This window comes from Candidatus Methylobacter oryzae, from assembly GCF_003994235.2.
In the GTDB taxonomy this organism is placed as follows: Bacteria; Pseudomonadota; Gammaproteobacteria; order Methylococcales; family Methylomonadaceae; genus Methylobacter_A; species Methylobacter_A oryzae.
Genome location: NZ_RYFG02000104.1, coordinates 1 through 55576 on the forward strand (window position 1 = coordinate 1; position 55576 = coordinate 55576).

Here is a 55576-nt window from a genome sequence, read left to right on the forward strand (position 1 = left end):
ACTGATTTCATCGATCGCGATGGAAGAGGGTTTGCGCTTTGCAATCCGTGAAGGTGGCCGTACAGTCGGTGCGGGCGTTGTTGCATCAATAATTGAGTAATGTATATGTCTAATCAAACTATCAGAATCCGTTTGAAATCATTTGATCATAAATTGATTGATCAATCAGCTGGTGAGATAGTAGAAACAGCAAGAAGGACTGGGGCTCAAGTTAAGGGTCCTATCCCATTGCCTACTAAGAAAGAGCGTTTTACTATTTTGATTTCTCCGCATGTAAATAAAGATGCAAGAGATCAGTATGAATTGAGAACGTATAAAAGATTATTGGATATTGTTGAGCCAACAGAAAAAACCGTAGATGCATTGATGAAGTTGGATCTTGCAGCTGGTGTTGATGTTCAAATAAAACTGAATTAAAAGAAAGCAGGGGAATTGGCAGATGTCAATAGGTCTTATAGGTCGTAAATGTGGTATGACCAGAGTTTTTTGCGAAGATGGATCGTCAGTACCAGTTACTGTGCTCCAGATCGACTCAAACAGAGTTACACAGATCAAAAGTATTGAAGTTGATGGATATCGCTCAGTTCAAGTGGCAGTGGGCGATAAAAAATCATCCAGAGTCAATAAAGCAATGGCAGGTCATTACGCAGCGGCTAACGTGACAGCTGGACGTGGTCTGTGGGAGTTTAGGCTTGAGGATGGTGAGGGTGAAGAGCTTTCAGTTGGTTCTCAGTTATCTCTGGATGTTTTTTCACCAGGTCAATTTGTCGATGTTCAAGGTAAGAGTATCGGTAAAGGCTTTGCTGGCGGTGTAAAACGTCACAATTTTAGCATGCAAGATGCAACGCATGGTAACTCACGTTCGCATAGGGTCTTGGGCTCTATTGGTATGTGTCAGACTCCTGGTCGTGTATTTAAAGGTAAGAAGATGGAAGGTCACATGGGGGCTGAAAAAGTTACAGTTCAAAACCTGACAATACATTCAATTGACACTGCAAGAAATTTAATCTTAGTGAAAGGTGCTGTGCCTGGCGCTAAAGGCGGAGATGTAATCATTAAACCCGCTATGAAAATGAAAAATAAAGGTTAAGCTATGAGTTTGCAAATACCTGCTTTAAACGAACAAGATTCTTCTGGGTGTGTGGAGGTAGCTGAGGCTATTTTTGGGCAAACATTTAATGAAACTTTAGTTCACCAATTGGTTGTTAGGCATTTGGCAGGCGCTCGAGCCGGAACTAAAGCTCAGAAAACCCGCTCTGATGTAAGTGGTGGTGGTACTAAGCCCTGGAGACAGAAAGGAACTGGACGTGCAAGATCTGGCACAACTCGTAGCCCTGTATGGCGGACCGGTGGTGTAGCTTTTGCTGCAAGACCGAGAAACTATGAGCAAAAGTTGAATAAGAAAATGTTTCGCGTCGGTATCCGCTCAATTTTGTCTGAATTACTTAGGCAAAACAGGTTGGTGGTAAGTAATGATATATTGCCGTCTAGTCCTAAGACAAAAGAGCTAAATTTAAGAATAAAAGATATCAATGCAAAGCGAATTCTTATTGTGGTTGAGAATGTGGATGCGAACTTAGCTTTAGCATCAAGAAATATACCTTATGTAGAAGTCATTGAGGCAACTAATTTAAATCCAGTGCTATTAGTTTCAGCCGACAAGGTTATTGCTACATCGGCTGCGTTGAAGCAAATAGAGGAGCGCTTGGCGTGAGTTTAAATAAATACCAGTTGGCAGGAGTGCTTCAGGCTCCGATTGTGTCTGAGAAAAGCACTGTTGCAGCAGAAAAAAATAACCAGTTTGTTTTTAAGGTGCAAAAGAATGCAACTAAAAAACAAGTAAAAAGTGCGGTAGAATTAATGTTTAGCGTGGAAGTTGATTCGGTTCAAGTTTTAAACGTTAAAGGCAAGAAAAAAAGATTTGGCGGCTTGCTGGGGCAAAGATCTGATTGGAAAAAGGCTTATGTAAAACTTAAGTCTGGCCATGATATAGATTTCTCCGCTGCTTAAGTAAGTTTAAGTATTACAAGATCAATAGGAAACGGTAGAAAGCATGGCTATTGTAAAGTCTAAACCGACGTCAGCAGGTTCAAGGTTTGTAGTACGGATCACAAATGATGGTCTGTATAAGGGCAAACCATACGCGCCTTTGTTAAGTAAGAATAGCAAGACTGGGGGTCGTAATAATCAGGGGCGTATTACAACGCGTCATGTGGGTGGTGGTCATAAGCAGCACTACCGGATTATTGATTTTAAAAGAAATAAAATCGATATTCCTGCCGTTGTTGAGCGTCTTGAATATGATCCAAACAGGACTGCTAATATCGCTTTAGTCTTGTTCAAAGATGGGGAGCGTAGATACATCATTGCTCCTAAAGGGCTTGAGGTCGGGCAGGAGATTCTTTCTTCTGAGACTGCATCTATTAAGCCAGGTAATTGTATGCCGTTGAGAAATATACCAATGGGTACAACAGTTCATTGTGTAGAATTGAAGCCTGGTAAAGGAGCACAAGTAGCTCGCAGTGCTGGTACATCAGTGCAGTTGGTTGCAAAAGATGGTGCTCATGCAACTCTAAGATTACGGTCTGGTGAAATGCGTAAAGTTATGGCTGATTGTCGCGCTGTTATAGGTGAGGTTTCAAATTCAGAACATAGCTTGATATCTCTTGGAAAAGCGGGTGCTTCAAGGTGGCGTGGTGTTCGACCTACTGTTCGTGGTGTTGTAATGAATCCCGTTGATCATCCCCATGGAGGTGGTGAAGGTCGTACATCAGGTGGTAGACACCCTGTTTCTCCTTGGGGTATGCCAACTAAAGGTTATAAAACCAGAAACAATAAGCGTACTGATAATATGATTATCAGACGTCGTAAGCTTAAATAGAGAGGAATTAGCGTGCCGCGTTCAATTAAAAAAGGTCCTTTTATTGATCATCATCTGCTCAAGAAAGTTGAGGATGCTGTGAGCACAAATAATAGGAAACCGATTAAAACATGGTCAAGAAGATCGATGATTATTCCTGATATGCTGGGTTTGACTATAGCGATCCATAACGGACGTCTACATGTACCTGTTCTGATTTCTGAGAATATGGTTGGGCATAAGTTAGGGGAATTCTCACCAACTCGTACATATAAAGGCCACGTGGCTGATAAGAAATCTAGATAGGTTGTATAATGGAAGTTTCAGCAAAATTAAAAAACGCTCCACTATCTGCGCAGAAAGCTAGGCTGGTTGGGGATCAGATTCGCGGTTTGCCCGTTGAAAAAGCGTTAAATACGTTAAAGTTTAGTTCAAAAAAAGCGGCGGCGATTTTTAAAAAAATTCTTGAGTCTGCCATCGCGAATGCGGAACATAATGAAAGCGCAGATATTGACGAACTAAAAGTGTCGACCGTTTATGTAAATGAAGGGGCGACAATGAAAAGATTCAAGGCAAGAGCTAAAGGACGTGCAAATCATATCCTTAAAAGAACCTGCCATATTACAGTTAAAGTTGCAGAATTCGAGTAGGGGCAGAAAATGGGTCAAAAGGTTCATCCAACGGGTATTCGCCTTGGTATAGTAAAAGATTGGAATTCTAGATGGTATGCTAGCAGTCAGGATTATTCCAATTTTTTGCACCAAGATTTGACAGTTAGGGACTATATAAAGAAAAAATTAGCTCATGCTTCTGTAAGTCGTATCCAAATCAATCGTCCACCAAATAATGCACATATTACAATTCATACTGCAAGACCGGGCATTGTAATAGGTAAAAAAGGTGAGGATATTGAAACATTAAGGCAAGCAATATCAAAAATGATGGGCATTCCTGTTCAATTAAATGTTGAAGAAATTAGAAAGCCTGAATTAGATGCTCAATTGGTTGCTGAAGGTGTTGCTCAGCAGCTTGAAAAAAGAATTATGTATCGTCGAGCAATGAAGCGAGCAGTAACTAACACTATGCGCTTAGGTGCCGAAGGAATAAAGATTAATGTTGGCGGTCGATTGAATGGTGCAGAAATTGCCCGGAGTGAATGGTATAGAGAGGGGCGCGTGCCTCTTCATACATTAAGAGCAGACATCGATTATGCAACTGCAGAAGCGCATACTACCTATGGAATAATCGGCATCAAGGTGTGGATATTCAAAGGTGAAGTATTTGACATGGATGCTCACATTGCATCTATTAACTCAGAATCTAAAAAATAGTTGAAGGAATAAAGAAATGCTTCAACCTAAAAGAACAAAATTCCGTAAGCAACATAAGGGCAGAAATAACGGTACTGCCATACGTGGTTCATCAGTAAGTTTTGGTGACTTTGGCCTTAAGTCAGTTGAGCGCGGAAGAATAACCGCACGTCAAATTGAGTCGGCTCGTAGAACAATTACTCGTCATGTAAAACGCGGCGGTAAAATATGGATTAGAATATTCCCTGATAAGCCGATTACTAAAAAGCCGTTAGAAGTTCGTATGGGAAAAGGAAAAGGTAGTGTAGAATATTGGGTCGCTCAGGTTAAGCCTGGCACAATGTTGTATGAAATACAGGGGGTCTCTGAAGAACTGGCTCGTGAGGCATTTGCTTTGGGCGCTGCTAAGTTACCTTTAAAAACACTCTTTACTGCTCGGACAATAATGTAATGAAAGTAAGTGAATTGCGCCAAAAATCAAAAGACGAATTAGGGTCAATGTTGCTCGAGTTATCGCGTGAACAATTTAATCTAAAAATGCAGAAAGGTACTGGTCAGTTATCTAAGCCGGATCAAATTAAAAGGGTTCGACGTAATGTGGCACGTATTCATACCATATTAAACGAAATGGCGAGCGCATAAAATGACTGAAAATGTAACGAAGTTGCGGACGATCTCTGGTCGGGTTGTCAGTAATAAAATGGATAAAACAATTACAGTTTTAGTTGAACGAGTAGTAAAACATCCTGTCTACGGTAAGTATATTAAACGTTCCACTAAAATGATGGCGCATGATGAGCAGAATATTTGCCAAGAAGGCGACGTAGTATCCATTACATCATGCAGACCTATGTCTAAGAATAAAACTTTTATGTTGGTTCAGGTCTTAGAAAGTGCCAACAAATAGCTTTTAAGCTATTTAATAAACAGAAAATTAGGAATAAATCATGATTCAGATGCAAACTAACCTTGACGTTGCCGATAACAGCGGTGCAAAAAAGGTCATGTGTATCAAAGTATTGGGTGGGTCTCATAGGCGCTATGCAGGTATTGGTGATATCATCAAAGTAAGTATAAAAGATGCGATACCACGTGGAAGAGTAAAAAAAGGCGAAGTTTACAATGCGTTGGTCGTTAGAACCTGTAAAGGCGTTCGTCGGCCCGATGGGTCTGTTATTCGCTTTGATGGTAATGCTGCTGTTATTTTGAATAATAACTTGCAGCCGCTCGGTACACGTATTTTTGGCCCTGTAACACGTGAGCTAAGAGGCGAGAGATTTATGAAGATTATCTCTCTAGCTCCTGAAGTTTTATAAGGTAGGGTTCAAGAAATGCAAAAAATTAAACAAGGCGATGAAGTAATCGTTCTTACTGGAAAAGATAAAGGTAAGAGCGGAAGAGTAAGTAAGGTTTTAAAAGATAACAAGGTTTTGGTTGAAGGAATTAATCAGGCCAAAAAGAACCAAAAACCAAATCCAAATGCTGGGGTTTCAGGTGGAATTGTTGTTAAGGATATGCCTATTAACATTTCTAATGTTGGGCTGTATAATCCTGCGACCAAAAAAGCGGATCGTGTCGGCTTTAAGTTTCTAGAAGATGGAAAAAAAGTCAGATATTTTAAGTCAACAAATGAAGTTGTTGATGTATAGGGTGTAGATAAAATCATGGCTAGACTAGAAACCGTATATAAAGAAAAAATCCTACCGGCATTAATAGAGCAGTTTGGTTATAATTCTGTGATGCAAGCGCCGCGCATAACAAAGATTACCCTCAATATGGGGGTAGGTGGGGCTGTTGCTGATAAAAAGGTATTGCAGTCCGCAGTGAGTGACATGGAAAAAATTTCCGGGCAGAAAGCTGTTATTACTTTAGCAAGAAAATCAATAGCAGGTTTTAAGATTCGTGATGATATGCCAATCGGATGTAAAGTAACTCTACGTAGCGATAGGATGTATGAATTTTTAGATCGATTGATAAGTATTTCTATTCCTCGTATTCGTGACTTTAGAGGGTTAAATCCTAAAAGTTTTGATGGGCGTGGTAATTACTCAATGGGTGTCAAAGAACAAATCATTTTTCCAGAGATTGATTATGATAAAATTGATGCTTTACGCGGTATGGATATAACAATTACTACAACAGCTCGAACAAATGAAGAAGGTTTGGCTTTGTTGAAGCTTTTTAATTTTCCATTTAAGAACTAAAGGGCGGATAAGATGGCTAAGAAATCAATGATTGCGCGTGAAGATAAGCGTAAAAGGCTAGTGCAGAAGTATGATGTTAAACGTAGATCTTTGAAAGAAATAATAAGGGATCCAAACACTACATTTGAAAATAAAGAATCTGCTCACTTACAACTTCAAAAATTACCAAGAGACTCAAGCTCATCACGAGTTCGTAATCGCTGTAATTTAACTGGGCGTCCTCATGGTTATTATCGTAAGTTTGGTCTTAGTAGGAATAAACTAAGAGAAGCGACAATGCGTGGCGATGTACCAGGTTTGGTGAAGGCAAGTTGGTAAGATCTTTTAGATCAAGTTTAGAGAGATTATAAGATGAGTATGACAGACCCAGTCGCAGATATGCTGACCCGGATTAGAAACGGTCAATCTGCTGGTAAAAAGATTGTTAAGCAGCCTTCGTCCAAGCTGAAAGTATCAATTGCCAAGGTATTAAAAGAGGAAGGTTATATTACAGATTACTCAATAGAAACAATCGGTAGTCATGCGGAAATGACTATAGAGCTCAAGTACTATAAGGGTGTTCCTGTAATTGAAAATATCAAGAGAATTAGTAAACCTGGTTTACGTATTTATAAATCTAAGGATGAATTACCAAAGGTTCTTGGCGGGCTAGGGATCGCTATCGTATCAACATCAAATGGTGTTATGACCGATAGAGCTGCTCGTTCAATTGGGCATGGCGGCGAAGTCATTTGTACTGTTTGTTAAGGTGTAGGTCAGGTTATGTCTAGAATTGCTAAGGCCCCGGTAACTATCCCAAATGGAGTGGATATTAAGCTAGAGGGTAATAATGTGACTGTAAAAGGAAGTAATGGTCAATTGTCTTATGATATTAATCCTGCTGTTAGTCTTGATATTACAGGTAACGTAATTCAAGTGCAATGGGATAGAGATGATAAAAAAGCTACCGCTCAAGCTGGAACGGCGAGAGCAATCGTAAGTAACATGGTTGTTGGGGTATCCGCTGGGTTTGAGAAGAAACTCAGCCTAATTGGTGTAGGTTATAGAGCGCAGGCTAAAGGAAATATATTAAACCTAGCTTTGGGTTTTTCTCATCCGGTTGATTTTGAAGTTCCTGCTGGGGTGTCTGTTGAAACGCCTAGTCAAACTGAAATTGTAATCAAAGGGAGTGATAAGCAATTAATAGGCGAAGTTGCTGCCAAAATAAGAGCATATAGACCACCTGAGCCTTATAAAGGTAAAGGTGTTAGATATACTGATGAACATGTTGTAAGAAAAGAAGCTAAGAAGAAGTAAGGTAGCGAAATGGAAAAGAAACAAGCTCGTATGAAGCGCGCATTAAAGTTGCGCAGCAAAATTAAGAAATTAAGCGCAATTCGACTATCAATTCATAAAACTTCGCAACATATATATGCTCAAGTTATTAGTGCTGATGGTTCTACAACTTTAGCTAGCGCATCGACAACTCAGGCTGAGATTAAATCGACATTAAAGAATACTGGAAATGTAAGTGCTGCAGTTGAGGTAGGCAAATCTATTGCGCAAAAGGCGATTGCAGTAGGAGTATCCGAAGTTGCATTTGATCGTTCAGGATTTAAATATCATGGTCGCGTTAAGGCATTGGCTGATGCAGCGCGCGAAGCCGGTTTGAAATTTTAGGGGAATAAAATGTCTACAGCACCTTCTCAGGTTAGTGCAGATGGTTTGCAAGAAAAATTAGTAAATGTAAGGCGTGTTGCAAAAGTAGTTAAAGGCGGTAGGGTCTTTGGCTTTACGGCGCTCACCGTTGTTGGTGATGGCGAAGGTAGAGTTGGTTATGGTGTTAGTAAGGCTCGTGAGGTGCCTATTGCAATCCAAAAATCTCTTGAGCAGGCACGTAAGAATATGCGCAAAGTCTCATTGAAAGGTGATACATTGCAGTACCCTGTTATGAACGCAACTGGAGCTGCTAAAGTTTATATGCAGCCCGCCTCTGAAGGTACTGGAATTATTGCGGGTGGGGCAATGAGAGCTGTTTTTGAAGTAGTTGGCGTGCATAATGTATTAGCTAAATGCATTGGAACAAGTAATCCAATCAATGTTGTCAGGGCAACAATTAACGGCCTCACTAGTATGCATAATGCTAATCAAATAGCTGCAAAGCGCGGCTTATCAGTTGAACAGATTATTGGGTAGTAGTGATGGCTGGTAATAAAATAAGTGTTACGATGATAAAAAGCAGATTTGGACGATTGCCCCGCCACCAAGCTTGTTTAAAAGGTTTGGGGTTGCGTAAGATTAATCAGACTGTTGTGGTGCTTGATACCCCGGAAAACCGAGGTATGATAAATAAAATATCGTACATGCTAAAATTTGAGGAAGTATAATGTATCTAAATACAATCCGTTCAAGTGAAGGTGCACGAAGAGCGTCTAAACGTGTGGGTCGCGGTATAGGTTGTACTCTTGGCAAGACTTGTGGAAGAGGTCATAAGGGGCAGAAGGCACGTAGTGGTGGCTTTCATAAAGTTGGTTTCGAGGGTGGTCAGATGCCTTTGCAGCGGCGATTACCTAAGATTGGGTTTACATCGTCAATGAGCAAATATTCTGCCGAGGTTAGACTGAGTGAGCTTGATATTTTAAGTGATAATGTAGTTGATCTTAAGGCTCTTATCGATGCTAATATTGTGCCGGTGTTTACAAAGAAAGCTAAAATAATAAAGTCTGGCTCACTAAGTAAAGCTTTGACAATCAAGGGAATAAGTGTTACTGGTGGAGCCAAGGAATCTATTGAAGCTGCTGGCGGCAAAGTAGAGGTTTAAGTGACTACATCAAGAGCGCAGGTATCTGGGAAGGTCGGTGGATTTTCAGAGCTTAAAGCTAGATTGCTTTTTGTTTTGGGAGCTTTTTTTGTATACAGAGTCGGAGCCCATATCCCTGTGCCCGGGATAGATCCTAAAGCTCTTGCTGTAATGTTTGAGCAGCAAAGTGGGTCAATCTTGGATATGTTCAACATGTTCTCGGGCGGTGCTTTGATGCGTTTAAGTTTATTTGCATTAGGTATAATGCCATATATATCTGCATCGATTATTATGCAGTTGATGACAGTTGTTGTTCCTGCGATGGAGCAGTTAAAAAAAGAAGGCGAATCTGGCCGACGTAAGATAGCTCAATACACTCGGTTTGGTACAGTTGTATTGGCAACTTTTCAAGCAATAGGTATCTCTCTGGCATTGCAGAATCAAACTGCTGGGGGGCTTTCAGTTGTTTTAAGTCCGGGAATAAGTTTCATAGTTATTACAACGGTTACTTTGGTTACTGGCACAGTTTTTTTAATGTGGCTAGGGGAGCAGGTTACAGAAAGGGGGTTAGGTAATGGTATTTCCCTTATCATATTTGCAGGTATAGTTTCTGGTTTGCCTAAAGCGATTGGCGGGACATTAGAGCTGGCAAGAACCGGCGAAATGAATGGGGCCTTTATTATTTTGTTGTTTTTATTGTCGCTTTCTGTTACTGCATTAGTGGTTTTTGTCGAGCGTGGGCAAAGAAGGATTCTTATTAATTATCCGAAGAGGCAGCAAGGTCGAAAGATGTATGCTGGGCAAAGTAGTTTCTTGCCTTTAAAGTTAAATATGGCGGGAGTTATACCACCTATTTTTGCATCAAGTATAATATTATTTCCGGCGACTATTGCAGGATGGTTTGGGGATAGTGAGGGTTTTTCTTGGTTGCAGGATATAGCTACTATGTTATCGCCAGGCCAGCCAGTATATGTGATCTTTTATGCTACTGCTATTATATTCTTTTGTTTTTTCTATACTGCTTTGGTATTTAATTCAAAAGAAACTGCTGATAATTTAAAGAAGTCGGGCGCATTTTTACCTGGAATTAGACCAGGGCTTCAAACAAGTTCTTATATTGATAAAGTAATGACCCGGCTAACATTAATTGGTGCGTTCTATATTACGCTTGTATGTTTATTGCCTGAATTTTTAATTGTTTATTGGAATGTGCCTTTTTATTTCGGAGGAACATCTTTGCTGATTATTGTAGTGGTTGTAATGGATTTCATTTCACAATTGCAAACGCATGTTATGTCCCAGCAGTATGATGGCTTGATGAAGAAAGCCAATTTAAAAAAATAAATTATTGGATAAAAGTAGTCTAGGAGTTAGTTGTGAAAGTTCGTGCTTCTGTAAAAAAAATTTGTAGAAAATGTAAAGTTGTAAAAAGAAACGGTGTCGTCAGGGTTATCTGTGAAGACGGTAAGCATAAGCAACGACAAGGATAATAATTGTTGCGTCATGATTTTTATTAATGTTATAATCTAACGCTTGACTTTAGAGCGCTATTAAGTGGGAGTATCTAGATGGCACGTATTGCCGGGATAAATATACCAGATCATAAACATGCGGTTATTGCCTTAACTGCAATTTATGGTATTGGTCGTCAAACTGCAAGTGAAATTTGTGATGAAGTAGGTATAACGCCTTCTATTAAAATAAAAGAGCTGACTGAAGAGCAGCTGGAATCCATTCGTAATGTGGTTTCAAAGATGACAGTAGAAGGTGATCTGCGTCGTGAAGTTTCTATGAATATTAAGCGTTTGATGGATCTGGGTTGTTATCGCGGAATTAGGCATCGTAGAGGATTGCCTTTAAGAGGGCAGAGAACGAGAACAAATGCTCGCACTCGGAAAGGTCCACGCAAGGCAATTAAAAAATAAGATATTCCTTTAAGAGGTTAAATAAATGGCGAGTCAAAATCGTTCTAGAAAACGTATAAAAAAAGAGGTTGCAGATGGTATAGTCCATGTGCATGCTTCTTTCAATAATACAATCATAACTATTACAGATAGAAAAGGTAATGCACTTTCTTGGGCAACATCAGGGGGGTCTGGGTTTCGTGGCTCAAGAAAAAGTACCCCTTTCGCTGCACAAGTAGCAGCTGAAAAGGCAGGTACAGTTGCTTTGGAGTTTGGTATGAAGAATCTTGATGTTATGATTAAAGGCCCAGGTCCAGGGCGTGAGTCCGCTGTGCGTTCTCTTAATAATTTAGGATTCAAAATTAATAATATTGTTGATGTGACGCCAATTCCACACAATGGTTGTCGTCCCCCGAAAAAACGCCGCGTATAAATCTGGAGTAGTTTGTTATGGCAAGATATCTTGGGCCTACCTGTAAATTAAGTCGAAGAGAAGGGACGGACCTGTTTTTAAAAAGCAGAGGGAAGTCTTTAGAAAATAAGTGTAAATTGGATCAGCGCCCTGGTCAACATGGCACTAAACGAACTAGAAGTTCAGATTATGCTACTCAGTTAAGAGCTAAACAGCGTCTGCGTAGAATATATGGTATTTTAGAGAAGCAGTTCAGAAATTACTATAAGACTGCTGATTTGAAGAAAGGTGCAACTGGTCAAAACTTATTGAATCTATTGGAATCAAGACTTGATAATGTTGTATATCGTATGGGGTTCGCATCTACTCGCGCAGAAGCACGTCAGTTGGTTAGTCACAAGTCTATCCAAGTAAATAATGTGCTTATTAATGTGCCCTCCTATCAAGTATCTCCGGGTGATGTTCTCGCTGTGAGAGAAAAATCTAAAAAACAACAAAGAATTGTTGATGCTTTGACGGTAACTGAACAGTATGGTTTTCCTTCGTGGGTTGATGTAAATCCAAAAACAATGACAGGTACATTTAATTCTCTGCCGGATCGTATTGATTTGGGTAGTGATATTAATGAACAATTAGTAGTTGAGCTATACTCTAAATAATCGTAGTTTTGAGGGATATAAATGCAGAATTCTATTTCTGGCTTACTAAAGCCTCGTTTAGTAGAGGTCGTGAGTAAAACACCTAATCATTCTAAGATTGTTATAGAACCTCTTGAAAGAGGATTTGGACATTCTATCGGTAATGCCCTGCGTCGAGTGTTACTGTCAACAATTCCAGGCTGTGCAGTTACTGATGTTGAAATTGAAGGTGTTCTCCATGAATACACTACGATAGAGGGTGTTCAAGAGGACGTAATTGACATTTTGCTTAATCTTAAAAAATTAGCTGTCGTACTTCATTCAAAAGATGAAGTAGAGCTTACTCTTTCGAAGCATGGGGCAGGTTGTGTTACAGCAGCTGATATTATACTCCCCCATGATGTGGAGATTGTCAATCCAGATTTGATAATAGCCAACTTGACACAGGTTGGTGTATTGAATATGAAAATTAGAGTACGTAGAGGAAGAGGTTATGAGCCAGTGAGTGTTCGTAAGTCCAATTCTGAGCATAGTCTAGTTGTAGGTGCGCTTCAGCTTGACGCGTCATACAGTCCGATTGTTAAAGTTGCATATCAAGTTGAAAGTACTCGTGTCGAACAGCGTACCAATCTGGACAAATTGATTATTGAACTTGAAACTAATGGAACTGTCGATCCCGAAGAAACCATTAAATTGGCAGCAACGATACTTCACGATCAATTATCTGTTTTCGTTGATTTTGAAAAAGTAAATGACCAATTTGCAGAGGAAGAAGTTGAGGTGGAAGAAATGTTCGACCCGGTGCTACTTCGTCCTGTAGATGATCTTGAGTTAACAGTACGTTCTGCTAATTGCTTAAAAGCTGAGAACATTTTTTATATTGGAGATCTAATTCAGCGCACTGAGGTTGAGTTATTAAAAACTCCTAATCTTGGCAAGAAATCGTTAACAGAAATAAAAGACATTCTTGCTTTAAAGGGTTTATCTTTAGGTATGAGGTTGGAAAATTGGCCTCCTGAAAACCTTGCAGATCAAACTCACGCAATAACACACTAACATTAGGTCTTTTTATAATGAGACATCGTAAAACTGGAAGAAAATTCAATATTAATAGTAGTCACCGTAAAGCACTATTTAGCAATATGGTCAGCTCGCTGTTTAAACATGAATTAATAAAAACAACTTTGCCAAAAGCAAAAGAGTTAAGAAGTTATGCTGAACCTTTAATTACATTATCAAAAGATGATAGTGTAGCTAAAAGACGTCTTGCTTTTTCTCGATTACGTGATCGTGATGTTGTAACTAAGCTCTTTAATGAGTTGGGTCCACGTTATAAGAATAGAGCTGGCGGTTATTTGCGTATAATGAAATGTGGATTTAGGTCTGGTGATGATGCACCGATGGCATATGTTGAGCTAGTTGATAGACCTGTTTCTACTATAGAGGATTAATTTACATTTTAAGTGTATATTTCTTTATAAATTATTATCAGTCCTTAAATCTCAGATAATAATATGAGTTTTAGGGGCTGAGAAATAAAAAATATTGTTCAAAAATTAGCATTTATAATGCTTAATGTTAATTTAAGTACTCATACAAAATTAGCTTGGTATTTTCCGCCGAGGTTTTGGGAAATATCCTGAAGGGCTTGCGGAGCGCTTCAAAATTGGCGTAAGCTTCCCTGAGCAGCCATTCTACTTGATTTTATCCACAACACCTCAATGTGGTTCAGCTCGGGTGAATAAGGTGGCAAGAACCCACAGGCCCCAGCAGCTAGTCCGCCTTGACCTTCTCACATGCCCTTCTGCTGAAGCGGCGCATTGTCCATGACCACCACGGTCAGCTTGTCGGCTGGATAGGATCGGATAAACCCCGCCATCGCTTCGGCCACCGTGGCTGAGGTAACGGTCGTTTCGAGCGGATGGAAATAGCCCATGCTCTGACGGTCGATCAGGCCGATCATGTTCACCCACCACGGCACATTCGCCGGCAATGCCCGTCTGTTGCTCTGTTTTTGCCAAGCATAAGGCACACACGACTCGGAACTGAAACAGCTTTCATCCAGGTAGAACAGTTCAATGTCGCCGTCGGTTTCCTTGTCCTGGAAGGCTTTCAATACTTTCTGGCTTGGTTCAAACAAGGCTGGATTGCAGTGCGCCTTGATACGGCGCTGTTTCAGCCAACGTTTGACGGTCGCGAATGAAACCGACTTTCCGGTTCGTTCTTGGAACCGAAACGGTAGCACTTGGCCATGTTGCTAGGCTTTCTCCAAATCGGCTTCCAACGGCCACATCGGCAATCTCCTCGATCCTGTCGCACCGGAATGTATCCAGTGTTGGCGGAGACCGGCGACAAGTTGTACCCCCAAGGCTGCCTGACCCCCTTTATAACCATCGGTGACACGTTGCTGGCCACGTTGGATGGCATCAATTCATTCAGTTCGGAAAGGGTTCCTGTCCCTGCTGCACCCGGCAAACACTGAAAAACGGCAAAACAGTGTGCCGCGCCATGGTTGCACCGGTCATCGTCGCCCTGGGTAAAGCCGTATGGTGCCTTTGTCGTCGGAGTTTGCTGTGGCACAGGACAGCTAGGAGAAACAAGATTGCGAACTGGCGGCAGCAAAGAGTTGGCTGGACAGCTTGGGGCTGCCATTACACGTCCCGGCGCATAACCCTGCTGGGCGTGCCTGTATATTGTCACCAACCGTTTGGTGAGGCCGTCAGGCAACGGCAGATGGACTTCCTCTTCGTCTGTAAACCCGATTCCCGAGCCCTACTGTACGAGTGAGTGGCTGACTTTGCTCGGATGGGTGAAGTCCATGCCCTTGAGAAAAGCCGCTGGAACGGTAAGCAACGCCTGGCCGAGCTACCGTTACATCAATCAAGTGCCGCTACGCGACAGCGACGATGCCTTGCTGGTGAACGGGTGCGAAGTTACCATCACCAACGCAAAACAAGAACTCGTCTATAGCAATGCCTGGGCCACATCGCACACCATTAATGAAGACAATGTCATGCAAACTGTCGCCGCAGGCCGGGCTCGATGGAAAATCGAGAATGAAAATAACAATGCCCTCAAGAACCACAGTTATCATTTCGGCCATAACTTTGCCCATGTCAAGCGGCATTTGTCCAACTTGCTGGTCACGCTCAACTGGCTGGCCTTCCTCGCCCATACCGCGCGGGAATGCTTGGACGATACTTGCCGCACAGTCCGAAGTTAAGCCCCCTCCAGACGGACTTTCTTCGAAAACTTGCGTACTCTGCTTCAATTTATGCATTTTGATAGCTGGCAACATCTGACGCAGTTCATGCTGAATGGCTGTATCGTACCAATTAAGACTTAAGGTTTTAAATTGGGAATTACTGCTATTAATCTATTGAAAAATGAATCTTCCAAATTGGTTGGTGGTCAGTATTTAACTGGCGCGAGCCAAGTTATATTCGTGCATAAAAAGTTGCAGGGCGATGCGGTGGAATTCGCCATTTTTGTAAAAGGCCAACAATTTTCGGATAAACAGCATTAAACGCTGGTACAGGGTATTATTTCAGCGTTTGCTATAGGGGCTGTTTGTCCGCTTTTGTTGCTGAGCGTTTGGTAGTTTTCCCCAAACACACCTGGGTAGGCTTTCAAGAAGTCGCTGTAGGTGTGAATGGCTCGGTAAGCTTCGGGGGAGGTCCTTCCGTTCTTCACTGTAGCGATAACCGGGGCTCAATGCATGGCAATGGAATTTTTTGCCCACCTTGGTTTTACCTTGCGCGTCAGTTTACTGTCATTGCAGCGGGTTCAGGCATGGATATCTGTATCATGCTGCCATTTTACATAAAACAGTTAAGACTCAATTACTACCGATTTACGAACTTTTGAGAAGATTAATAATATCAACAAAAGTTATCACATTAAGGACATGCTATTGAATAAGAGCGCTATTAGTTACTTCCAACCATTGGGCGCTACCAGCAACTTCGGGATGGTACTGCATTATCACTGAATAAGCGTTTGGCGGTGTATTAAAACTGTTGCTATTAATAATATCGGTTACGCGAGGAATTATTACCTGTTGTTTGGCTGAGTCATATGTGGCTTGGAATTCATCGGCTATGACATTAGACGTTAGTCTTTTGAGAGATGATAAAGAGAATCTTAAAGAGTTTTTACTAGTGGAGTTTGTTATAAGCGGGTTTGTGCCTGAAAGCGAATTCTGTAATAGCAGCTTAGCTTCATAGAGTGCATCTCCAATCCGGATTTTAGGGATATACAGTTCACCAGTAAGGGCGTTAAATGCGGCTGATCCGGAGGCTGCTGTTGATGACAGCAATGGATTAATGCCAGTACCGGTAATTTGAATTGTGTACTGGTCATCACTCCAAGGAAAGTGCATATAATATTCCTCTGTAGTTGGATATGTTTTTGTTTTACCGTCGCCATCCAAACCAGATACAGATACTCCTGCCTGACGTAAAACAGTTCCTCCAACGCCACATTTTTGGGCAGGCTTACCTGAGCCGTCATTTCCCATTAGTGTTGATGAAACCGCAATTAAATAATTTCTTGCCCCTGGCCCGACGCCGATGTCAAGTGAATTGGTGGTGTCAAAACAAGGATCGACCACACCAATTAAAGCGCCTTGGAAATACCCTCCCATTTGATAGGCCAGATACATGTGATTTGAAGTGGTGTATGGGTTAGAGCTTAGACGTTGTATTCCTGATTCGTCATAGACAGAGCCGGTAGCGTCTATCCAGTGAGATAACGGGTAGTTTTTTTCTTCCATGGTCGAGGTCAATTTAGCGCTATCAAACACATACACTGCCCAGCTTTTCTTGCCGGAACAGCTACTGCCTGTCGGGCAAACATTAATGGTAATAACCTCATTGCCGGCACTTTGTAGTTTATACCAGTCTTTGTCTTCACCCGCATATAGACTTCCTTTAATGTTTCTGCCTGAATTCAAAGGAGTTGCGTAGGCAGAACGATCATTAGGTTCAATATCCACATTGTCATAAAGTGTACCAACGGGTTGCGGGAAAATGGTGTTGCCTGAGGCGTCAACCGGATTACCTATGACGGTTATATTTAATTTCGCAATAGCACTCTGTCCGTATTGGTCAACTACCGTATAGGAAAAAGAATCTGTAACAGTTTCGCCGGCCTTTAGTTTAGTAACGCTAGGTGCAGCTATATAGACAGTGTAAGTAAAGCTACCGCTAGGATTTAATATTAAGTAACCATAATCACTGGCAGGAGAACTGTTTAGATAAACATTTGTTCCATTTTTGTCATTTGTTATTACATTGCCGGTTACACTATCGATTTTATTTGGCATGACTGATGCATAATCATCAACTGCGACAGGAGGGTGTTGATTACCTGTTACTTGAATAACCAAACGAGCACTCGCACTTTGGCCGGCATCATTAGCATAGCTATAGTTGAATGTATCGGTTACGCTTTGACCGGCTTTTAATGCCGCGTTAGTTGGATTGTCATAGAGCGTATAAATGGCAGTTGTTCCGCTAAGCTGTAAATAACCATATTGGCCTGATGTTGAACCATTAAGAGTGACTATACTGCCATAGCGGTCGTTACTGCTTAGATTTACGGAAATACTGGGTTGTATGCCAACAATGACAGACGCATAATCATCATTAGCTATCGGCGCGACTCTCAAAGTAGCGGCAAGCAGCTCGAATGAGCAAATCAATAACAAAGGAGAAAGTTTTTTTAACATTGGAGATGCGTTCCTGTAGTCTTGGCAGACAATTTAATGAGATTATCGCTCCCGAGAATAGTTCAAATTTATATATAGTCAAGCTCATCGTAATATGGAAAAACTCTGCAGATAGTTTATCTCTACTTGTTGCAATTGATGTTCAGAAATACGCCCTATAATCATGCGTTTTCAAAAGTGAAGGGGGCTTTGACAGGCGCGCTCCCCAAGGATCAGCTTGCATTTATTTAAATTGAGCGACTTGCTTATGCTGCAGCGTTAAAATTGCCCTGAAATGTTAATGTCTTGTTGATTAAACTATAATGGCTCAATTATACAAAGACTATAATCAATGCCGAGACTTACCATTATTTCTCAGTTTAATCCCCTTGTGTCGCATCTTCTCTAACTAATTTTCTAGATTTTTAAAAGCTTTTTATGCTGTGTTTTGTAATTAACGCCTTTGCTACCATCAGTTATGCCTGAAAATTATCCATTTGATCGTGACTATTCGCTGGACTCCTTGAAAATTCCTCCTAACTCTATCCAGGCTGAGCAATCGGTTTTGGGGGGGTTAATGCTAGATAACCAGACTTGGGATTCCGTTTCCGATAAAGTAGGGGAAGGCGATTTTTATCGTAGAGACCATCGGCTAATCTTCAAGACGATTGAGCAGCTGGCCGAAAAACAGATTCCGTTTGACGTAATTACTATATCGGAAGCGTTGGATGCGATAGGCGAACTGGAAAATTCCGGCGGGTTGTCCTATTTAGGGATGCTGGCAAAGGATACGCCTAGTGCCGCAAATATTGTCACCTACGCCAATATTGTCAGAGACCGGTCGGTATTGCGTCAACTGATTCATGTAGGTACCGAGATTGCCGATTCTGCGTTCAATATAGAAGGTCGCGAAACTGCGGACTTGCTTGAAAATGCTGAACGAGAGGTATTCAAAATCGCCGAACAAAGGCAGCGGGGACAGGGTGGTTTTGCTTCAATTAAGTCCTTGTTAGCGCAAGCGGTCGATAAAATTGAAACACTGTTTGAACAGGAAGGAACAGTCACCGGAGCAGCAACCGGATTTACCGATTTTGATGAGCTGACTTCCGGCCTTCAGCCTGCGGATTTGATTATCGTGGCCGGCCGGCCGTCGATGGGTAAAACCACGATTGCGATGAATATGGCGGAGAATATCGCAATTAAAGGCGATAAGCCGGTGGCGGTATTCAGCATGGAAATGCCAGGCGACTCGTTGGCGATGCGGATGATGTCGTCATTAGGCCGCATTGACCAGCACAGAATCCGAACCGGTAAGCTGGAGGATGACGAGTGGCCGCGCTTGACCTCGGCGATTAACTTGCTGGCGGAAACTAAACTATTTATTGACGATACGCCGGCATTGACACCGACCGAAGTGCGTTCAAGAGCCCGGCGTCTGGCGCGCGAACACGGTCAGTTGGGGTTGATCGTGATCGACTATCTGCAGCTGATGCAATCGCCTTCCAGCGGCGATAACCGGGTGCAGCAGATTTCTGATATTTCCAGAGGGCTTAAGGCGTTGGCTAAAGAATTAAACGTCCCTGTTATTGCTTTATCGCAGTTGAACCGTAACCTGGAACAGCGACCGAATAAACGTCCGATGATGTCCGATTTGCGTGAATCGGGAGCGATCGAGCAAGACGCCGATTTGATCATATTCGTTTACCGGGATGAGGTATATCACGAAGACACCCCGGATAAAGGCATTGCCGAAGTCATTATCGGCAAACAGCGTAACGGTCCATTGGGTACTGTCAGGCTTACTTTCTTGGGGCAGTATACTCGCTTCGAAAACTTCGCCGGACCTGCTTATACCGGGGACTATGAATGACGCCAGCCGCCTATGCCGAGCTGAACCGGGATGCCGTTCAACATAACTTAGCCATTGTCCGCAATCATGCGCCGAATGCCAAAGTGATGGCAGTGATCAAGGCCAATGGTTACGGCCATGGCTTGCTGCGTATTGCCGATGCTTTGCGGCAGGTCGATGCTTTTGCAGTGGCCAGAGTTGATGAAGGCGTGCGCTTACGCAAAGCCGGATTCAACAACAGGATTGCGGTCCTGGAAGGATTCACCTGTAGCGAAGAATTAAATCAATTGTTGCATTACCAACTGGATGCGGTCGTGCATTGTGCAACGCAATTGGAGATTCTTCAGCATAGCACGGCTTCGGAAACTTGCGCGGTCTGGCTGAAGCTCGATACCGGCATGAACCGTTTGGGCTTTAGCCCTCGGGAATTTTGCGTCGCCCACCAGCGCTTGAGCCGTTGCGCCCATGTGCAACAGCCGGTCAATTTAATGACGCATTTTTCCGACGCCGACGAAATCGACGACGACAAAACGGCCGAGCAAATCGATTTATTCGAACGCACCGTTGCCGGCTTGCCCGGCGAGCGCAGCCTGGCCAATTCGGCAGGCATCTTGGGTTGGAAGCAGTCGCTGAGCGATTGGGTGCGTCCCGGCGTGATGCTGTACGGCATTTCGCCGTTTCCGGACCGGACCGGACCTGAACTGGGGTTAGCACCAGTGATGACCTTGCAGTCCCGGCTAATTGCGGTCAAACGGATCGACGCCGGACACACCGTCGGCTACGGCAGCAGTTGGGCCGCGAGCGAGCCGACGACGCTGGGTGTGATTGCAATAGGTTACGGCGACGGTTATCCACGCCATGCCAAGCCCGGCACGCCGGTACTCGTCAACGGCCGGCGCGTGCCGTTGGTCGGCCGGGTGTCGATGGATATGATAACGGTTGACCTCGGCAAGCAAAGCGATGCCAAGCCGGGGGATCCTGTGATTTTATGGGGCGAGAATTTAGCGGTTGAAGAAATTGCCCAATGTGCCGATACCATACCGTATACATTGGTGTGCAGTGTTACCCAGCGTGTCCAAGTAATAGAGAAATAACATATTTGGTTAATTTGAAACTTATATTTACCGGAAATACATGGCAGATAATTACGGCGTAGACAGTCACAAACTGGTGTATCATCCTAAGCGGGTCGCGCAGTGGCTGGACAGCAAGCACGATTGGCAACTGGCGAAAGCCGTGTACCCGATTTATATGGAAGTATCGCCGGTCGGCGCCTGCAATCATCGTTGCACATTTTGCGCGGTCGATTACATCGGTTACAAGGCACAACGATTGGATGTCAAAATCTTGGCCGAACGTCTTGCTGAAATGGGCCGGCTGGGCGTTAAAAGCATCATGTACGCCGGCGAAGGCGAGCCGATGCTGCATAAAGAAATCAACGAAATCGTCAGCCTAACCGCCGGGGCCGGCATCGATGCCGCGTTCACGACTAACGGCACGTTAATGAACCAGCGCTTTATCGAACAATCGCTGCCGTTGGTGTCATGGATCAAGGTATCGTTAAACGCCGGCAGTGCCGAAAATTACGCCGCGGTTCACCAGACCAGAGCGTCTGATTTCGATTTAGTGCTGAATAACCTGCGTAACGCCGTCATTGATAAGAAAGCCAGGAATTTGTCCTGCACGCTGGGCGCGCAAATCCTGCTGTTGCCGGAAAATCAACATGAAGTAACGGCTTTGGCCGCGATCTGCCGCGACATCGGCCTTGATTACCTGGTCGTCAAACCCTATTCCCAGCATTTATTCAGCGAAACCCGGCGCTACGAAAGTCTGCGTTACGATAATTTACTCGGTATGGCCGAAGAACTGGCAAAATTTAATAGTGATAGTTTTAATGTGATTTTTCGCGAGCAAACGATGAAAAATTACTCCGCGTCAGAAACGTCCCGCTACAAAACCTGTCACGCGACCCCGTATTTCTGGGCTTATATTATGGCCGACGGCGAAGTTTACGGTTGCAGCGCTTATTTAACCGACCAACGTTTTGCTTACGGCAACATCAACCAACAGTCTTTCCAGGCAATTTGGGAAGGCGAGAAAAGGCGCCAGAACTGGCAGTACATCAGCCGGGAGCTGGATATTAGCCAATGCCGTAGAAACTGCCGGATGGAAGCGGTCAACCAGTATCTCGACAAACTAGCGGTCCAGCAGCCGCCCCATATCAATTTTATTTAAGTCCAGACCATGAAAGTATTAGTTACAGGCGGTGCCGGTTTTATCGGTAGTCATTTAAGCCGGGAATTGTGGCGGCAAGGTCACGAAGTCCACGTAATCGACAACCTGACCGGCGGCCGCCGGGAGACCATCGCAGACCTACTGGATCAGCCCAATTTCAGTTTTCATCTGGCAGACATTCGCGATCCGGAAGCGATCAAGCCGCTGTTCGACGGCGTCGATTGGGTATTCCATCTGGCCGGCGTCGCCGACATCGTACCGTCTATCGAACAGCCGCGCGCTTACTACGAGACTAACGTCAGCGGCACGTTTAACGTGCTGGAAGCGGCCAAGTCGGCCAATATCAAGCGTTTTGTTTATGCCGCATCATCTTCTTGCTACGGTTTGGCCGAGCAATTTCCGACGCCGGAAACAGCGCCGATCAGGCCGCAATATCCTTATGCGCTGACCAAATACATGGGCGAGGAACTGGTCATGCACTGGGCGCAGCTGTATAACCTGCCGGCGGTATCGTTGCGGCTGTTCAACGTGTACGGCCCGCATGCCCGCACCACCGGCGCTTACGGCGCCGTATTCGGCGTGTTTCTGGCGCAGAAAATCAACAATAAGCCGTACACCGTCGTCGGCGACGGCACGCAAACCCGCGATTTCACCTATGTGACCGACGTCGCCAACGCGTTCATTGCCGCGGCCCAGTCCGATATTTGCGGCGAAATCATGAACGTCGGCAGCGGCGGCACCTACAGCGTCAACCACTTGGTTGGCTTGTTGGGTGGGCCGGTCGAATACATCCCCAAGCGGCCCGGCGAACCCGATTGTACGTTCGCCGATACCGCCAAGATTCAGGCAAAACTGGGCTGGAGTCCGCAAGTCAGTTTTGAACAAGGCGTCGCCAATATGATCGACCATATCGATTATTGGAAAGATGCGCCGCTATGGAATCGGACTTCAATAGCCGATGCGACAGCCGACTGGTTTAAATATCTCGACAAATAAAGAGGTCTGTTATGGCTATAGGACACGCAGCATCACAATTCGCTCAGTTGCTGACCGGCAGCGTTTTTACCGATCATCAGGGATTGCTGCTGGACGGCGATACGGTAATTCAACAGATGCTGTCCGAGTTCGCCAGGGTTCGCGAGCAGCAGGCCAAGATCATCGTGCTCGGTAACGGCGGCAGCGCGGCGATTGCCAGTCATGTGATCACCGACCTGCGCAACGTCGGCGGCTTATGCGCATTGACTTTGCACGAGGCGGCGCCGCTGACCTGTTTCACCAATGATTATGGATACGAGCAGGCATTTGCGAAGCAAATTGCCTCCTTTGCCAATCCGGGCGACTTATTGATCGCGATCAGCAGTTCCGGTCAATCGCTGAACATCATCAATGCAGTGCAAGCCGCCAATATCAAGGGGCTGGCAGTGATGACGCTGAGCGGTTTTAAAGACGATAATCCGTTACGCAAATTGGGGCGCTGGAATTACTGGTTAGACAGCGGTCACTACGGTATGGTTGAGCTAGGGCATTTGTTCGTGCTGCACCATATTACCGATCACTTGATCAGGAAATAATCTATGTCGACCGAAAAAATCGTATCTATCGAGCAGTTGGCGCAACGTTGCGCCGAGCTGCAAGCCGAAGGAAAAACCGTGGCTTTATGTCACGGCACGTTCGACCTTTTACATATTGGCCATATCCGCCACTTACAAAGCGCGTCCAAGCAGGCCGACCATCTATTGGTCAGCGTAACGGCCGACGAATTTGTTAATAAAGGGCCGGGCCGGCCGGTATTCAACGAATACCTGCGCGCCGAGAACATCGCCGCGCTGGCTTGCGTCGACCAGGTCGCGATCAATCATGCAGTGACCGCTGTTGAGGTGCTGGACCAGGTCAAGCCCGACTTGTACGTGAAAGGCAGCGATTACAAGAGCACCAGCGACGATATTACCGGCAATATCCAGCATGAAAAAGAGGCGGTCGAACGCCACGGCGGCAGGATTTTCTTTACCGATGAACTGACCTCCAGCTCGACACGCTTGTTGAATGAATACTTCGAGGTGTTTTCGCCGGAAACTTCCGCTTATCTTGATCAATTCAAGCAAGTGATCGGCGCTAACGAGATTATCGACAAGCTGAAAAAACTGAGCGGTTTGAACGTGTTAGTGGTCGGCGAAGCGATCATCGATGAATACCATTATACGTCGGCATTGGGCCAGACCGGCAAAGGCAATGTCTTTGCGGTTAAATACAACGATTACGAACGTTTCGCCGGCGGAGCGATTGCGGTAGCTAATCATGTCGCCGAGTTTTCCGACAGTGTCACCTTGCTGACAGGATTGGGCTCTACTAGGAGCCATGAGGATTTTATTCGTGCGAACCTTAATTCGGCTATCGATCCGGTATTTTTTTTCAGCCAGGATCGACCGACTATTGTCAAACGACGCTATGTCGATGCCGACATCGCCAAACTGTTTGAGGTGTATTTTTACAACGACGCGCCGTTGCCCGAGGAAACCAATCGCAAGGTCGTGAACTGGCTGGACAAGCATTTGGCCGATTTTAACGCAGTAATCGTGCCGGATTTCGGCAACGGTTTCATTTCCGGCGAAATGGTCGAGAAATTGTCGCGCAACGCCCGGTTCCTGGCCGTGAACGCCCAGGTCAACAGCGGCAATCGCGGCTATCACCTGATTACCCGCTATCCGCGCGCCGATTTCTTATCGCTAAACGAACCGGAATTACGCTTGGCTGCGCATGACAGAAACGGCGAAATTGAAGAGCTGGCAGGACAACTGGCGGATAAACTGCAAGCCAAGCATATCGCGATTACCCGAGGTACTAAAGGTGCCTTGATGGTCGATGAAGACAAAAGCGCTTATAAAATTCCGGCCCTGTCCTCGCAGGTGGTGGACAGGATAGGGGCCGGCGACGCGTTTTTATCGATTGCGGGCTTATGTTTGGCAGGCGGTTTTGCGCCTGAGCAAGCTTTGTTTGCCGGCAGCGTTGCCGCCGCGTTGGACGTGCAGATCGTCTGCAACCGAGAGCCGGTTAGGGCAGTGGCGCTATTCAAATATATCTCAACTTTGTTGAAGTAACGTTTATGGTCCAAACAACTGCCGATTTAAAGCAGCTCTACTATCAAATGCTTCGTATTCGTCGTATCGAAGAAGCAATTGCTAAGCGTTACCGGGAACAGCAAATGCGTTGCCCGACACATCTTTGTATCGGTGAAGAAGCGATTGCTGTCGGTGTTAACGCTCATCTGTCCGTTCAAGATAAAATATTCAGCAATCACCGGGGACATGGACACTACCTTGCCAAAGGCGGTGATTTGCGCCGGTTGTTGGCCGAGTTGTACGGTTTTGCCGAAGGCTGTTGCGGCGGCCGCGGCGGCTCGATGCATTTGACCGATCTTGCTGCCGGTTTTATCGCTTCGACGCCGATAGTCGGCGGCACCGTGCCGCTGGCCGCTGGATACGCCTGGGCCGAACGTAATAAAAAATTCGATACAGCACAGGGATTCAATGTCGTGGCGGTATTTTTCGGTGACGGCTGCTTCGAAGAAGGCGTGTTGCATGAAACGATGAATTTCGCGGCACTAAAAAAACTGCCGCTGTTGTTCGTCTGCGAGAACAACCAATATTCGGTGATGACGCGGCTGTCCGAGCGCCAGCCCGACCGGGAAATCTACAAAATCGCCGCCGCGCACGGTTTGCAGGCCGCCAGCGGCGACGGCAACCGCGTCGATGAAGTGTTTACGCTGGCAGAAACCGCCATCGCCAATGCCCGTGCGGGTCACGGGCCGCAGTTCCTGGAGTTGCATACGCACCGCTGGCCGGAGCATTGCGGGCCCAACGAAGACGATGAGCTGGGCTACCGGCCGCCGGGCGAACTGGCGGTCTGGAAGCAGCGTTGCCCGCTGCTGCGAACGCGGCAGGCGTTGCTGGACGGCGGCTTGATTAATGATGCGGAACTGGAGGCAATGGAAAATTCGCTGGCAGAGGAAATCGAGCAGGCATTCCAATGGGCACTGCAATGCAGCCGTCCGGTTGTCTCCAGCATGGAGCTGCATCTGTATGCGTGACGTCAAAACCATCAGCTACGGCGAGGCGATACGCGAGGCGCTGGACGACGGCTTGGCGCAGTATCCCGAAATGATCCTGATCGGCGAAGGCGTGCCCGACCCTAAAAACATTTTTGCTACCACCGAAGGCTTGCGCGAAAAATACGGTGCCGAGCGGGTGCTGGACATGCCGTTGTCCGAAAACGGCATGACCGGTATTTGCATCGGTGCGGCGTTGGGCGGCATGCGACCGGTGCTGGTACACCAACGCATCGATTTTGCGTTACTGTCGGTCGACCAGATCGTCAACAACGCGGCCAAATGGTGTTACATGTTCGACGGCCTGCAGTGCGTGCCGCTGGTGATCCGGGTGATTATCGGCCGAGGCTGGGGGCAGGGACCGCAGCATTCGCAAAGCCTGCAGGCGATGTTCGCGCAGGTGCCGGGTTTGCGGGTGGTGATGCCCACGACCGCCAACGATGCTTACCATTTTATGCTGGACGCGATAGCCGACAATAATCCGGTGTTGTTCATCGAACACCGCTGGCTGCACCATATCAACGGCGAAGTCGATAAAGATCGTAGCCGCGATCAGCTTGTCGGCGCGGCGGTGCTGCGCGAAGGCCGCGACATTACGTTGGCGGCGTTCTCGCAAATGACGATTGAAGCACTGAAAGCCGCGGCCGTGCTGGCCGAGCACGGCATTGAGGCCGAGGTCGTCGACATGCGCTGCCTGACGCCGTTGGATACGGACAGCGTTGCCGAGTCGATAGGCAAAACCGGCTTATTGTTAGTGGCCGATTGTGCGCCGGAAATGGCGTCGATTGCGCATAACTTGTTGTCCAAGCTTTTTCTGTCTCACTACGGGATGATGCGACAGCCGCCGCGGCTAATCGCTTATCCGAATCATCCGGTGCCGACATCGCCGTTCATAGCCAATCATTATTATCCGGGAGCCGAAGAAATTGCTGAGGCCGCGCTGGAAATGTTGGACAAACGGCCGCTAACTCAAACAGTGAAAGCAAAATTGCAGTCCGATTTAGCAAAAGATTTGCCTGACCGCAGTTTCGCCGGCCCTTTTTAACGAACAGAGAAAACAACATTATGGCTAAGAATGGTCCAACCAATCGTTTCGGCAATTCCGCCGTCACTTCAATTCCCGATAACGTCCCGATGTTTAGCCAGCCAGGGCACAAATTGCGGACGTCTAACCAGATTGTCGACCGTAGCGCGCTGTCGAACAGCGATTATCAAGTTATCGACACCAGCCAGTTGACCAAGCTGCCCGGACAGCAGTTCAAAAGCGTTTCGCACGACGGCGAGCAGGGCATTATCCGGCTTGAGGAAGGCTGCGAGCACGAAAAGCCGGTGCCGAACCAGTTCACAGGGCCCAGTTTCCGCACGCAGAGGGAGCGTTTTCGTTTCGACGGCCACAAAATGCTTTATCACTTGGACCGTATCCAGGCTTGGCAAAACGGCCAGCGTTTCGCGCCGGTGCATATCGACATGGGGCTGACCAAGTTTTGCAACACAGCCTGTTTGTATTGCTACGCGGTAGTGCAGAACATGACCAAAGGTACGATGATCGGCCGTGAGGCGCTGCTGCAATTTGTCGAGGACTGCGGCAAGCTGGGTGTCAAGTCGCTGGGTTTTATCGGCGATGGCGAACCGACACTGAATCCTACGCTTTACGATGCGACCGTGTTGGCCGCCAGCCTGGGCATCGATACCTCGATGGCGACCAACGGTCTGCTGTTGGACATGGACCGGGCGCACGATTTGCTGAAAAACATGAGTTATATCCGCTTCAACCTGTCCGCCGGTACACCGGAAGGTTTCCGGCGCGTGCACCAATCCAGCGAGAACAATTTCAAGCTGTTGATCGACAAAATCCGCGAGCTGGTCAAAATCAAGAAAGAAAACAACTACAAATGCACGCTAGGCTTGCAAATGGTGCTGATTCCGGAATGCTTCGACGAGGTGCTGGCGGAAGCCGAATTGGGCGCCGAACTGGGCGTGGATTATTTCGTCATCAAGCATTGTTCGGATTCGGAATATAAGGAAATCGGTATCGATTACGACGCTTACCTGCAAATCGGCGATGTTCTGAGACAGGCCGAAAAGCTCAGCAACGAGAACTACGTAGTGCAGGCGAAATGGAACAAGATCAACGCCGCCGGTGAAACCAGCCTGTATAAAGACGGCTACCGGAAGTACGATCAATGCTTCGGTACTCCGTTTTTACTGCAAATCTCCGGTAACGGCAAAATCTATCCTTGCGGGCCGTTTTTTAATAAAGAGCGTTTTTATATCGGCGATTTGCATAAGGATTCTTTCTACGATTTGGTCGCTAACAGCGAGCGTTACTGGCAAGTGCATAAAGACGTTGCCGAATCGGTCGATGTGCATAAGGACTGCGCTATTGGCTGCCGGCAGGATTACGTCAACAAGTTCCTGTGGGATTTAAAAAATCCGCCTGAGCATATCAATTTTATTTGATGAATTTGAATTTAGGATGGCTATGACTGGGCAAGAAAGACTCGATCAGCAAGACAGCAAGGATATATTCTTCCTTAATATAGAAGATGCTTACTCAGAAGCGGTAAAGCAGAATAAAATTGTCGATGAAAAAGGCTATCAGCGTTTACAGTATTGTTACTATGATGGGCCGTTAACCGATATTGTACTGAATAATTTTATCCAGGTTTCGGCCGATAATTTTGTTGATTTTTTCGCCCATAACCATTTGCCGATACCGCAAATTATTGCCATTTCTCAAGATGGTGTAGTGCATTTTAACGAAATGCCTGCCGATGTTATTGAGGAAATTCAGCAATATCGGAATCAATACTCTGTACCGGGATATATTCATGCCGATACTTACTTTGTTGATCCTTTATTGGCTCTAAATATTGCAAAGCAGCTGAATCGGGTTAATTGCGGCCATCCGACCATAGACGGCTTACAAGTATGTTATTACCGGGGCGAATTACCTACACATGATATTGGCAACCTGATTCATATCGAATTTTCCGATATTATCGATTTTTTTGTTATGTCCAGATTGCGGGTGCCTGAAAAAATTGAAATGCCTTGCGAGTTGGAAGAAGAACTAAAAGCTGCGGTAAAGGAAGATTTTGTCAGCGCTTTAGAGGCTATAAAAGATAAACGATTAGTCTTTGTTCAACAATTAACTCGAGTGTCAAAAGCGTTGGAACCGGCTGTTGTTGAAGGCGAGCCAATACGCGTATTTATTCCCAGCTCTCGCCTGACCACTGTCATGCAATATAGCTCGCAAGGCGTAGCAAAGGCATTTGAAAAGCAAGGCTATCAGGTTCTTTTTTATATTGAATCTAACGATATGGAAGGTTCCAATGCTGTCGATTTCTTTAATACATATATCAACTTTAATCCACACGTTACCTTTAATGTAAATAACGTAAATAATGGTTTTCTCCACGATGATGTTATTAATATTATGTGGTGGCAGGATTTAATGCCGGCAATTAGAAATCACCAGTTATTAAATTGGCGGAAAAACGATTTCAATTTCTCAATTTCGCCGATCTTTGATCAGCATCTTAAACAGTGCGGTGCTGAAAAAGTACAGCGCCAGCATTTTGTTTTCGATGAGGCTATATTCTATTCGGATAATAAACAGCTGCAGCAAAAAATAGTTTTTGTCGGCAGTTCGTATTTGCCGGCAATAAATTTTGCTGACAATCAGCAAATGCAAGCTATTACGGAGTTAGTTGAAATATTAAATCAGGGAAGAAGTTTCGATAAGCAGGCAATAACAACTATCGCGGAGCGCACTCATCTAAATTATGAGTTTGTGTTCTGGAAGCTTCTGCATTATGTCGTCAGGGACTATTCCGTAAAATGGCTTTGCCGAAATTCGAATTTGCCGGTGGAGATTTATGGACGTTATTGGGAGCAAGATTCGTTAGTTGCTCCTTTTTATCAAGGTGAGCTGCAACACGGTGTTCAGGTTGCTGATGTGTATCGCTCGGCAACTTATGCGATTGTTTCCCATCCGTTTGAAATTAACTCCCAGCGCCTTGTCGAGGTTGCCGCTTGCGGTTGTATTCCAGTCGTTTACGATTGCCGGGATATTGCAGAAACGCCGCATTGGGACGAGTTTTGCCTGTTTTTTAAAACCGAACAGGATTTGACGGATATTTTTGAAAATCGGGCAGTTCCTGCTAAGTCGCCGTTATTGTTAGCTCAAAAATTTACTTACGATACGGCTGTCTATCATTTTATTGAGCAGTCGGCGATACAGTCACTAAGCAACGTCCCTGCCAGCGATGCGGTTGAAAATCATAGCTAACCTGATTAGGTTGAGTTATTTGATGAGAGCATGGCTTTACATCGCAATACTTCAAAAGAAATAAAGTTGACGCATTTAACTGTGAAGTATTTTTATCGCTTTACTTTTGCTTGAATCTGAGGAGAGTAACAACGATAGATTCTTCCCAGGCTAACTGCGCTATGATGAAAGCCTCAGGGTCATTTAAGAAAATATGCCGACTCAAACATTGATTATTGTTCCCGCCAGAAGCGGCTCAAAGGGAATACCTGATAAAAATATAAAATGGTTAGGAGATAAGCCTTTGATTGCCTGGACGGCTCGGGCAATTCGGAAAGCAAATCCCCGCAACTCTCTTGCCATTTTATCGACCGATTCGGAAAGATACGCCGACGTCGGCCAAGAGGCCGGGTTGCATGTGCCTTTTGTTCGTCCGGCCGCTTGCTCTGACGACACGGCGTCGGCATTGGCCGTGATAGACCATGCATTGCAATGGTTCGAGGCTGAATATCGTTATTTGCCGGAACAACTGATGTGGCTGCAGCCGACTTCGCCGTTCCGGTCGTCTGCTATAATTGTGCAGGCTCTAGCGATGATGGTTCAACAGCAGGCGGACGGCGTAATCGGTTGCAAGGAAATACACCGCGATTTGACGACGTTGTTCAAAACACGGGACGGCTTTTTAACTGCGCTGAGCGAGCAGCAAGTGCAAACCCGGCGCCAGGACGTCGAGCCGCTGTTGACGCCGAACGGCGCGATGTACTTGTGCAAAACTTCGGTCTTGCTGCAAAAACGCTCGTTTTATGCCGAGCGCACATTGCCGTTGGTCATGGACGCGATCATGAGTCTGGATATCGATACGCCAACCGACTGGGCGATGGCCGAAGCGTTGGTCGCAGCAGGATTGGTAGAACAATAATCAAGTGACGTTATGGCAAATATATTAGTGACCGGAGCCGACGGGTTCATCGGTTCGCATCTTACCGAAATGCTGGTCAAGCAGGGGCACCGGGTCAAAGCCCTATCCCAATACAACTCGTTCAATGGCTGGGGCTGGCTGGAAGACATTGACGCTCTGGACCAAATCGAAGTCCTGAGCGGCGACGTCAGGGATCCGCATTACTGCAAACATATCACTCAGGGTATCGATGTGATCTATCATCTGGCCGCGTTGATTGCGATTCCGTACTCTTACGTGGCGCCGGACAGCTATGTCGACACCAACATCAAAGGTACGCTGAATATCTGCCAAGCCGCGCTGGATAACAAAGTCGGGCGGGTTGTGCATACCTCGACCAGTGAAGTTTACGGCACGGCTCAATACGTGCCCATCGACGAAAAACATCCATTGCAGCCGCAATCGCCGTACAGCGCCAGCAAAATCGCCGCCGATGCGATGGCGATGAGTTTTTATAATGCGTTCGGCTTGCCGCTGACGATAGCCCGTCCGTTCAACACTTACGGCCCCAGGCAGTCGGCCAGGGCGGTCATTCCGACAATTATCACCCAGATTGCCAGCGGCAAAAAACAAATCCGGTTGGGCGACGTTTCGCCGACGCGCGATTTCAATTACGTCGAAGACACTTGCCGCGGTTTTATTGCGCTGGCCGAATCCGACCAGACTCTGGGCGAGACGGTCAACATTGGCTCGAATTCGGAAATATCGATAGGCGACACGTTGAACCTGATTAAAGACATCATGCACAGCGATGTCGAGTTTATCGTCGACGAACAACGCTTGCGCCCGGAAAAATCCGAAGTGAACAGGCTCTGGTGCGATAACGGCAAAATCAAGGCGTTGACTGCTTTTGAGTCCCAGGTCGGCTTAAAAGAAGGGCTGAGGCGTACCGTCGATTGGTTTTTGCGGCCGGAAAACCTCGTGAAATATAAAGCCGGTATCTACAATGTATGACGACAAGGATGTAGGAGGTACGGTTCCAGGGAAAGGGGACGACTGCATGGGAGCAGGAGGTTGTGCAACGCAAGGAGCGGTTGCCGAGGACTTTGTCCGTTTCGTCAGGGAACTGTTCCTATCCGACCAGCCGATCCCGCTGCATGCGCCGCTGTTCACGGGCCGGGAAAAAGAATACCTGCTGGATGCGATAGACAGCACGTTCGTGTCCAGTGTCGGCCGCTACGTAGACCGCTTCGAAGCCGAATGCGCGGTCTACACCGGCGCCAAGTACGCGGTGGCGACGGTGAACGGTACGTCGGCCTTGCATGTTGCTTTGTTACTGGCCGGCGTGAAGCAAGACGAAGAAGTCATCACCCAGGCGTTGACGTTTGTCGCGACTTGTAACGCAATCCATTATTGCGGCGCCGAGCCGGTTTTTATCGACGTCGATAAAACCTCGCTCGGGCTATCGGCCCAAGCATTGGCCGACTATTTGGATAAATTCGCCGGAATACGCAACGGCGAAACCCGGAACAAACAAACCGGCAAACGTATCGCCGCCTGTGTGCCGATGCATACGTTCGGCCACTCGGCTGACATGCCCGGCATTATCGAAGTCTGCGAAAAATACCACATCCCGGTCGTCGAGGATGCCGCGGAAGCGTTGGGCAGCACGCTGCATGGCCGGCATTGCGGTACGTTCGGCCGGTTGGGCGTATTGAGCTTCAATGGCAACAAAATCATGACGACAGGCGGAGGCGGCATGATCTTGACCGACGACGAACAATTGGCTAAACAAGCCAAGCACCTGACGACAACCGCCAAGCTGCCGCATCCGTGGCAGTTCATGCACGACCAAATCGGATTCAATTACCGGATGCCGAATCTGAATGCCGCGTTAGGCGTCGCGCAACTCGAATGCTTGTCTGAGTTCCTAATCAAAAAACGCGAGCTGGCGGCGCGCTATATCGATTGGTGCGGACGCAACCGATGGCAATGCGTCGTCGAACCCGAAGCAGCATGCTCGAATTATTGGCTGAACGCGCTCGTGCTGGAAGACGAGGCGGCGCGAGACGCTTTCTTGACGGTGACCAACGAGCAGGGCGTGATGACCCGGCCGGTCTGGGAGCCGATGCATCGCCTGCCGATGTACCGGCATTGCCAAAAAGATAGTCTGGTCAACACCGAGTGGGCTGCGGCCAGAGTCGTCAACATTCCCAGCAGCGTGATCTGATGCAGCAGGTTCAACGTAAAATTTGCGTTGTCACCGGTTCGCGCGCCGAATACGGCTTGTTGTATTGGCTGATGAAAGAGATCCAGGACGATGCCGACTTGGCTCTGCAACTTGTCGTTACCGGTATGCACCTGTCGCCGGAATTCGGTTTGACCTGGAAGCAGATTGAACTAGACGGTTTTACGATCCAACGCAAAGTGGAAATGCTACTGTCCTCGGACACGCCGGTCGGCATCGCTAAATCGATAGGCCTGGGCGTGATCGGTTTTGCAGATGCGCTGGACGCGTTGCAGCCGGATCTGCTGGTGGTGCTGGGCGATCGGTTCGAGATTTTTGCCGCCTGCCAGGCGGCGATGGCGCACCGCATCCTGGTTGCCCATATTCACGGTGGCGAAATCACCGAAGGCGCGGTCGACGATGCGATACGCCACGCGATCAGCAAAATGGCGCATCTGCATTTCACTGCAACCGAACGCTACCGGCAGCGCGTAATTCAGTTGGGCGAGCAGCCACGGCATGTGTTTAACGTCGGCGCGCTGGGCTTGGATAATATCGCTCGGTTGCAATTGTTGGATAGGGAACAGCTCGAGCAAGCCATTGATTTTAAATTGGGCCAACGTAACCTGTTGGTGACGTTTCATCCTGTCACGCTGGAAAAAGCGACGGCGGCCGCGCAATTCGAGCAATTGCTGCAAGCGCTGGACCGGTTCGGCGATTGCCATATCATTTTCACGCTGCCCAATGCCGATACCGACGGCCGCGCGATTATCGGCATGGTCGAGCAATACCGGCAGCGCTTTCCCGAACGGGTCGCGGCGTTTGTGTCACTGGGGACGTTGCGTTATTTATCTGCGTTGCAATATATGAACGCGGTGGTCGGCAATTCGTCCAGCGGTTTGATCGAAGCTCCGGCTTTTAAAATCGGCACGATCAATATCGGCGACAGACAGAAAGGCCGGCTGTGCGCCGATAGCGTGATTCATTGCGAGCCCGAAGCCGAGGCTATCGCCAAGGCGGTGGACCAGCTTTTTTCCGAACAATTTCAAGCATTGTTGCAAGCGGTCGAAAATCCTTACGGCGACTGCGGCGCTTCGGCCAAAATCAAAACCGTGCTGAAAACGCAGCAGTTGGACTGCTTATTGAAAAAAAGTTTTTACGATCTGGAATGCAGGGTATAAATCATGAGCGTTTTTATCATCGCGGAAGCCGGCGTCAACCATAACGGGGATTTGGATACGGCTCGCAGGCTGGTCGATGCGGCGGTTGCGGCCGGGGCGGATGCCGTCAAGTTCCAGACGTTTAAAGCCGAAAACCTGGTCACGCGGCATGCCGGGAAAGCCGGCTACCAGAAAGTCACCACCGATGCCGACGAAAGCCAGTTGGCGATGTTGAAGCGGTTGGAATTGAAATATGAGTTCCACTTTGAATTGCTGGATTATTGCCGGCGGCAGGGTATCGAGTTTTTATCGACCGCGTTCGACTTTGAAAGCCTGGATTTTCTGGTTCGGGAGCTGGGCGTTAATAGGTTGAAAATACCGTCAGGCGAAATCACCAATGGGCCGTTTTTACTGGCTTATGCACAAACCGGCAAACGGGTTATTTTGTCGACCGGCATGGCGACGTTGGGCGAAATCGAAACGGCGTTGGGCGTGCTGGTGTTCGGCTATCTTGACCAGGACTTACCACCATCTATCGATGCTTTCCGGTGCGCTTATAGTTCGCCGCAAGGGCAGGAAGTTCTGTACGACAAAGTGACGCTCTTGCATTGCACGTCCGAATACCCGACGCCGGTGGAGAATATCAATCTTAGGGCGATGGATGTATTGCAACAGGCTTTCGGGCTGGATGTGGGTTACTCGGACCATAGTGTAGGTTTGTTGGTGCCGGTCGTCGCGGCGGCACGCGGAGCGACGGTTATCGAAAAACATTTTACATTGGATAGAGCGCTGCAAGGGCCTGATCATCAGGTGTCGCTGGAGCCTGATGAGCTTAAGGAAATGGTATGTAACATCCGAGATGTCGAGAAAGTATTAGGTCAATGTATTAAATGTCCCCAACCGCTGGAGTTGGAAAACCGGCAAGTCGTACGCAAAAGCCTGGTCGCAAAGCGCGCGATTTCGGCAGGCGAACCGTTTACTGACGAGAATTTGACTCTCAAACGTCCCGGTACCGGTAAAAGCCCGATGGATTATTGGGCGATGCTGGGAAAAACCAGCTGTCGGGATTACGGTGCGGACGAGTTGATCGATGGCTAAGCCTGTTATTGTACTGGGCGGGGGAGGTCACTCTAAGGTATTGATCGATATACTGCGCAAGCTGGATTGCCGGGTGCTGGGTATTATCGATCCGAATCAAGCCGTCGGCAGCTTGGTGCACGGCTTCAAGGTGTTGGGCGGCGATAATGCGGTGTTCGACTATCCGCCGGAAGAAGTCGAATTGCTCAACGGCATGGGGTCATTGCCGAATGACAAAGGCTTGCGTGTCAGGTTATTCAAGGCTTTCAGCGCCGAAGGCTACTATTTTAAAACCCTGATTGATCCAATGGCAATTGTCGCTTCCGATGTCGAATTAAGTACCGGCGTGCAGGTGATGGCAGGTGTCATTATTCAGGCTGGCACAGGAATTGCTGAAAATACGATTGTCAACAGTGGGGCAATTGTTGATCATGACTGCCGTATCGGAAGCCATGTTCATATTGCGCCCGGCGCTGTGCTTAGCGGCGCTGTTGAGGTGGGCGAAGCGGTCCATATAGGGACCGGCGCGACGGTCATTCAGGGCATTCGCATCGGAGGCGGCAGCATTATCGGCGCCGGTAGTGTGATAACGCAGTCGATAGACTGCAACCAGATCGTCTACCCGGCCCGATCGCTAATAAAATCGATAAGCAGGGACAAGGTATGAAACAGAACTGGCGCGAAGCGCTGATCAAGCCGGACACTACGCTGCAAGAAGCTATTTACGTAATAGACAAAGCGGCGTTACAGATTGCGTTGGTCATCGATGAGTTGGAAGGGCTGGCCGGCGTTGTGACAGACGGAGACATCAGGCGGGCTTTAATAAAAGGCTTGCCGTTGGATCATTCGGTCGCGGAAGTCATGAATGCTAAGCCCAAAGTCGCATCGGTCAACGACTCGAAAACCAAGTTGATCGCGATGATGGAAGCGAACAGTTTGATTCATTTGCCGGTGCTGGATGTCGACGGCAAAGTGGTTCGACTGGAAACGTTACAGGGGTTGTACAAACAGCCGCAGTTCCGGAATCCGGTATTCCTGATGGCGGGTGGTTTCGGTACGCGTTTGCGGCCGTTGACCGACAATTGTCCCAAGCCGCTGTTGGAAATCGGTGGCAAGCCGATTCTTGAAACCACGCTTGAGAATTTCGTGAGTTCGGGTTTTAGGGATTTTTATATTGCTGTTCATTATTTGGCTGATCAGATTAAAGATTATTTTGGCGACGGTCAGCGTTGGGGGATAAGAATACGCTATATTGAAGAGCGTCAGCCATTAGGTACAGCAGGAGCTCTGGGCTTATTGCCCGACGATGTGTCCGACCTGCCGATGATTGTAATGAATGGCGATATTTTGACGCAGATCGATTTTGCCCGATTGCTGGCCTATCATAATGAACATCAAGGGATAGCAACGTTGTGCGTGCGCCGGTATGAGTACCAGATTCCTTATGGCGTTGTAACTATAGATGCGCAAAGAGTTACCGGCATTGTGGAAAAGCCCGTTCATAGTTGTTTTTCTAATGCCGGTGTTTATGTGCTTAATCAGTCATTGGTGAAAACTATTGCAAAGCAACAGCAAGTTGATATGCCCGAGCTTTTAAATCAGCAGATTAGAGCAGGAGAATTGGTTTCGATGTTTCCTGTTCATGAGTATTGGTTGGATATAGGTAGAGAGTCAGATTTCTTGCGCGCTCAAGGTGAGTTTTCTAAATATTTCTAAAAAAATATTAAAGTAATTTCAACGCGCGTCGATAATATTTTTGAGTCGAATATTTAATAGATTTTTGAATATATAAATTAATTTTTTCTCTCGGATTGATACGAGGGATTTTTTGGAGATAAAGTCATGGCAATGCAAATTAATACAAACATAGGGGCGCTAAATGCTCAGTTAAGTCTAAATAAGACTAGTTTAGGGCTATCTACTTCAATGGAAAGACTGTCTTCAGGTTTGCGGATTAACTCTGCAAAAGACGACGCGGCAGGTTTGGCCATTACAGATAAGATGACCTCACAAATTCGTGGTATGACGGTGGCTGCAAGAAACGCTAATGATGGTATTTCTATGGCGCAAACAGCTGAAGCCGGGATGGGGAATATTACCGATACCTTGCAGCGTATGCGTGACTTAGCCGTTCAGGCTGCTAACTTTGCAGCAGTTTCTCTCGATGACCGTAAGAAACTAGGTAATGAGTTTACTCAGCTGGGGCAGGAAGTAAGCCGTATCATCAACAACACCGAATTTAACGGCAAGAAAGTTCTTAATGGCTCGTTGGCTGGTGTTAACTTCCAAATTGGAGCTAATGTCGCAAGTAACAACCAAATTTCTATTACTGTATCGAATCTAGCCGTTACTTCAGGCATAAGCCAAGTAATCGATATGGCCGCGAGTGCGGGGAACATTGGTTCTGTAACATCAATCAGAGTGAGAAGTGTAATCAGTGCTATCGATGGAGCAATCGCAAAAGTCGATAAATTTAGATCAACTTTGGGTGCTGTGCAAAACCGGTTCACGACTACAATAGCGAATTTGAATTCTTCTATTGAAAACCAAAGTGCGGCGAGGTCAAGAATTTTGGATACTGATTTTGCAACAGAAACAGCAGCGTTGAGTCGTAATCAGATTCTGCAACAAGCAGGAACTGCGATGCTGGCACAGGCTAACCAATCTGGGCAACAAGTACTTAGCTTGCTTAGATAAGGTTATTATGAAAAATAACCATGGAAGGTTAAGGCTGCAGAACCTCTGCAGCCTTTTCAGTTTGTAGAATAGGGTTGACTTAAGGTTAGTGAAATGAACAGTGAAATTACAAATGTATCTAAGCTTGTTCCTGTTCCAGCTGTGAAAAGTAATCGGCAAAATGAAGTGGACGCTTCTTTGAAAACGACGGAAGCAGTAAGTGAGAAAAAAATTGCGCCTGAATCAGCTAATACAGAAAAGGACAAGGAAAAAGATAAGGCGTCTAGTTCCAATATAGCATCTCTGGATACGTTAAAGTCAGCTGCAGTTACAGGCAATTCAATACTTCAGAACTTGAACCGTGATTTGGAATTTAAAATTGATGAATCAACAAAGAAAGTGGTCATTAAAATTGTTGATACCAAAACCGGTGATACGGTGCGTCAAATACCATCGGAAGAGATGTTGGAATTTATAAAGAAGATGCAGGAGCTGGACGGTGAAAAAGGCTCTGTTATTCAAAATAGGGCCTGATTTTTAAGCGGCTTATTAGAGAGGGCTAAATTATGTCTGTCGTATCTTCAACCGGTTTGGGTAGTGGTATGGATATCAATGGCATTGTCCAGCAGTTGATTACAGCTGAACAGCAGCCGCAGCTTGATGCCATTACAAAACAGGAGACGTCTACTAAAGCGAGCTTAAGCGGGCTGGGTTCATTAAAAAGCGCGTTATCAAGCTTCCAGGCAGCAGTGCGAAAACTGAAGGATGGGAGCTTATATAAAGCAACTCAGGCTGTTTCTTCGGATGCTACTATTTTTACAACCACGGCTCAGGCCGGAGCAGTGCCAGGCAAGCATACGGTGGAAGTAACTAGCCTAGCCAAGGCGCAGCAATTGACTACAAACGCCGAATATTCCGGTTTGGGAGCTGTTGCTTCAGCAAATGGGGGGACGCTAAATTTTACTTATGCTGCCGGTTCTACTAAAACAGCGTTTTCAGTAACAGTTGCCGCGGGTGCTACATTAGCGAATGTTCGCGATGCGATTAACAGTGCGACTGGCAATAACGGCGTGACAGCCAGCGTTATCAATGTGGATCATACGAGTACGGGGCCATTGGATCCGTTGAATGGCACAACCGTTTCAAAATTAGTGCTGACATCTAAAGATACCGGCACTGTTAACGGATTTTCTGTCGCGGCCGCAACAACCGATGCGGCAGGGACAGGGTTGGATCTTTTTGCTACATCAGCACCTGCAAATTACAGCTCAGTGACGGCGGCCGATGCTCAGATCAAGGTAGATGGTCAAACTGCAACTCGCAGTTTGAATACAATAACTGATGTGCTTCCCGGCGTGACATTGAATCTACTGCAGCCCACTGCAGTTGGAACTACGGTCAATTTGGATGTTTCTTTAGATACAGCAACAATCAATAAAACAATTACTGACTTTGTAACGGCTTATAACAGCCTTCATACAACTACCAATAGTTTGGGTTCTTATGGTGGTTCAGCCGCAGGGGCAACGAATGGTCCGCTGTTAGGCGATTCACTATTACGTAATATAACTCATAGTATCAGGCAGAATACAACCGATCCGGTAACTTCGGCGACCAGCAACTATAATTCACTGGCGATGATCGGTATTACAATTGATAAAAGCGGGGTTATGTCATTGGATAGTACCAAGCTCAATAACGCTTTGACTGCCAATCTTTCTGCTGTAAGCGATGTGTTCACATCAACTAGTGGCGTTGCCGTCCGGTTAGATGACAAGTTAAGTGTGTATTTGCAATCGGGAGGGGCTTTGGACTCCCGGCAAACATCGTTGAATAAAACGTTGGCTTCGTTTGATGATCAGAAGACTAATCTCCAGCTTCGTATGGATAATTTACAAAAAGGGTTACAAAAACAATTTATTGCAATGGATTTGGCAGTCGGCCAGTTTAGGCAGACGGCTACATTTCTTACTCAGAAGTTCGGATGATAGAGGAAGACAGACATGTATCCTAGTGCTTACAAAAGAGGCGTAAATCAATATGCTAATATACATAATGAAAGTGGATTAGCGGAAGCTTCGCCTCATCATTTAATACAGATGTTGATGGAGGGATTTCTAGCTCGGGTTAATACTGCGAAAGGAGCCATGGCTCGCTCTGACATGGAGATGAAAAGTCTTTATATATCCAGAGCTATGGCTATAGTGGGTGGCTTAAATGAAGCGGTTGATTTAGATAAAGGCGGGGAAATTGCCGTAAATCTTAGACAATTATATGATTATATGAATAACCGCCTATTGCAGGCTAGCCGTGAGAATAACGTGGAAATACTCGATGAAGTCGCCTCCTTAATGCGGGAAATAAAAGAAGGTTGGGATGCCATCAAAAACTAAGGAATGGTCTGTGGATCAATATCCTCAATTTCAATTGCAAGAGTTGAAAGTTTTATTTGATGAAATTCAGCAGCATATTGCCCAAGAACAATGGGAGCAATTGACAGTCGTGTTGGAGCTGCGGCAGCAATATTTGGAAAAAATGTTTTCAGAAGCTACTGAAGATACTGTACTTTTAAAGTCCTTGGCAAACGCCATTATTGAACAAGACGCTATTTTTGTCGAAAAAATAAAAGAACAGCAAAAGATTGTGGAAAAGCAGATATTAGAGCTAAATAAAGGACGGCAAGCCGTGCAGGCATACGGCTCTTAGCTGGCAACGCCGGCTAGCAGTCGTTCGTATCAATTCAAATCCTTTAAACATGCCAGTTGTTTTTTTAGATTAATGGCCGCTTTTGAATCAGGTGTTTTTGTCAATATGTAATTAAGCATCAGTTCTGCTGCGTCGTAAATTTTATTTTCCATGTAAAGCGTTGCTAATTTTATTTGGGCTAAAGTATCTTCACTAAACTCGCTGATGTAATGGTTATAAGCATCTATAGCGGCCATTATTTCCCCTCGTAAACGTAATATTTCCGCATAAAAGGGCAGATAAAAAGGGTTGAGGTGCGACAAGCATTGGAGCGCTAAGTAAGCATTAGCGTTGTTGATGTCATTTGTGTTGATGCTGATGACGGCTATCCTTAATAAAGCTTCTTCCAGTAATGGGGAGTCCTCGTTGTTTATAATGTTGTGATAGGCTTCGATAGCCGCTTCAGTGTCGTCTTGTAACTCAGCCAGATAACCGTTAATTAGGTCAACATAAGGGGCCGTAGTAGCTTGCTCTTCATGTTTATCTAAACCCGATAACAGGTCATTTAATTCTTGTATTTTTTGATGTTTGAAAAGCAGGCCTGCACGTTTTTTTAACATGGAAAGACTGGTGTAACTTTTTGCTCTCGCCATGTGGGCGGTATTTTGGTTGTCTAAAACAGAAGCAAATAGCTTCTCTAAGTCATTGAGTTCTGTCTGCACCGATTTTGGAATGATGGCATCGGGATGGTTTTGCCGCCACAATTTAGCTCTGCCAAAGCTACGATCCTTACGCCACTGGTTAATCAATAAATTAAAATCAGGTTCGGGATTGCTTTCTTCCAGGCGTGAATGAGCGCGCTCTATAGCATCGTTGATCAATTTAAGTATTGCGATTGCACCATCACGGTAAGCTTCATAATAGGCATTTCCTATGTCTTTTGCTTCTTCTGCGCTCCAATCTCCATCGGTAAAGGGTTTGGTAATCTTTATAAAACTACGAATGCCGAATCTTTTAACAACTTTGCTGTATTGGCGATGGTCACGATTGAGCTTTTTTTCAATTTTGTCGAGTTGCTTTTTATCTTTATAGTTTTCTATTACGCCTTGGGCGTTGTACATATTTTTATTGAGTTCTAAGGCATTCTTGGCTAGGCGTAAAATAGCCTCTATCTGAAATTGCGCGCGTTTCAGCTCGCTGATGCTTGCTTGAGAGTTATGTAAATGGCTGGAAGGGGTTATGCGTTCGGAAATAATTGCATCGATATCGATTGAATCAGAATTAAGCTCGATATCTGCTAACGGGATATGGTTTATGTTATTGACTTTGGCGGCATTTTCGGAGGGATTAATTATTTGACAGCCTGTTGCTGCAATAATCTTGGCTTGCAGGGCCAGGGTATTGGTTGCGGCGGCAAAGTCACAACTGGTGGGTGCCATAAAACCGCCGTTGGTCTCTACTTGTAGGGAGGTCAAATTAAAACGCGGGCCGGCAGCATGTTCATCGCTACCTTTGGCGTGTGTATATCCGTCTCGCGTGAAACAAAGATCAACTCCGGCCAGAATAATACGCTTAAAGCCGAAGCTGTGAGCTATATTCAAAGCGGTATTCGTGACAGTCGGTCCTGCGCCGTCAAGATTTTCCTGGTTTAGAGCGGATTTCCACGGAACTCGAGGGCCTAAATAGAGGCCGATGCCCTGCCATTGGCTGACCAGAGAGGGTACTGTGTGATAGGAGTAAACAAAAATAGGGCGGCTGCTGAATGTAAGCATCTCTTTACTGATGTCGAAGCTTAATTCAGTCGGATCAACGGAAAAAATAAAGTCAGGTTCGAGGTTGATGTTTTTAAGCTGCCTTGAAATTCGTGAAACGGCAAAAATGATAAGTTGATGGCGGTGTTTTTGCACCCACGGTAAAGTTTCATCAAGAGACGGTCCGCCTGCCAGCAACACCACAGTTTTTCCGTGAAAAGCATTATTCAGTAATTTAGCCGGTAACAGGTTATCCGCTAAATTAGCTATTTGACGAGTGGTAAATGTTTCATTGCCGAGCGTCATGTTGACGGCCCAGTGACTCTGGCCAAGTACTTCGGTAATGTGCCAGCTGAGCTCCGCGTAGATATTGCAATTATCGTCTTCAGCACAGAGCGAATTAAACAACTGTACCGAATTGATATAAAAATAGTCTTGTATTTTAAATAGTTGAGTGTTTTTGTCCCATTCATCAAGCGTTATGCAAACAATGGCCGGATCTAATTCTTCAAGTAGCCGATGGTTTATTAAATGTTCAAGAATAGGGGCAGGTTCAATAAAAATATAACGGGTACCCTTAGGTAAGCCTTTTTGTTGCAGATATAAAGGTAATAAGCCTGAGTCAGTTCCAATAACGATATTTAGCGAGTCGGGTTGAAATAATCTGTTGCCGAATTTCCCGTCAAACAAAGCCTGAGAACCGGTTTTGTTAAAGCTGTCTCTGTTGAGATTGTAGAAATATTTGTCTCCAAAAGCATTGGTTTTAACTGGGCCGACATCATTGCGGGCTATGAAATTGGTGTTTTCTTTCATTGTTCTATCGTTAGTTCAGTATCTTGATGTTTTGTAACGCAATGTGAATGATGCAAAGAGTACTTTCCGGAACACACGGCCATGATTTTATAGTATACGTTTTATAGCCTAAATAAACCTGACTCACTACCGAAAACCGTTCAAAGTCGAGAGATGCTCATAATAATGCTGTCTTTTTTGTCCTGCTGGCGTATGAGATTAATAATGCTACTTTGTCTAAAACTTTCATCGCCTCTTTTATAACCGAAATACCGCGATCATTGTCAGCAGCCGCTTCGGTAATCAATCGTGAGCTGAGACATAGGCGCAATGCGCTGATTGCAATACCGTTGCGAATGCCACAAGCGACGGGTTGTCCAAGCTGACAGCGTATCGAGGCGGTTTTGGCGTCGGCGTAGTCGACTGCGAACGGTAGTTTTTGATAAACCTGTTGGGTTTGTTCACGGTTTAACAGTCTACGGCCGGCAGATTGAGGGGCATAAAGCAGAAAAGGAAATATGGTGGGTAGCTGATCCCAGCAATCAGCCGCTATTAGCGGGCGGCGGTCGAGAAGGGGCGACGGTAACGGTTCGAAGTACGGGTCGGACATTAAACGCTGATGAACAGCTTCGGCAAAAGTGTGTATAAACTCCACAATCGCAGGTTCTGGCACCGCGCGGAACCTGCGCAGTTCTGTCAAAGCCACTTCGCAACGCAGCAGCAAGCCGAAATTGGCGGCATGAGTAAGTTGTTCAGCGCCGCGCCAAGCATCAGGCCAATCGGCCCTGAATGAGCGTGGCAGCAGGCCTCGTGGCAACGCGCGTTGTTGCAGGCGCTTTGCTGCATTTGGCGGCAGCAGCAAGGTTGCAGAGAAAGACGGGCCGTTAAGGAATTTCGATCCGGTCAGCGCGACCATAAAGCCTTGTTCCAGATAGGCGCGTAAAGTCGACGTAGCGATACGGAATTGGCAGGCGTCAACCAATACTTCAATATTGTTCGGATAGCGGCGGTGCAATGCCATCGCGCAGGCCGGGCTCGGCGCGATAAGCCCGGTTTTAGATTGATCCACTAGAATCAATAGCATGCGCCGGTTTGAAGCGGCGGCTTTAGCGGCCAGATTTTCTATTTCGGCATCGATTTCCGCTGGAGGTCGGGGCATTCCATCGTTCAGCCGAATGGAAACTTGCTCAACTTCAACGGCGTTATTTTCAGTTCCGGTCAAGGCTGCGGCTACGCCGCTGCCTGTTTCATTGGCTTCCACCATGATGAGCAGCGGAGGGACCGGTGCTTCGCTGGCAGTATATTGGGCTGCAACCGCATGAAGATCGGTGCCCGATGAGCAGAAGACAAGTTCTAGCCCTGAGAGATCGGATAGTCCGCACAACTGTAGCCATTCCCGGCGTATCCGTTGCATTTCCCGGCTGTAAACGGCTGCGTGCGAGCTGGTGGCGATAGCCGTCAGCAATGTTTGCCGTAGCCGGTTGGCTGCATCGAAACCTTCCGCGGATATGATGGATGCCGTCGATGAGCTGAACGATAGTAATTGCGGGTCGGGCAAAGGCTGACAGCCGTATTTGTTCCGCCCGCTGAGCGGGTCCAGCGCAAGACGCGCATCGCCGCCGGCAATCAGAAGTTGCTCGGTTGACGGCAAGCCGTTGGGTGCTTGGGATGAGGTCGGCACGATGATTAAAACGACGTTGTGAGATTGTCGGCCGAAGGAGTGCAAATTTTGTCTGCTGGCGCAAGCAAAGCTTGCACTCCTATATTTAATGTAGCCCAGCAATTAGCAGGTGGCAGCATGGTTAAGGTTAAACGCCGCGCTGTGCCGCATTGACCAGCATTTGGCGGAAAGCGCCGAATACTTTGTTCATTTGCGGCTGCTTATAAGGGAAGAGGTCGACCGGGTCGATGGCATGAACAATCATGCAACTGTCGATTTCGAAAATCAGCAGTTTGCCGTCAACGCTCTCGCCGCAATCGATACCCAGATAATCGAGGTTGGCCCGTTCATGGATAGCACGGAACGCGTCGGCGTGTTTAACAGCGAATCCGCTGTCGAAGTCGAGCATAAAACGCTCTTCTTCGGCGCGCTTTTCGACGCTTTCGTTCATGCCGGCGTTTAGGTAATGGATCATCCAGTGTTCGGATATGCCGACATGGCAAACAAAGGGGATGCCGTCTATCAGGACTATCCGGTATTTCCTAAACAAGCCATCTTGGTTGCGATAGTCAACAAAACGGGAGATATAAAACTCATCATTGAGCATGTTTTGCAGATAGTCGGCCAGTGCCCTCTGATCTTGTATTTTGTCCAGATCTTTCCCGGCATGGGAATCGACCGGGCGGACAATGATCGGAAAATTGCCGTCACCAAGTATCTCGGTTACGGATAATTTTAGATTGGCGATTTGTTGCAGAACTTGCCGGGCTATACGTACCGTGGTTGGCATCTCTATACCCGGGGCGGATTTTAGCAATGCGCAAGCCTCAGTGCGCGACATTAACGCTATCCGGTCCGGCCGGTTTAGCACTGGGCGCGGCCATGACGCGATCGCGGCATCGATCTGTTTTAATAGCGGCATATTCCGGTCGGATTGAGCGACGGCAACGAACAGTACGTCGTGTTCCGGCAGGTCCGCAGGTAACGGCAGGTTTGTGGTCACGTAAACTATATCGAGGGCGACATCGGAGTTTTCCAGCAGGAATTCCAGCGGCGTATTTGCCATTAAATCGCCAGGCCCCATAATCGCAAGCAGCCGGATATTAACTTGATCGGTTGCTGTGGGCGGGGAATAGATTTGCCGGCTTTCAATAGCCTGGGCTTGCATTGCTAGCGCTAAATCGCGATTGCCCCGGAGCTGTAGCAACGTAGATAAATCCATCAAGGCATGGCCGCTGGTATCGGTTTCGGCGCGTGCGATTAATTCGGTACCCAGCGGAGCAAGATCGCAGCCGGAATAAGCCATCCGCATCAGTTTTGCCAAACCGATCAGCGGCTGGCTAAGTTCATTGGTTTGCATTGTGTTTCCTAGGATTGGATGCTTTTTGCGATACGGCTGCCTAGCTCGAGTGTAGTGTCGATCAAGGCGTCGATATCGCTAACGGTAGTACGATGATTAACGATGGCGGCCCGAATGGCTAACTGCCCATTGATCGTTGTTGTTGAGGGCGCGGCAATACCTGACTCCTGCAATGCAACCACGAGATCGGCATTGAGCCGGTTAGCGTCAATGCCGCGGTAACGGAAGCAGGCGATATTCAGGGCAACCGGAGCGAGCAGTTCCAGGCATAGTTCGGCTTCGATACGTTGCTGCATATGCTGAGCCAATGCGCAGGTGTTTGAGATAACCTGTCCTAGTTTTTCCGCTCCGTAAACTTTTATTGTGAACCAAGTCTTGAGCGCCCTGAAACCGCGCGACAGATCGGGGCCAAAGTCGCATGGCCATGGCGAACCTGCCGCCATGCCGCGGTTTTCCCGTCTAAGGTAAGCGGCGGGCGAGGCAAATGCGTTTTGGTGTAGCTCGCCGTCGCGCACTAATATAAAACCGGCATCGTAAGGCACTTGTCCCCACTTGTGGAAATCAAAGGCGATCGAATCGGCGTGCTCAATACCTTGAAGGCGAGGAGCAATATCGGGCGCCAGCATGGCTAATGCGCCGTAAGCGCCGTCAACGTGAAACCAGATGTTTTCGCGTTCGCAAAGTTCGGCAATAGCCTGGAGATTGTCGATAGCGCCGACCCCGACAGTTCCGACAGTTCCGGCGACGAAGAACGGCATCATGCCGGATTTTTTGTCTTCCGCTATTGCGAGTTCAAGAGCAGCTATGTCTATTTGATGCTGGCTATCGACAGGAATCATGCGTAATGCATCGCTGCCAAGGCCGGCGATATCCATAGCTTGTACAATGCTGACATGAGCTCCGGCCGAGGTATAGGCAACCAATTGGCGGTTATCGCTGGTGAGGCCTTTATGGCGTACGCTGGCGCCTAAGCGTGCGGTACGGGCAATCAGCACGCCAAGCAGATTAGCCATCGAGGTTCCGGTCACGAATAGGCCGCTGGCGCTTTCGGGAAAATTGAACAATTCCCGGACCCACTGGACGACTTGGCGTTCGATTTCGATAGGAGCTTGATTGCGTCCGCCAAGGTTGGCGTTTAGTCCGGCTGCCAGCATCTCAGCGAGCATGCCGACGGGACTTCCACCGCCATGAACCCAGCCCATAAAGCCGGGATGGACGTTGCCTAGTGCATAGGGAAGTACATTTTTTAGAAAGATTGCATACGCATTTTCAAGGTCATGTTGTCCGTCGTCCAAGGCTTGCTGAAATGAGTGTTTTACTTCTTCGGGCATGGGTTGCCAGACTGGCTGATCGCGCAAGTTCTCAAGATAGTCGATCATATCGTCCAGCATCCTATGGCCTTGTAAGCGAAAGGCATTCCAGTCGGATGGGTCTAGTGTACCTTCAGAGGTTTTCAGCATAGATATATTGAACCTGGATTTTGCAAGACATTACGGGTGAGAAATATATAACTATTTGAAAAACTATATAAATACTGTTGTGGTGGTTTCAAGGAGATCCGGTCCTGATTTTGAAGTTTAATAAATATGTTCTGCAACTTTCTGAAAAAATGATTGCTTAGTCAATTTATATTAGTAGTATTAAAATATTATACAAACAGGACGATAATACTCTAGGGAGTTTAGATATTGGAGGTTTTTATGGTTGGTTCAGTTAATGGCTCAGACGCGCCGGGATTGGCAACGGCTCTTATGAAATCGGCTACGACAGCGCAAAATGTGGATGTCGCTATAATCAAAAAAGGTCAGGACGTTGAGAGAGCTCAGGGAGAGGCTGCCTTAAAGTTAATAGATTCGGCTTCTGGTACAGCAAGTTCTGGTCGAGTTGATTTATATGCATAGATCTTCGCTTTGCAGGTAGTAAACCTATAATTAATTGATAAAGAAGAGCGGATTGGGGCTCTTCTTTATCAGGTTCTCCTCAAGATCAGTTCAAGCACCAGCTTGCTGCCAAAGTAAGCCAGCAGCAGCAAGATGAATCCAGCCAGTGTCCAACGGACCGCTGTTTTTCCTCGCCATCCGTAACGCATCCTGCCTATCAATAAACTGGAAAAAATAATCCAGGCGATAATCGATAAAATAGTTTTATGCGCCAAATGCTGGGCAAATAAATCTTCAATAAAAATAAAGCCGCTAACCAAAGAAATGGTCAGGAAAAAAAGTCCTGTGCCGAGCATTTGAAACAGCAAAGATTCCATAGCTTGCAAGGATGGCAGCGACTGGATGAAGCGTTTAGGTGGATGGCTTTTAAGTTGCTGGTCCTGAATCGCAAGCAAAATGGCTTGCAAGGCGGCGATGTTCAGCAGGCTGAATGCAATAATCGAAGTTAATATATGGATGCTCATCTGCCAATTATGAGTGTGCAGTAGATGTGGTTTTTCAGGCAGATTCAGCTCTAGACCGAGCATGATGGCGGCAATCGGAAATATGATGAGTCCCAGTTTTTCGACTGGTTTGTTCAATATTGCAATAAGCAGCAGTAGGGCGACAATGAGTGAAATCAGGGATGCAGTATTGATAAAGCTGAAGTTGAAACTGTTGCTTTGCTGGAAAACGATAGCTGTGTACGAAATATGCCCGGATACCGCCGCCCATGCCAGATAAAGCGGTGCGCGATGTCTCTTGTTCCGATGAGCGTCTCGGGCAATAAGCAGGGAGCTTGCCAGATATGTACAAATTGAAAAGATAGCGAGTGCGGTATTCATTAAGGCTGTTTATATTGGGTTGTGATATCAATGATAGCCACCTCTGTAAGGCGGGACTCACTGTCTATATGGATGCGGGTAAATGGCGTCGGCTTACGTATAATGCGATAGACGCTTCCCTGTGTACCACAAATTCCCTCGTAGTTTAATGCAAAGGCTTTAAGGGCTATGTTAATATATCTCGCTAAATAGTCCTAACGCATTTGTGTTAGTGAGTGGTTTCCTTCAGATTTAATAAAGATACTGATATGTTTGATAATTTAACCGATCGATTAAGTAGCACGCTTAAAAAAATTAAAGGCCAGGGGCGCTTGACTGAAGATAACATCAAGGACACCCTGCGCGAAGTGCGCATGGCGTTGCTTGAGGCTGATGTTGCTTTGCCGGTGGTTACTGATTTTATTGAGCGCGTCAAAACTGGTGCATTAGGTCAGGAAGTTCAAACCAGCCTTTCCCCCGGCCAGTCGCTGATCAAACTGGTTCAAGCTGAGCTGGTTGCTGTCATGGGCGAGGCAAACGAAAAGCTGAGCCTTAATGCGGTTCCTCCGGCCATTATCTTAATGGCAGGTTTGCAAGGGGCTGGTAAAACCACTACGGTAGCTAAACTTGGTCGCTGGCTAAAAGAAAATCAGAAGAAAAAAGTCGGCGTAGTTAGTGCTGACGTTTATCGCCCTGCGGCTATCAAGCAGTTGCAGACGTTGGCGAACGATCTCTCTTTAGAGTTTTTTGAAAGCGATATTTCGCAAAAGCCTGTTGATATTGCTAAAAATGCGATTGATGCTGCCAAGAAAAAATTTCTTGATGTAGTCATTGTCGATACGGCCGGCCGTCTTCATGTCGATGATGAAATGATGGGCGAGATTAAAGAACTGCACGCGGCAATTAATCCTGTTGAGACTTTATTTGTCGTCGATAGCATGACCGGCCAAGATGCCGCTGTTACTGCAAAAGCCTTTAATGATGCATTGCCGTTAACCGGAGTTATCCTGACTAAGGCGGATGGCGATGCGCGCGGCGGTGCGGCGTTGTCTATACGCCATATTACCGGTAAGCCAATTAAGTTTATCGGTATGGGCGAAAAGACCGATGCGTTGGAGCCATTCTACCCGGATCGTCTTGCGTCCCGTATTTTGGGTATGGGCGACGTATTAGGCTTGATTGAGGAAATTGAGCAGAAAGTTGACAAGGCAAAAGCCGAAAAGCTTGTTAAAAAGCTTCAGAAAGGTAAATCTTTTGATTTAGAAGATTTTCGTGAGCAATTGTTGCAAATGCAGAATATGGGCGGAGTCGGTTCTATGCTGGATAAACTGCCGGGCATGAGCAGTATTCCTCAAGAAATGAAAGATAAGGTTAATGATAAGGAACTATCGCGTCAGATTGCCGTGATTAATTCTATGACTATGAAAGAAAGACGCTATCCTGACTTAATTAAAGGTACTCGGAAGAAGCGTATTGCTGATGGTTGTGGTCAGCAGTTGTCCGACGTTAATCGCATATTGAAGCAATTCATGATGATGCAGAAAATGATGAAGCGTTTCAAAACCGGCAATATGGCGAACATGATGCGAGGCATAAAAAATAATGTGCGCGGCATGAGTATGAGAAGATAGTTTTTGTTACGTTAATGACTACCTATTTGATGTTTAAAGTGAATAAGTATAATGCGATGTGCGTTGTTCTTTACTTATAGAGAAAATCGAGTAGAATAGGCCGATTCAATTTTGACTAAATGTTTTTGAGGAACTTAGATGGTAACCATTCGTCTTTCTAGAGGTGGCGCGAAAAATCGTCCTTTCTATCATGTTGTTGTAACCGATAGCAGAAGCGGTCGTGATGGCCGTTATATTGAACGTCTTGGTTTTTTTAATCCATTGGCTCGTGGCAATGAAGAAAGGTTGCGCTTAGACACTGACCGTGCTGATTATTGGAAAGCTAACGGCGCACAAGCTTCTGATCGCGTTGCAAAATTGATTAAAGACGCACGCAAAGCTGCAGCATAAACTGAATTGTCAGAGCAACGGCATATAAACGTTGGAAAGATTTCCGGCGTTTTTGGTATAAAAGGATGGGTTAAGGTATTTTCCTTCACTGATCCAAGGGAAAATATTTTAACTTATTCCCCCTGGCTGCTAAAAAAAGACGATCAGACAAAAGCGATTAATGTTGTTGATGGACAGTTACAAGGTAAGACGATAGTTGCCCAACTGTCTGATATTAATGACAGGGATCAGGCTGCAAGTTTAATTGGTTGGGATATTTTCATAACCCCAGGGCAATTGCCAAAAGCGGCTAAAGGTGAATATTATTGGTCACAACTAATCGGCTTAAATGTTGAGACTGTTGATGGTATTCAGCTAGGTGTTGTTGATGGTCTGTTGGAAACAGGTGCCAATGATGTGCTTATTGTTCAGGGAGAGCGGGAACGGGCAATACCGTTTTTACAGGAACAGACGATAATTGATGTTGATTTGGATACAGGCAAAATTATTGTCGATTGGGATCCTGAGTTCTGATTATCAGCATGCGTTTTGATGTTGTAACATTGTTTCCGGAAATGGTGACGGCGGCTGCGAGTTACGGGGTAACGGGCAGGGCAATTGAACGCAATATAGTCAATTTATCAGTATGGAATCCTCGAGATTATACCCACGACAGACATAAAACTGTTGATGACCGGCCATACGGTGGCGGTCCCGGTATGGTCATGAAGTATCAGCCTCTGCATGATGCAGTTAATAGTGCGAAGCTGGCAGACTCTGGGGCTACGAAAGTGGTCTATTTGAGCCCGCAAGGCAAGCCGATTACTCAGGCTTTGTTGTCTGAAGCGTGTGAAGTATCGCAATTGATTTTGATTGCAGGACGTTACGAAGGTATTGATGAGCGTTTTGTTGAGCTGGATTGCGATGATGAGTGGTCTATCGGCGACTATGTTATCAGCGGCGGCGAACTTGCTGCATTGGTAGTGATTGATGCAGTGACGCGCTTATTACCGGGTGTGCTTGGTGATGAGGGTTCTGCACAGCAAGACTCCCATAGCGATGGTTTACTGGATTGTCCGCACTTTACCAGGCCTGAACAGATTGAAGGCCGTTCGGTGCCGGGTGTTTTATTAGGCGGCAATCATGCGGATATAGAGCGCTGGAGGATGAAGCAGGCTTTGGGTCGGACTTGGCAGAGACGGCCGGATTTATTGAAAAAAAAGAATTTGAGCGTAGAGCAGGAAAATTTGCTTAAAGAATTTATTGTGGAGTTGGTTTAAATTAAGGTGTGGTATGAGCAATATTATTGATGAATTGGAAGCGGAACAACTGAAACAGATTCCTGACTTTGGTCCAGGTGACACGGTTGTTGTACAGGTTAAAGTAAAAGAAGGCGATCGTGAAAGAATTCAGGCTTTTGAAGGCATCGTGATTGCGAAACGTAATCGCGGATTAAATTCAGCTTTCACAGTAAGAAAAATTTCCCACGGTACTGGTGTTGAGCGTGTTTTTCAAACTCATAGTCCGCTGATTAGCGAAATCAACGTTAAACGCCGCGGCGATGTTCGTCGTGCTAAGTTGTATTACTTGCGTGACTTGACCGGTAAAGCCGCTCGTATTAAAGAAAAACTTTAATCAAGTTTTCAAACGAGATAAAAAAAGGCAGCTTTGAGCTGCCTTTTTTTATGCAGTATTATTTTGCACTTTAAATAATACAAGTTCTATAGGAGCTGTCTAATGCCGTTTGTGATTCAATGGGTAGAAAGCTGTTCGGGAGCCGAAGATATTGTGAAACTTCAGACCCCGGCAGGGCAGCTTGTTATTTATAGCCAACAGGATGTGATTACCAGAACGGATTGGGAATTGGACGTTTGTTTTAATCAGTCTTGTGAACATGAATTAGACCCATATTGGCAGAATCCCGATAAGCGCATTAATATAAAATTGTTGAAGCAAGGCAGCGCTTACAGAAACCAAGTATGGGCCGCGCTTTGCCAGATACCGTTCGGAGAAACGATAAGCTATTCCGCATTGGCCAAAAAAATAGGGTCGTCGGCGCGAGCTGTCGGCAATGCGTGCAGGGATAATCCCTATGCTTTGTTTATTCCTTGTCACCGGGTCGTTTCTGTGTCCGGTATGGGCGGCTATTGCGGGCAAACCGACGGCGGCTTAATGACGATAAAATATAAACTGCTGGAATTTGAAGCAAGTCATAAAAGATGAATGCAACAGCATTGATAGATCAATTCCTTGATGCGGTCTGGGTGGAACAGGGTTTGAGTGATAATACGCTTTCAGCTTATGGCAGTGACTTAAGAATTTTTGCCAAATGGCTGAATGGAAAGCCAATGCTGGAAGTCGATGGCGCGGCGCTATCAGATTTTCTTTCCAGTCGCTATGACGAACAAATAAGCAGCAGGTCCACTGCGCGTATACTGTCCAGCTTGCGGCGTTTTTACGGTTATTACATCAGGGAAAACAGCATACAAATCGACCCGACGGCATTGATAGAATCGCCCCACATCGGCAAGCCCTTGCCGGGGTCGTTATCTGAGCAGGACGTAGAGCTGTTGCTTAACGCGCCTGAAGTCACCAATGCTTTAGGTTTTAGGGATAGAACCATGCTTGAAATGCTTTATGCGACAGGTCTTAGGGTATCGGAACTGGTTAATTTAAAATTCGAACAGATTAGCTTTCGGCAAGGCGTAGTCAGGATTATCGGCAAAGGCAACAAAGAGCGCCTGGTTCCGGTTGGCGAAGAAGCTATGAGCTGGCTGGAAAGTTATATGAATCAAGCAAGAAAGGCTATTCTTCATGAGCGGCAGTGCGATTATCTGTTTGTCACGAGCCGGGCGGAGAATATGACGCGGCAGGCTTTTTGGCATATTATCAAACGCCATGCGAAAAAAGCAGGTATCAACAAAGAGTTATCGCCGCATACCTTAAGACATGCATTCGCAACACATTTATTAAACCACGGCGCCGACTTGCGCGTTGTACAGTTATTGCTCGGGCATTCGGATTTATCGACCACGCAAATCTATACCCATATCGCCCGCGAAAGACTCAAAGAATTACATTCAAAATATCACCCAAGAGGATAGCTAAGATGGCTCAAAATATTCACCCGACCGCTTATATAGCACCCAATGTATCACTGGGTGAGAATATTACGGTTGGCCCTTTTGCCGTTATTGAGACAGGTGCTCAACTGGGCGCTAATTGCCAAGTAGGCGCTCATGCAGTGGTGCATAGTCATGTAAAAATGGGCGACGGCAATATATTGCATCCGCATGCTGTATTAGGCGGCTTGCCGCAAGATACCGGTTTTAAAGCGGAGACGGTTTCCTGGCTTGTTTGCGGTGACAATAACGTTTTTAGGGAAGGTTTTACCGCGCATCGCGCATCTAAAGAAAATGCCGAAACGCGCATCGGCTCAGGCTGCTTTTTTATGAACAATAGTCATGTCGCGCATGATTGCACGGTCGGCAATAACACCATATTCGCCAATAATGTCGCTATCGGCGGACATGTCCAAGTCGGCAATAACGTGTTCATTGGTGGGGCCGTGGTGGCGCACCAGTTTTGCAGGATCGGTTCCTATGCGATAGTACAGGGTACAACCGGTCTGAATATGGATGTCATTCCTTTTATGCTGATCGGCGGTCGTCCCGCCCGGCATTACAAGCTGAACACCGTGGGCTTAAGGCGCGCCGGTATTACCGGAGACCGTTATAAAGTGCTGTCGGCGGCATTTCGGCTGTTAAAGAATAAGCAAAGCCTGGATGGTTTGGAAGAAACCGAAGAGTTAAAGCAATTGAAAGATTGGTTAGCTGTTAAGTCCAAGAGAGGCCTGCATGGGTTTATTAGTGTGTCGGAAAAGTAGAGCGAAACGCGCTTTTTCATTCATATAACAGAACCTCAAATTTAAAAACATCGCCATCAAAGACGCAGAGTTTTATCTTTGGTGGCGCGTTAATCAAAGCCAGTATCTGGCATCATTATCATTCGAGTGACGGCGCTTCGTCTTCATTCATATCACTAAAAGAGTCCTTGTGAACACTGCCGAATTTTCATCCCTAGCTTTAAAGCCCGCCTTGCTCGAAAACATTGAATCCCTAGGTTATACCCACCTAACTCCAATTCAGGCAGAGAGTCTGCCGCATATTCTTGAGGGCAGGGATGTGATTGCACAAGCCAAAACCGGTAGCGGCAAGACCGCCGCTTTTGGTATCGGCCTATTGTCCAAGCTGGATTTGAACAGTTTCAGG

General features: G+C 46.3%; 69 protein-coding genes (1 of these 69 cut by a window edge). 61 read left to right on the top strand and 8 right to left on the bottom strand.

Annotated elements, in window-relative coordinates; genetic code table 11:
- From EKO24_RS13525 to rplQ, 29 genes are all read left to right on the top strand, one after another.
- A partial coding sequence (locus EKO24_RS13525; RefSeq protein WP_206667277.1) for an EF-Tu C-terminal domain-related protein occupies positions 1-100 on the top strand: 100 nt, incomplete at its 5' end.
- 5 nt (positions 101-105) lie between these two features.
- On the top strand, positions 106-417 hold the full coding sequence (gene rpsJ, locus EKO24_RS13530) for a 30S ribosomal protein S10 (RefSeq protein WP_006890490.1): 312 nt from the start codon (positions 106-108) through the stop codon (positions 415-417).
- 22 nt (positions 418-439) lie between these two features.
- Positions 440-1090 (top strand): 50S ribosomal protein L3, encoded by a 651-nt coding sequence (rplC, locus tag EKO24_RS13535; RefSeq protein WP_127028039.1) that lies wholly within the window; start codon positions 440-442, stop codon positions 1088-1090.
- Between the two features lie 3 nt (positions 1091-1093).
- Positions 1094-1714, top strand: a complete 621-nt coding sequence (rplD, locus tag EKO24_RS13540) for a 50S ribosomal protein L4 (protein WP_127028038.1) — start codon at positions 1094-1096, stop codon at positions 1712-1714.
- Positions 1711-2010 (top strand): 50S ribosomal protein L23, encoded by a 300-nt coding sequence (gene rplW / locus EKO24_RS13545; protein ID WP_127028037.1) that lies wholly within the window; start codon positions 1711-1713, stop codon positions 2008-2010. Before rplD ends, rplW begins: the two co-directional genes overlap by 4 nt.
- A 43-nt stretch (positions 2011-2053) precedes the next feature.
- Positions 2054-2881, top strand: coding sequence for a 50S ribosomal protein L2 (gene rplB, locus EKO24_RS13550; RefSeq protein WP_127028036.1), 828 nt, complete (start codon positions 2054-2056; stop codon positions 2879-2881).
- A gap of 12 nt (positions 2882-2893) precedes the next feature.
- Positions 2894-3166: a 30S ribosomal protein S19 gene (gene rpsS / locus EKO24_RS13555; protein ID WP_127028035.1), complete on the top strand. Its 273-nt coding sequence runs from the start codon at positions 2894-2896 to the stop codon at positions 3164-3166.
- 8 nt (positions 3167-3174) lie between these two features.
- The gene (rplV, locus tag EKO24_RS13560) at positions 3175-3510 is read left to right on the top strand and encodes a 50S ribosomal protein L22 (RefSeq protein WP_127028034.1); all 336 of its coding nucleotides are present in this window, start codon (positions 3175-3177) and stop codon (positions 3508-3510) included.
- 9 nt (positions 3511-3519) lie between these two features.
- Positions 3520-4191 (top strand): 30S ribosomal protein S3, encoded by a 672-nt coding sequence (gene rpsC / locus EKO24_RS13565; RefSeq protein ID WP_127028033.1) that lies wholly within the window; start codon positions 3520-3522, stop codon positions 4189-4191.
- A 16-nt stretch (positions 4192-4207) separates the two neighbouring features.
- Positions 4208-4621, top strand: coding sequence for a 50S ribosomal protein L16 (gene rplP, locus EKO24_RS13570; protein WP_127028032.1), 414 nt, complete (start codon positions 4208-4210; stop codon positions 4619-4621).
- A complete protein-coding gene (gene rpmC / locus EKO24_RS13575) occupies positions 4621-4812 on the top strand; it encodes a 50S ribosomal protein L29 (RefSeq protein ID WP_127028031.1) in 192 nt (63 codons plus the stop codon). Before rplP ends, rpmC begins: the two co-directional genes overlap by 1 nt.
- A gap of 1 nt (position 4813) precedes the next feature.
- Positions 4814-5077 carry a 30S ribosomal protein S17 gene (rpsQ, locus tag EKO24_RS13580; protein WP_127028030.1) on the top strand — a complete coding sequence of 88 codons (264 nt, stop codon included), beginning with the start codon at positions 4814-4816 and terminating at the stop codon, positions 5075-5077.
- A gap of 40 nt (positions 5078-5117) precedes the next feature.
- Positions 5118-5486, top strand: coding sequence for a 50S ribosomal protein L14 (rplN, locus tag EKO24_RS13585; RefSeq protein ID WP_018054627.1), 369 nt, complete (start codon positions 5118-5120; stop codon positions 5484-5486).
- A 15-nt stretch (positions 5487-5501) separates the two neighbouring features.
- Complete coding sequence (gene rplX, locus EKO24_RS13590) at positions 5502-5819, top strand: 50S ribosomal protein L24 (protein ID WP_127028029.1); 318 nt, start codon at positions 5502-5504, stop codon at positions 5817-5819.
- Between the two features lie 15 nt (positions 5820-5834).
- Entirely contained in the window at positions 5835-6374 is a 540-nt protein-coding gene (gene rplE / locus EKO24_RS13595) for a 50S ribosomal protein L5 (protein WP_127028028.1), read from the top strand.
- A gap of 12 nt (positions 6375-6386) precedes the next feature.
- On the top strand, positions 6387-6692 hold the full coding sequence (gene rpsN / locus EKO24_RS13600; protein WP_127028027.1) for a 30S ribosomal protein S14: 306 nt from the start codon (positions 6387-6389) through the stop codon (positions 6690-6692).
- Positions 6693-6725: 33 nt separating this feature from the next.
- Entirely contained in the window at positions 6726-7121 is a 396-nt protein-coding gene (rpsH, locus tag EKO24_RS13605; RefSeq protein WP_127028026.1) for a 30S ribosomal protein S8, read from the top strand.
- A 15-nt stretch (positions 7122-7136) separates the two neighbouring features.
- Complete coding sequence (gene rplF, locus EKO24_RS13610; RefSeq protein WP_127028025.1) at positions 7137-7670, top strand: 50S ribosomal protein L6; 534 nt, start codon at positions 7137-7139, stop codon at positions 7668-7670.
- A gap of 9 nt (positions 7671-7679) precedes the next feature.
- Positions 7680-8033 (top strand): 50S ribosomal protein L18, encoded by a 354-nt coding sequence (gene rplR / locus EKO24_RS13615; RefSeq protein ID WP_127028024.1) that lies wholly within the window; start codon positions 7680-7682, stop codon positions 8031-8033.
- 9 nt (positions 8034-8042) lie between these two features.
- Positions 8043-8549 carry a 30S ribosomal protein S5 gene (gene rpsE / locus EKO24_RS13620; protein WP_127028023.1) on the top strand — a complete coding sequence of 169 codons (507 nt, stop codon included), beginning with the start codon at positions 8043-8045 and terminating at the stop codon, positions 8547-8549.
- 5 nt (positions 8550-8554) lie between these two features.
- Positions 8555-8740, top strand: a complete 186-nt coding sequence (rpmD, locus tag EKO24_RS13625; protein WP_127028022.1) for a 50S ribosomal protein L30 — start codon at positions 8555-8557, stop codon at positions 8738-8740.
- A complete protein-coding gene (gene rplO / locus EKO24_RS13630; RefSeq protein ID WP_127028021.1) occupies positions 8740-9174 on the top strand; it encodes a 50S ribosomal protein L15 in 435 nt (144 codons plus the stop codon). The genes rpmD and rplO overlap by 1 nt, the downstream gene beginning before the upstream one ends.
- Positions 9175-10497 carry a preprotein translocase subunit SecY gene (gene secY / locus EKO24_RS13635; RefSeq protein WP_127028020.1) on the top strand — a complete coding sequence of 441 codons (1323 nt, stop codon included), beginning with the start codon at positions 9175-9177 and terminating at the stop codon, positions 10495-10497.
- Between the two features lie 32 nt (positions 10498-10529).
- Positions 10530-10643 (top strand): 50S ribosomal protein L36, encoded by a 114-nt coding sequence (rpmJ, locus tag EKO24_RS13640; RefSeq protein WP_081466878.1) that lies wholly within the window; start codon positions 10530-10532, stop codon positions 10641-10643.
- Between the two features lie 78 nt (positions 10644-10721).
- On the top strand, positions 10722-11078 hold the full coding sequence (gene rpsM / locus EKO24_RS13645; RefSeq protein WP_127028019.1) for a 30S ribosomal protein S13: 357 nt from the start codon (positions 10722-10724) through the stop codon (positions 11076-11078).
- 25 nt (positions 11079-11103) lie between these two features.
- Positions 11104-11490, top strand: coding sequence for a 30S ribosomal protein S11 (gene rpsK / locus EKO24_RS13650; RefSeq protein ID WP_127028018.1), 387 nt, complete (start codon positions 11104-11106; stop codon positions 11488-11490).
- A gap of 17 nt (positions 11491-11507) precedes the next feature.
- The gene (gene rpsD / locus EKO24_RS13655) at positions 11508-12128 is read left to right on the top strand and encodes a 30S ribosomal protein S4 (protein ID WP_127028017.1); all 621 of its coding nucleotides are present in this window, start codon (positions 11508-11510) and stop codon (positions 12126-12128) included.
- Between the two features lie 21 nt (positions 12129-12149).
- The gene (locus EKO24_RS13660) at positions 12150-13163 is read left to right on the top strand and encodes a DNA-directed RNA polymerase subunit alpha (RefSeq protein WP_127028016.1); all 1014 of its coding nucleotides are present in this window, start codon (positions 12150-12152) and stop codon (positions 13161-13163) included.
- 17 nt (positions 13164-13180) lie between these two features.
- Entirely contained in the window at positions 13181-13558 is a 378-nt protein-coding gene (gene rplQ, locus EKO24_RS13665; RefSeq protein WP_127028015.1) for a 50S ribosomal protein L17, read from the top strand.
- Positions 13559-13899: 341 nt separating this feature from the next.
- On the opposite strand, the gene EKO24_RS13670 is transcribed toward rplQ, so the two are convergent.
- Complete coding sequence (locus tag EKO24_RS13670) at positions 13900-14352, bottom strand: transposase (protein ID WP_127028014.1); 453 nt, start codon at positions 14350-14352, stop codon at positions 13900-13902.
- Between the two features lie 573 nt (positions 14353-14925).
- Between EKO24_RS13670 and EKO24_RS13675 the strand changes: the two genes are divergently transcribed.
- Positions 14926-15330: a hypothetical protein gene (locus EKO24_RS13675; protein ID WP_127028013.1), complete on the top strand. Its 405-nt coding sequence runs from the start codon at positions 14926-14928 to the stop codon at positions 15328-15330.
- Between the two features lie 687 nt (positions 15331-16017).
- On the opposite strand, the gene EKO24_RS13680 is transcribed toward EKO24_RS13675, so the two are convergent.
- Complete coding sequence (locus EKO24_RS13680; RefSeq protein WP_127028012.1) at positions 16018-17838, bottom strand: Ig-like domain-containing protein; 1821 nt, start codon at positions 17836-17838, stop codon at positions 16018-16020.
- Positions 17839-18295: 457 nt separating this feature from the next.
- Between EKO24_RS13680 and dnaB the strand changes: the two genes are divergently transcribed.
- Genes dnaB through EKO24_RS13725 form a run of 9 tightly spaced genes read left to right on the top strand, consistent with a single transcriptional unit; the run spans position 18296 to position 28463 of the window.
- Entirely contained in the window at positions 18296-19687 is a 1392-nt protein-coding gene (dnaB, locus tag EKO24_RS13685) for a replicative DNA helicase (protein ID WP_127028011.1), read from the top strand.
- Positions 19684-20760, top strand: coding sequence for an alanine racemase (gene alr / locus EKO24_RS13690; protein ID WP_127028010.1), 1077 nt, complete (start codon positions 19684-19686; stop codon positions 20758-20760). The genes dnaB and alr overlap by 4 nt, the downstream gene beginning before the upstream one ends.
- Positions 20761-20800: 40 nt before the next feature.
- Complete coding sequence (locus EKO24_RS13695) at positions 20801-21901, top strand: radical SAM protein (protein ID WP_127028009.1); 1101 nt, start codon at positions 20801-20803, stop codon at positions 21899-21901.
- A 9-nt stretch (positions 21902-21910) separates the two neighbouring features.
- Positions 21911-22897 (top strand): SDR family oxidoreductase, encoded by a 987-nt coding sequence (locus EKO24_RS13700; RefSeq protein ID WP_127028008.1) that lies wholly within the window; start codon positions 21911-21913, stop codon positions 22895-22897.
- Between the two features lie 11 nt (positions 22898-22908).
- Positions 22909-23472 carry an SIS domain-containing protein gene (locus EKO24_RS13705; protein WP_127028007.1) on the top strand — a complete coding sequence of 188 codons (564 nt, stop codon included), beginning with the start codon at positions 22909-22911 and terminating at the stop codon, positions 23470-23472.
- A gap of 3 nt (positions 23473-23475) precedes the next feature.
- Complete coding sequence (locus tag EKO24_RS13710) at positions 23476-24996, top strand: PfkB family carbohydrate kinase (RefSeq protein ID WP_127028006.1); 1521 nt, start codon at positions 23476-23478, stop codon at positions 24994-24996.
- 5 nt (positions 24997-25001) lie between these two features.
- The gene (locus EKO24_RS13715; protein WP_127028005.1) at positions 25002-25985 is read left to right on the top strand and encodes a thiamine pyrophosphate-dependent dehydrogenase E1 component subunit alpha; all 984 of its coding nucleotides are present in this window, start codon (positions 25002-25004) and stop codon (positions 25983-25985) included.
- Positions 25978-27048: an alpha-ketoacid dehydrogenase subunit beta gene (locus EKO24_RS13720; protein ID WP_127028004.1), complete on the top strand. Its 1071-nt coding sequence runs from the start codon at positions 25978-25980 to the stop codon at positions 27046-27048. Before EKO24_RS13715 ends, EKO24_RS13720 begins: the two co-directional genes overlap by 8 nt.
- Before the next feature lie 20 nt (positions 27049-27068).
- Positions 27069-28463: a radical SAM/SPASM domain-containing protein gene (locus EKO24_RS13725; protein ID WP_127028003.1), complete on the top strand. Its 1395-nt coding sequence runs from the start codon at positions 27069-27071 to the stop codon at positions 28461-28463.
- A gap of 172 nt (positions 28464-28635) precedes the next feature.
- Here the strand turns inward: EKO24_RS13725 and EKO24_RS23240 are convergent, their stop codons facing one another.
- Positions 28636-28836, bottom strand: coding sequence for a hypothetical protein (locus EKO24_RS23240; protein WP_241674533.1), 201 nt, complete (start codon positions 28834-28836; stop codon positions 28636-28638).
- Between the two features lie 198 nt (positions 28837-29034).
- Here EKO24_RS23240 and EKO24_RS13730 point away from each other — a divergent pair, with 198 nt between their 5' ends.
- The 13 genes from EKO24_RS13730 to fliT all read left to right on the top strand — a co-directional run bounded on the left by EKO24_RS13730 (position 29035) and on the right by fliT (position 41020).
- Positions 29035-30297, top strand: coding sequence for a glycosyltransferase family protein (locus tag EKO24_RS13730; protein WP_241674535.1), 1263 nt, complete (start codon positions 29035-29037; stop codon positions 30295-30297).
- Positions 30298-30490: 193 nt separating this feature from the next.
- Complete coding sequence (locus EKO24_RS13735) at positions 30491-31195, top strand: acylneuraminate cytidylyltransferase family protein (RefSeq protein WP_127028001.1); 705 nt, start codon at positions 30491-30493, stop codon at positions 31193-31195.
- A gap of 12 nt (positions 31196-31207) precedes the next feature.
- Complete coding sequence (locus tag EKO24_RS13740; RefSeq protein WP_127028000.1) at positions 31208-32188, top strand: NAD-dependent 4,6-dehydratase LegB; 981 nt, start codon at positions 31208-31210, stop codon at positions 32186-32188.
- Entirely contained in the window at positions 32181-33404 is a 1224-nt protein-coding gene (locus EKO24_RS13745; RefSeq protein WP_241674539.1) for a LegC family aminotransferase, read from the top strand. Before EKO24_RS13740 ends, EKO24_RS13745 begins: the two co-directional genes overlap by 8 nt.
- Positions 33404-34582, top strand: coding sequence for a UDP-N-acetylglucosamine 2-epimerase (neuC, locus tag EKO24_RS13750; RefSeq protein ID WP_127027999.1), 1179 nt, complete (start codon positions 33404-33406; stop codon positions 34580-34582). Before EKO24_RS13745 ends, neuC begins: the two co-directional genes overlap by 1 nt.
- Positions 34583-34585: 3 nt before the next feature.
- The gene (neuB, locus tag EKO24_RS13755; protein WP_127027998.1) at positions 34586-35659 is read left to right on the top strand and encodes an N-acetylneuraminate synthase; all 1074 of its coding nucleotides are present in this window, start codon (positions 34586-34588) and stop codon (positions 35657-35659) included.
- The gene (locus tag EKO24_RS13760) at positions 35652-36305 is read left to right on the top strand and encodes a NeuD/PglB/VioB family sugar acetyltransferase (protein ID WP_127027997.1); all 654 of its coding nucleotides are present in this window, start codon (positions 35652-35654) and stop codon (positions 36303-36305) included. Before neuB ends, EKO24_RS13760 begins: the two co-directional genes overlap by 8 nt.
- Positions 36302-37354 carry a nucleotidyltransferase family protein gene (locus EKO24_RS13765; protein WP_127027996.1) on the top strand — a complete coding sequence of 351 codons (1053 nt, stop codon included), beginning with the start codon at positions 36302-36304 and terminating at the stop codon, positions 37352-37354. Before EKO24_RS13760 ends, EKO24_RS13765 begins: the two co-directional genes overlap by 4 nt.
- Positions 37355-37480: 126 nt before the next feature.
- Positions 37481-38335: a flagellin N-terminal helical domain-containing protein gene (locus tag EKO24_RS13770; protein ID WP_127027995.1), complete on the top strand. Its 855-nt coding sequence runs from the start codon at positions 37481-37483 to the stop codon at positions 38333-38335.
- Positions 38336-38428: 93 nt separating this feature from the next.
- Positions 38429-38848, top strand: a complete 420-nt coding sequence (locus EKO24_RS13775; RefSeq protein ID WP_127027994.1) for a flagellar protein FlaG — start codon at positions 38429-38431, stop codon at positions 38846-38848.
- A 32-nt stretch (positions 38849-38880) separates the two neighbouring features.
- Positions 38881-40302 carry a flagellar filament capping protein FliD gene (gene fliD, locus EKO24_RS13780; protein ID WP_127027993.1) on the top strand — a complete coding sequence of 474 codons (1422 nt, stop codon included), beginning with the start codon at positions 38881-38883 and terminating at the stop codon, positions 40300-40302.
- 15 nt (positions 40303-40317) lie between these two features.
- Positions 40318-40707 carry a flagellar export chaperone FliS gene (gene fliS, locus EKO24_RS13785; RefSeq protein WP_127027992.1) on the top strand — a complete coding sequence of 130 codons (390 nt, stop codon included), beginning with the start codon at positions 40318-40320 and terminating at the stop codon, positions 40705-40707.
- A 10-nt stretch (positions 40708-40717) separates the two neighbouring features.
- The gene (gene fliT, locus EKO24_RS13790; RefSeq protein ID WP_143733228.1) at positions 40718-41020 is read left to right on the top strand and encodes a flagellar protein FliT; all 303 of its coding nucleotides are present in this window, start codon (positions 40718-40720) and stop codon (positions 41018-41020) included.
- 29 nt (positions 41021-41049) lie between these two features.
- On the opposite strand, the gene EKO24_RS13795 is transcribed toward fliT, so the two are convergent.
- From EKO24_RS13795 to EKO24_RS13820, 5 genes are all read right to left on the bottom strand, one after another.
- Positions 41050-43563, bottom strand: coding sequence for a 6-hydroxymethylpterin diphosphokinase MptE-like protein (locus EKO24_RS13795; RefSeq protein ID WP_127027990.1), 2514 nt, complete (start codon positions 43561-43563; stop codon positions 41050-41052).
- Between the two features lie 157 nt (positions 43564-43720).
- The gene (locus EKO24_RS13800) at positions 43721-45223 is read right to left on the bottom strand and encodes a hypothetical protein (RefSeq protein WP_143733229.1); all 1503 of its coding nucleotides are present in this window, start codon (positions 45221-45223) and stop codon (positions 43721-43723) included.
- Between the two features lie 127 nt (positions 45224-45350).
- Positions 45351-46562 (bottom strand): ATP-grasp domain-containing protein, encoded by a 1212-nt coding sequence (locus tag EKO24_RS13805; RefSeq protein ID WP_143733230.1) that lies wholly within the window; start codon positions 46560-46562, stop codon positions 45351-45353.
- 8 nt (positions 46563-46570) lie between these two features.
- Positions 46571-48022, bottom strand: a complete 1452-nt coding sequence (locus EKO24_RS13810; protein WP_127027987.1) for a pyridoxal phosphate-dependent decarboxylase family protein — start codon at positions 48020-48022, stop codon at positions 46571-46573.
- A 509-nt stretch (positions 48023-48531) separates the two neighbouring features.
- Entirely contained in the window at positions 48532-49326 is a 795-nt protein-coding gene (locus tag EKO24_RS13820) for a cytochrome C assembly family protein (RefSeq protein WP_127027985.1), read from the bottom strand.
- 248 nt (positions 49327-49574) lie between these two features.
- Between EKO24_RS13820 and ffh the strand changes: the two genes are divergently transcribed.
- From ffh to dbpA, 9 genes are all read left to right on the top strand, one after another.
- Positions 49575-50936 (top strand): signal recognition particle protein, encoded by a 1362-nt coding sequence (ffh, locus tag EKO24_RS13825; protein ID WP_127027984.1) that lies wholly within the window; start codon positions 49575-49577, stop codon positions 50934-50936.
- A 138-nt stretch (positions 50937-51074) separates the two neighbouring features.
- On the top strand, positions 51075-51326 hold the full coding sequence (gene rpsP / locus EKO24_RS13830) for a 30S ribosomal protein S16 (RefSeq protein ID WP_127027983.1): 252 nt from the start codon (positions 51075-51077) through the stop codon (positions 51324-51326).
- Between the two features lie 6 nt (positions 51327-51332).
- Positions 51333-51839, top strand: a complete 507-nt coding sequence (rimM, locus tag EKO24_RS13835; RefSeq protein ID WP_127027982.1) for a ribosome maturation factor RimM — start codon at positions 51333-51335, stop codon at positions 51837-51839.
- 8 nt (positions 51840-51847) lie between these two features.
- Positions 51848-52585, top strand: a complete 738-nt coding sequence (gene trmD / locus EKO24_RS13840) for a tRNA (guanosine(37)-N1)-methyltransferase TrmD (RefSeq protein ID WP_127027981.1) — start codon at positions 51848-51850, stop codon at positions 52583-52585.
- 13 nt (positions 52586-52598) lie between these two features.
- Positions 52599-52940: a 50S ribosomal protein L19 gene (gene rplS, locus EKO24_RS13845; RefSeq protein WP_104423717.1), complete on the top strand. Its 342-nt coding sequence runs from the start codon at positions 52599-52601 to the stop codon at positions 52938-52940.
- A gap of 102 nt (positions 52941-53042) precedes the next feature.
- Positions 53043-53528 carry a methylated-DNA--[protein]-cysteine S-methyltransferase gene (locus EKO24_RS13850; RefSeq protein ID WP_127027980.1) on the top strand — a complete coding sequence of 162 codons (486 nt, stop codon included), beginning with the start codon at positions 53043-53045 and terminating at the stop codon, positions 53526-53528.
- On the top strand, positions 53525-54409 hold the full coding sequence (gene xerD / locus EKO24_RS13855) for a site-specific tyrosine recombinase XerD (RefSeq protein WP_127027979.1): 885 nt from the start codon (positions 53525-53527) through the stop codon (positions 54407-54409). The genes EKO24_RS13850 and xerD overlap by 4 nt, the downstream gene beginning before the upstream one ends.
- A gap of 5 nt (positions 54410-54414) precedes the next feature.
- Entirely contained in the window at positions 54415-55191 is a 777-nt protein-coding gene (lpxA, locus tag EKO24_RS13860; RefSeq protein WP_127027978.1) for an acyl-ACP--UDP-N-acetylglucosamine O-acyltransferase, read from the top strand.
- Positions 55192-55360: 169 nt separating this feature from the next.
- Positions 55361-55576: the beginning of an ATP-dependent RNA helicase DbpA gene (gene dbpA / locus EKO24_RS13865; RefSeq protein ID WP_127027977.1), read on the top strand. The gene runs 1173 nt beyond the window's last position; 216 of the gene's 1389 nt are visible here — the first part of the coding sequence; its start codon is at positions 55361-55363; its stop codon lies beyond the right edge, outside the window.

Bases quoted from the DNA above. Each gene is read 5' to 3' on its own strand.
- rpsJ (WP_006890490.1), top strand. From the start codon at position 106: ATGTCTAATCAAACTATCAGAATCCGTTTGAAATCATTTGATCATAAA.
- rplC (WP_127028039.1), top strand. From the start codon at position 440: ATGTCAATAGGTCTTATAGGTCGTAAATGTGGTATGACCAGAGTTTTT.
- rplD (WP_127028038.1), top strand. From the start codon at position 1,094: ATGAGTTTGCAAATACCTGCTTTAAACGAACAAGATTCTTCTGGGTGT.
- rplB (WP_127028036.1), top strand. From the start codon at position 2,054: ATGGCTATTGTAAAGTCTAAACCGACGTCAGCAGGTTCAAGGTTTGTA.
- rplV (WP_127028034.1), top strand. From the start codon at position 3,175: ATGGAAGTTTCAGCAAAATTAAAAAACGCTCCACTATCTGCGCAGAAA.
- rpsC (WP_127028033.1), top strand. From the start codon at position 3,520: ATGGGTCAAAAGGTTCATCCAACGGGTATTCGCCTTGGTATAGTAAAA.
- rplP (WP_127028032.1), top strand. From the start codon at position 4,208: ATGCTTCAACCTAAAAGAACAAAATTCCGTAAGCAACATAAGGGCAGA.
- rpmC (WP_127028031.1), top strand. From the start codon at position 4,621: ATGAAAGTAAGTGAATTGCGCCAAAAATCAAAAGACGAATTAGGGTCA.
- rpsQ (WP_127028030.1), top strand. From the start codon at position 4,814: ATGACTGAAAATGTAACGAAGTTGCGGACGATCTCTGGTCGGGTTGTC.
- rplN (WP_018054627.1), top strand. From the start codon at position 5,118: ATGATTCAGATGCAAACTAACCTTGACGTTGCCGATAACAGCGGTGCA.
- rplX (WP_127028029.1), top strand. From the start codon at position 5,502: ATGCAAAAAATTAAACAAGGCGATGAAGTAATCGTTCTTACTGGAAAA.
- rplE (WP_127028028.1), top strand. From the start codon at position 5,835: ATGGCTAGACTAGAAACCGTATATAAAGAAAAAATCCTACCGGCATTA.
- rpsN (WP_127028027.1), top strand. From the start codon at position 6,387: ATGGCTAAGAAATCAATGATTGCGCGTGAAGATAAGCGTAAAAGGCTA.
- rpsH (WP_127028026.1), top strand. From the start codon at position 6,726: ATGAGTATGACAGACCCAGTCGCAGATATGCTGACCCGGATTAGAAAC.
- rplF (WP_127028025.1), top strand. From the start codon at position 7,137: ATGTCTAGAATTGCTAAGGCCCCGGTAACTATCCCAAATGGAGTGGAT.
- rplR (WP_127028024.1), top strand. From the start codon at position 7,680: ATGGAAAAGAAACAAGCTCGTATGAAGCGCGCATTAAAGTTGCGCAGC.
- rpsE (WP_127028023.1), top strand. From the start codon at position 8,043: ATGTCTACAGCACCTTCTCAGGTTAGTGCAGATGGTTTGCAAGAAAAA.
- rpmD (WP_127028022.1), top strand. From the start codon at position 8,555: ATGGCTGGTAATAAAATAAGTGTTACGATGATAAAAAGCAGATTTGGA.
- rplO (WP_127028021.1), top strand. From the start codon at position 8,740: ATGTATCTAAATACAATCCGTTCAAGTGAAGGTGCACGAAGAGCGTCT.
- rpsM (WP_127028019.1), top strand. From the start codon at position 10,722: ATGGCACGTATTGCCGGGATAAATATACCAGATCATAAACATGCGGTT.
- rpsK (WP_127028018.1), top strand. From the start codon at position 11,104: ATGGCGAGTCAAAATCGTTCTAGAAAACGTATAAAAAAAGAGGTTGCA.
- rpsD (WP_127028017.1), top strand. From the start codon at position 11,508: ATGGCAAGATATCTTGGGCCTACCTGTAAATTAAGTCGAAGAGAAGGG.
- EKO24_RS13660 (WP_127028016.1), top strand. From the start codon at position 12,150: ATGCAGAATTCTATTTCTGGCTTACTAAAGCCTCGTTTAGTAGAGGTC.
- rplQ (WP_127028015.1), top strand. From the start codon at position 13,181: ATGAGACATCGTAAAACTGGAAGAAAATTCAATATTAATAGTAGTCAC.
- EKO24_RS13675 (WP_127028013.1), top strand. From the start codon at position 14,926: ATGCCCTTGAGAAAAGCCGCTGGAACGGTAAGCAACGCCTGGCCGAGC.
- EKO24_RS13680 (WP_127028012.1), bottom strand. From the start codon at position 17,838: ATGTTAAAAAAACTTTCTCCTTTGTTATTGATTTGCTCATTCGAGCTG.
- dnaB (WP_127028011.1), top strand. From the start codon at position 18,296: ATGCCTGAAAATTATCCATTTGATCGTGACTATTCGCTGGACTCCTTG.
- alr (WP_127028010.1), top strand. From the start codon at position 19,684: ATGACGCCAGCCGCCTATGCCGAGCTGAACCGGGATGCCGTTCAACAT.
- EKO24_RS13695 (WP_127028009.1), top strand. From the start codon at position 20,801: ATGGCAGATAATTACGGCGTAGACAGTCACAAACTGGTGTATCATCCT.
- EKO24_RS13700 (WP_127028008.1), top strand. From the start codon at position 21,911: ATGAAAGTATTAGTTACAGGCGGTGCCGGTTTTATCGGTAGTCATTTA.
- EKO24_RS13705 (WP_127028007.1), top strand. From the start codon at position 22,909: ATGGCTATAGGACACGCAGCATCACAATTCGCTCAGTTGCTGACCGGC.
- EKO24_RS13710 (WP_127028006.1), top strand. From the start codon at position 23,476: ATGTCGACCGAAAAAATCGTATCTATCGAGCAGTTGGCGCAACGTTGC.
- EKO24_RS13715 (WP_127028005.1), top strand. From the start codon at position 25,002: ATGGTCCAAACAACTGCCGATTTAAAGCAGCTCTACTATCAAATGCTT.
- EKO24_RS13720 (WP_127028004.1), top strand. From the start codon at position 25,978: ATGCGTGACGTCAAAACCATCAGCTACGGCGAGGCGATACGCGAGGCG.
- EKO24_RS13725 (WP_127028003.1), top strand. From the start codon at position 27,069: ATGGCTAAGAATGGTCCAACCAATCGTTTCGGCAATTCCGCCGTCACT.
- EKO24_RS23240 (WP_241674533.1), bottom strand. From the start codon at position 28,836: ATGAATATATCCCGGTACAGAGTATTGATTCCGATATTGCTGAATTTC.
- EKO24_RS13735 (WP_127028001.1), top strand. From the start codon at position 30,491: ATGCCGACTCAAACATTGATTATTGTTCCCGCCAGAAGCGGCTCAAAG.
- EKO24_RS13740 (WP_127028000.1), top strand. From the start codon at position 31,208: ATGGCAAATATATTAGTGACCGGAGCCGACGGGTTCATCGGTTCGCAT.
- EKO24_RS13745 (WP_241674539.1), top strand. From the start codon at position 32,181: ATGTATGACGACAAGGATGTAGGAGGTACGGTTCCAGGGAAAGGGGAC.
- neuC (WP_127027999.1), top strand. From the start codon at position 33,404: ATGCAGCAGGTTCAACGTAAAATTTGCGTTGTCACCGGTTCGCGCGCC.
- neuB (WP_127027998.1), top strand. From the start codon at position 34,586: ATGAGCGTTTTTATCATCGCGGAAGCCGGCGTCAACCATAACGGGGAT.
- EKO24_RS13760 (WP_127027997.1), top strand. From the start codon at position 35,652: ATGGCTAAGCCTGTTATTGTACTGGGCGGGGGAGGTCACTCTAAGGTA.
- EKO24_RS13765 (WP_127027996.1), top strand. From the start codon at position 36,302: ATGAAACAGAACTGGCGCGAAGCGCTGATCAAGCCGGACACTACGCTG.
- EKO24_RS13770 (WP_127027995.1), top strand. From the start codon at position 37,481: ATGGCAATGCAAATTAATACAAACATAGGGGCGCTAAATGCTCAGTTA.
- EKO24_RS13775 (WP_127027994.1), top strand. From the start codon at position 38,429: ATGAACAGTGAAATTACAAATGTATCTAAGCTTGTTCCTGTTCCAGCT.
- fliD (WP_127027993.1), top strand. From the start codon at position 38,881: ATGTCTGTCGTATCTTCAACCGGTTTGGGTAGTGGTATGGATATCAAT.
- fliS (WP_127027992.1), top strand. From the start codon at position 40,318: ATGTATCCTAGTGCTTACAAAAGAGGCGTAAATCAATATGCTAATATA.
- EKO24_RS13795 (WP_127027990.1), bottom strand. From the start codon at position 43,563: ATGAAAGAAAACACCAATTTCATAGCCCGCAATGATGTCGGCCCAGTT.
- EKO24_RS13805 (WP_143733230.1), bottom strand. From the start codon at position 46,562: ATGCAAACCAATGAACTTAGCCAGCCGCTGATCGGTTTGGCAAAACTG.
- EKO24_RS13810 (WP_127027987.1), bottom strand. From the start codon at position 48,022: ATGCTGAAAACCTCTGAAGGTACACTAGACCCATCCGACTGGAATGCC.
- EKO24_RS13820 (WP_127027985.1), bottom strand. From the start codon at position 49,326: ATGAATACCGCACTCGCTATCTTTTCAATTTGTACATATCTGGCAAGC.
- ffh (WP_127027984.1), top strand. From the start codon at position 49,575: ATGTTTGATAATTTAACCGATCGATTAAGTAGCACGCTTAAAAAAATT.
- rpsP (WP_127027983.1), top strand. From the start codon at position 51,075: ATGGTAACCATTCGTCTTTCTAGAGGTGGCGCGAAAAATCGTCCTTTC.
- trmD (WP_127027981.1), top strand. From the start codon at position 51,848: ATGCGTTTTGATGTTGTAACATTGTTTCCGGAAATGGTGACGGCGGCT.
- rplS (WP_104423717.1), top strand. From the start codon at position 52,599: ATGAGCAATATTATTGATGAATTGGAAGCGGAACAACTGAAACAGATT.
- EKO24_RS13850 (WP_127027980.1), top strand. From the start codon at position 53,043: ATGCCGTTTGTGATTCAATGGGTAGAAAGCTGTTCGGGAGCCGAAGAT.
- xerD (WP_127027979.1), top strand. From the start codon at position 53,525: ATGAATGCAACAGCATTGATAGATCAATTCCTTGATGCGGTCTGGGTG.
- lpxA (WP_127027978.1), top strand. From the start codon at position 54,415: ATGGCTCAAAATATTCACCCGACCGCTTATATAGCACCCAATGTATCA.